The organism is Arthrobacter sp. P1_D12, assembly GCF_056406175.1.
Genome location: NZ_JBFUAR010000001.1, coordinates 460,042 through 515,503 on the forward strand (window position 1 = coordinate 460,042; position 55,462 = coordinate 515,503).

53 protein-coding genes (2 of these 53 running past the window's edge) are annotated in these 55,462 nt (G+C 66.4%); 24 read left to right on the top strand and 29 right to left on the bottom strand.

The features are described from left to right. From AC1DZV_RS02100 to AC1DZV_RS02120, 5 genes are all read right to left on the bottom strand, one after another. Window positions 1-265: the start of an alpha-L-rhamnosidase gene (locus AC1DZV_RS02100; RefSeq protein WP_476952807.1), read on the bottom strand. The gene continues 2,405 nt to the left of window position 1, outside the view; the window shows 265 of its 2,670 coding nt (coding positions 1-265); its start codon is at window positions 263-265; the stop codon falls past the left edge of the window. Window positions 266-331: 66 nt separating this feature from the next. Beyond that, window positions 332-1,339 (bottom strand): oligopeptide/dipeptide ABC transporter ATP-binding protein, encoded by a 1,008-nt coding sequence (locus tag AC1DZV_RS02105; RefSeq protein WP_476952808.1) that lies wholly within the window; start codon window positions 1,337-1,339, stop codon window positions 332-334. After that, window positions 1,336-3,381, bottom strand: a complete 2,046-nt coding sequence (locus AC1DZV_RS02110) for a dipeptide/oligopeptide/nickel ABC transporter permease/ATP-binding protein (protein WP_476949715.1) — start codon at window positions 3,379-3,381, stop codon at window positions 1,336-1,338. Before AC1DZV_RS02110 ends, AC1DZV_RS02105 begins: the two co-directional genes overlap by 4 nt. After that, entirely contained in the window at window positions 3,378-4,331 is a 954-nt protein-coding gene (locus AC1DZV_RS02115; RefSeq protein ID WP_476949716.1) for an ABC transporter permease, read from the bottom strand. Before AC1DZV_RS02115 ends, AC1DZV_RS02110 begins: the two co-directional genes overlap by 4 nt. 65 nt (window positions 4,332-4,396) lie before the next feature. Continuing rightward, a complete protein-coding gene (locus tag AC1DZV_RS02120; RefSeq protein ID WP_476949717.1) occupies window positions 4,397-5,950 on the bottom strand; it encodes an ABC transporter substrate-binding protein in 1,554 nt (517 codons plus the stop codon). 374 nt (window positions 5,951-6,324) lie between these two features. Between AC1DZV_RS02120 and AC1DZV_RS02125 the strand changes: the two genes are divergently transcribed. The 3 genes from AC1DZV_RS02125 (at window position 6,325) to AC1DZV_RS02135 (ending at window position 9,053) form a co-directional block, all read left to right on the top strand. Beyond that, complete coding sequence (locus AC1DZV_RS02125) at window positions 6,325-7,578, top strand: glycoside hydrolase family 1 protein (protein ID WP_476952809.1); 1,254 nt, start codon at window positions 6,325-6,327, stop codon at window positions 7,576-7,578. A gap of 127 nt (window positions 7,579-7,705) precedes the next feature. After that, entirely contained in the window at window positions 7,706-8,560 is an 855-nt protein-coding gene (locus tag AC1DZV_RS02130) for an IclR family transcriptional regulator (RefSeq protein ID WP_476949719.1), read from the top strand. Window positions 8,561-8,912: 352 nt separating this feature from the next. After that, a complete protein-coding gene (locus AC1DZV_RS02135; RefSeq protein WP_476949720.1) occupies window positions 8,913-9,053 on the top strand; it encodes a hypothetical protein in 141 nt (46 codons plus the stop codon). 278 nt (window positions 9,054-9,331) lie between these two features. Here AC1DZV_RS02135 and AC1DZV_RS02140 read toward each other — a convergent pair whose 3' ends face one another. Together AC1DZV_RS02140 and AC1DZV_RS02145 are read right to left on the bottom strand one after the other, a co-directional pair. Continuing rightward, window positions 9,332-9,784, bottom strand: a complete 453-nt coding sequence (locus AC1DZV_RS02140; RefSeq protein ID WP_028276757.1) for a universal stress protein — start codon at window positions 9,782-9,784, stop codon at window positions 9,332-9,334. Between the two features lie 99 nt (window positions 9,785-9,883). Next, window positions 9,884-12,526 carry a helix-turn-helix transcriptional regulator gene (locus AC1DZV_RS02145; RefSeq protein WP_476952810.1) on the bottom strand — a complete coding sequence of 881 codons (2,643 nt, stop codon included), beginning with the start codon at window positions 12,524-12,526 and terminating at the stop codon, window positions 9,884-9,886. 149 nt (window positions 12,527-12,675) lie between these two features. On the opposite strand from AC1DZV_RS02145, the gene AC1DZV_RS02150 reads away from it, so the two are divergent. Both AC1DZV_RS02150 and AC1DZV_RS02155 read left to right on the top strand, forming a co-directional pair. Further along, the gene (locus tag AC1DZV_RS02150; protein ID WP_243177831.1) at window positions 12,676-13,236 is read left to right on the top strand and encodes a potassium channel family protein; all 561 of its coding nucleotides are present in this window, start codon (window positions 12,676-12,678) and stop codon (window positions 13,234-13,236) included. 254 nt (window positions 13,237-13,490) lie between these two features. Then, a complete protein-coding gene (locus AC1DZV_RS02155; RefSeq protein ID WP_476949722.1) occupies window positions 13,491-14,984 on the top strand; it encodes a transposase in 1,494 nt (497 codons plus the stop codon). Window positions 14,985-15,083: 99 nt separating this feature from the next. Here the strand turns inward: AC1DZV_RS02155 and AC1DZV_RS02160 are convergent, their stop codons facing one another. Then, window positions 15,084-15,914 (bottom strand): class II glutamine amidotransferase, encoded by an 831-nt coding sequence (locus AC1DZV_RS02160; RefSeq protein ID WP_028276753.1) that lies wholly within the window; start codon window positions 15,912-15,914, stop codon window positions 15,084-15,086. Between the two features lie 312 nt (window positions 15,915-16,226). Here AC1DZV_RS02160 and AC1DZV_RS02165 point away from each other — a divergent pair, with 312 nt between their 5' ends. From AC1DZV_RS02165 to AC1DZV_RS02180, 4 genes are all read left to right on the top strand, one after another. Further along, window positions 16,227-16,640 (top strand): hypothetical protein, encoded by a 414-nt coding sequence (locus AC1DZV_RS02165; RefSeq protein WP_476949723.1) that lies wholly within the window; start codon window positions 16,227-16,229, stop codon window positions 16,638-16,640. 94 nt (window positions 16,641-16,734) lie between these two features. Next, a complete protein-coding gene (locus tag AC1DZV_RS02170) occupies window positions 16,735-17,121 on the top strand; it encodes an SHOCT domain-containing protein (protein ID WP_230010772.1) in 387 nt (128 codons plus the stop codon). A 96-nt stretch (window positions 17,122-17,217) separates the two neighbouring features. Continuing rightward, entirely contained in the window at window positions 17,218-18,372 is a 1,155-nt protein-coding gene (locus AC1DZV_RS02175; RefSeq protein WP_476949724.1) for an AI-2E family transporter, read from the top strand. 39 nt (window positions 18,373-18,411) lie between these two features. Then, window positions 18,412-19,080 (top strand): GAP family protein, encoded by a 669-nt coding sequence (locus AC1DZV_RS02180; protein ID WP_243177835.1) that lies wholly within the window; start codon window positions 18,412-18,414, stop codon window positions 19,078-19,080. 85 nt (window positions 19,081-19,165) lie between these two features. Here the strand turns inward: AC1DZV_RS02180 and AC1DZV_RS02185 are convergent, their stop codons facing one another. Then, on the bottom strand, window positions 19,166-20,761 hold the full coding sequence (locus tag AC1DZV_RS02185; RefSeq protein WP_476949725.1) for an MFS transporter: 1,596 nt from the start codon (window positions 20,759-20,761) through the stop codon (window positions 19,166-19,168). A 340-nt stretch (window positions 20,762-21,101) separates the two neighbouring features. Here AC1DZV_RS02185 and AC1DZV_RS02190 point away from each other — a divergent pair, with 340 nt between their 5' ends. Both AC1DZV_RS02190 and trxB read left to right on the top strand, forming a co-directional pair. Further along, a complete protein-coding gene (locus tag AC1DZV_RS02190; protein WP_043436044.1) occupies window positions 21,102-21,743 on the top strand; it encodes a LysE family translocator in 642 nt (213 codons plus the stop codon). A gap of 130 nt (window positions 21,744-21,873) precedes the next feature. Next, the gene (gene trxB / locus AC1DZV_RS02195; RefSeq protein WP_476949726.1) at window positions 21,874-22,866 is read left to right on the top strand and encodes a thioredoxin-disulfide reductase; all 993 of its coding nucleotides are present in this window, start codon (window positions 21,874-21,876) and stop codon (window positions 22,864-22,866) included. 75 nt (window positions 22,867-22,941) lie between these two features. Here the strand turns inward: trxB and AC1DZV_RS02200 are convergent, their stop codons facing one another. The 5 genes from AC1DZV_RS02200 to ribA form a co-directional block, all read right to left on the bottom strand. Then, window positions 22,942-24,072, bottom strand: coding sequence for a hypothetical protein (locus AC1DZV_RS02200; RefSeq protein WP_476952811.1), 1,131 nt, complete (start codon window positions 24,070-24,072; stop codon window positions 22,942-22,944). Window positions 24,073-24,321: 249 nt separating this feature from the next. After that, complete coding sequence (locus AC1DZV_RS02205) at window positions 24,322-24,828, bottom strand: universal stress protein (protein WP_476949728.1); 507 nt, start codon at window positions 24,826-24,828, stop codon at window positions 24,322-24,324. A gap of 124 nt (window positions 24,829-24,952) precedes the next feature. Next, on the bottom strand, window positions 24,953-25,810 hold the full coding sequence (locus tag AC1DZV_RS02210; protein ID WP_476949729.1) for an SDR family oxidoreductase: 858 nt from the start codon (window positions 25,808-25,810) through the stop codon (window positions 24,953-24,955). Window positions 25,811-25,927: 117 nt separating this feature from the next. Then, window positions 25,928-26,725, bottom strand: coding sequence for a dioxygenase family protein (locus tag AC1DZV_RS02215; protein ID WP_028276744.1), 798 nt, complete (start codon window positions 26,723-26,725; stop codon window positions 25,928-25,930). Window positions 26,726-26,768: 43 nt separating this feature from the next. Continuing rightward, window positions 26,769-28,712: a GTP cyclohydrolase II RibA gene (ribA, locus tag AC1DZV_RS02220; RefSeq protein ID WP_476949730.1), complete on the bottom strand. Its 1,944-nt coding sequence runs from the start codon at window positions 28,710-28,712 to the stop codon at window positions 26,769-26,771. 225 nt (window positions 28,713-28,937) lie between these two features. On the opposite strand from ribA, the gene AC1DZV_RS02225 reads away from it, so the two are divergent. Further along, window positions 28,938-29,276 carry a YnfA family protein gene (locus AC1DZV_RS02225; RefSeq protein WP_476949731.1) on the top strand — a complete coding sequence of 113 codons (339 nt, stop codon included), beginning with the start codon at window positions 28,938-28,940 and terminating at the stop codon, window positions 29,274-29,276. Window positions 29,277-29,308: 32 nt separating this feature from the next. Continuing rightward, window positions 29,309-29,713 (top strand): type II toxin-antitoxin system VapC family toxin, encoded by a 405-nt coding sequence (locus AC1DZV_RS02230; RefSeq protein WP_476949732.1) that lies wholly within the window; start codon window positions 29,309-29,311, stop codon window positions 29,711-29,713. Between the two features lie 15 nt (window positions 29,714-29,728). Here the strand turns inward: AC1DZV_RS02230 and AC1DZV_RS02235 are convergent, their stop codons facing one another. Further along, on the bottom strand, window positions 29,729-31,144 hold the full coding sequence (locus tag AC1DZV_RS02235; RefSeq protein ID WP_476952812.1) for an aminotransferase-like domain-containing protein: 1,416 nt from the start codon (window positions 31,142-31,144) through the stop codon (window positions 29,729-29,731). On the opposite strand from AC1DZV_RS02235, the gene AC1DZV_RS02240 reads away from it, so the two are divergent. Both AC1DZV_RS02240 and AC1DZV_RS02245 read left to right on the top strand, forming a co-directional pair. Beyond that, window positions 31,143-32,165 (top strand): DMT family transporter, encoded by a 1,023-nt coding sequence (locus AC1DZV_RS02240; protein WP_476952813.1) that lies wholly within the window; start codon window positions 31,143-31,145, stop codon window positions 32,163-32,165. The genes AC1DZV_RS02235 and AC1DZV_RS02240 overlap by 2 nt on opposite strands. Window positions 32,166-32,233: 68 nt before the next feature. After that, window positions 32,234-32,920, top strand: a complete 687-nt coding sequence (locus tag AC1DZV_RS02245) for an FMN-binding negative transcriptional regulator (RefSeq protein WP_476949735.1) — start codon at window positions 32,234-32,236, stop codon at window positions 32,918-32,920. A 165-nt stretch (window positions 32,921-33,085) separates the two neighbouring features. Here AC1DZV_RS02245 and AC1DZV_RS02250 read toward each other — a convergent pair whose 3' ends face one another. The 7 genes from AC1DZV_RS02250 to AC1DZV_RS02280 form a co-directional block, all read right to left on the bottom strand. Continuing rightward, window positions 33,086-33,472 (bottom strand): hypothetical protein, encoded by a 387-nt coding sequence (locus tag AC1DZV_RS02250; protein ID WP_476952814.1) that lies wholly within the window; start codon window positions 33,470-33,472, stop codon window positions 33,086-33,088. 40 nt (window positions 33,473-33,512) lie between these two features. Then, window positions 33,513-34,235, bottom strand: coding sequence for an SDR family NAD(P)-dependent oxidoreductase (locus tag AC1DZV_RS02255; RefSeq protein ID WP_476952815.1), 723 nt, complete (start codon window positions 34,233-34,235; stop codon window positions 33,513-33,515). A gap of 20 nt (window positions 34,236-34,255) precedes the next feature. Then, entirely contained in the window at window positions 34,256-35,023 is a 768-nt protein-coding gene (locus tag AC1DZV_RS02260) for an SDR family NAD(P)-dependent oxidoreductase (protein ID WP_476952816.1), read from the bottom strand. After that, on the bottom strand, window positions 35,013-36,401 hold the full coding sequence (locus AC1DZV_RS02265) for an MFS transporter (RefSeq protein ID WP_243177850.1): 1,389 nt from the start codon (window positions 36,399-36,401) through the stop codon (window positions 35,013-35,015). The genes AC1DZV_RS02260 and AC1DZV_RS02265 overlap by 11 nt, the downstream gene beginning before the upstream one ends. Beyond that, window positions 36,401-37,288 carry a polysaccharide deacetylase family protein gene (locus AC1DZV_RS02270; protein WP_277523964.1) on the bottom strand — a complete coding sequence of 296 codons (888 nt, stop codon included), beginning with the start codon at window positions 37,286-37,288 and terminating at the stop codon, window positions 36,401-36,403. Before AC1DZV_RS02270 ends, AC1DZV_RS02265 begins: the two co-directional genes overlap by 1 nt. 102 nt (window positions 37,289-37,390) lie before the next feature. Then, window positions 37,391-38,410 (bottom strand): asparaginase, encoded by a 1,020-nt coding sequence (locus AC1DZV_RS02275; protein WP_476949739.1) that lies wholly within the window; start codon window positions 38,408-38,410, stop codon window positions 37,391-37,393. Then, window positions 38,407-38,583, bottom strand: a complete 177-nt coding sequence (locus AC1DZV_RS02280) for a hypothetical protein (protein WP_476952817.1) — start codon at window positions 38,581-38,583, stop codon at window positions 38,407-38,409. Before AC1DZV_RS02280 ends, AC1DZV_RS02275 begins: the two co-directional genes overlap by 4 nt. Window positions 38,584-38,696: 113 nt before the next feature. Between AC1DZV_RS02280 and AC1DZV_RS02285 the strand changes: the two genes are divergently transcribed. Further along, window positions 38,697-39,737 carry a LacI family DNA-binding transcriptional regulator gene (locus tag AC1DZV_RS02285; protein ID WP_476949740.1) on the top strand — a complete coding sequence of 347 codons (1,041 nt, stop codon included), beginning with the start codon at window positions 38,697-38,699 and terminating at the stop codon, window positions 39,735-39,737. A 216-nt stretch (window positions 39,738-39,953) separates the two neighbouring features. Here AC1DZV_RS02285 and AC1DZV_RS02290 read toward each other — a convergent pair whose 3' ends face one another. After that, entirely contained in the window at window positions 39,954-41,399 is a 1,446-nt protein-coding gene (locus tag AC1DZV_RS02290) for a PucR family transcriptional regulator (RefSeq protein ID WP_476952818.1), read from the bottom strand. A gap of 119 nt (window positions 41,400-41,518) precedes the next feature. Here AC1DZV_RS02290 and pxpA point away from each other — a divergent pair, with 119 nt between their 5' ends. The 6 genes from pxpA (at window position 41,519) to AC1DZV_RS02320 (ending at window position 46,276) form a co-directional block, all read left to right on the top strand. Then, window positions 41,519-42,286, top strand: coding sequence for a 5-oxoprolinase subunit PxpA (gene pxpA, locus AC1DZV_RS02295; RefSeq protein WP_476952819.1), 768 nt, complete (start codon window positions 41,519-41,521; stop codon window positions 42,284-42,286). Window positions 42,287-42,322: 36 nt separating this feature from the next. Further along, window positions 42,323-42,562 carry an acetyl-CoA carboxylase gene (locus AC1DZV_RS02300; protein ID WP_028276237.1) on the top strand — a complete coding sequence of 80 codons (240 nt, stop codon included), beginning with the start codon at window positions 42,323-42,325 and terminating at the stop codon, window positions 42,560-42,562. A gap of 2 nt (window positions 42,563-42,564) precedes the next feature. Then, a complete protein-coding gene (locus tag AC1DZV_RS02305) occupies window positions 42,565-43,917 on the top strand; it encodes an acetyl-CoA carboxylase biotin carboxylase subunit (protein ID WP_476949743.1) in 1,353 nt (450 codons plus the stop codon). Then, entirely contained in the window at window positions 43,914-44,822 is a 909-nt protein-coding gene (locus AC1DZV_RS02310; RefSeq protein ID WP_476952820.1) for a 5-oxoprolinase subunit B family protein, read from the top strand. The genes AC1DZV_RS02305 and AC1DZV_RS02310 overlap by 4 nt, the downstream gene beginning before the upstream one ends. Continuing rightward, window positions 44,812-45,798 carry a 5-oxoprolinase subunit C family protein gene (locus AC1DZV_RS02315; RefSeq protein WP_476949745.1) on the top strand — a complete coding sequence of 329 codons (987 nt, stop codon included), beginning with the start codon at window positions 44,812-44,814 and terminating at the stop codon, window positions 45,796-45,798. The genes AC1DZV_RS02310 and AC1DZV_RS02315 overlap by 11 nt, the downstream gene beginning before the upstream one ends. A 193-nt stretch (window positions 45,799-45,991) precedes the next feature. Continuing rightward, entirely contained in the window at window positions 45,992-46,276 is a 285-nt protein-coding gene (locus tag AC1DZV_RS02320) for a hypothetical protein (RefSeq protein WP_476949746.1), read from the top strand. Window positions 46,277-46,279: 3 nt separating this feature from the next. Here AC1DZV_RS02320 and AC1DZV_RS02325 read toward each other — a convergent pair whose 3' ends face one another. From AC1DZV_RS02325 to AC1DZV_RS02335, 3 genes are all read right to left on the bottom strand, one after another. After that, window positions 46,280-47,491 carry an alanine racemase gene (locus tag AC1DZV_RS02325; protein WP_476952821.1) on the bottom strand — a complete coding sequence of 404 codons (1,212 nt, stop codon included), beginning with the start codon at window positions 47,489-47,491 and terminating at the stop codon, window positions 46,280-46,282. Window positions 47,492-47,586: 95 nt separating this feature from the next. Continuing rightward, window positions 47,587-49,488, bottom strand: a complete 1,902-nt coding sequence (locus AC1DZV_RS02330; protein ID WP_476952822.1) for a primary-amine oxidase — start codon at window positions 49,486-49,488, stop codon at window positions 47,587-47,589. Window positions 49,489-49,523: 35 nt separating this feature from the next. After that, window positions 49,524-50,375, bottom strand: a complete 852-nt coding sequence (locus tag AC1DZV_RS02335; RefSeq protein WP_476952823.1) for an MIP/aquaporin family protein — start codon at window positions 50,373-50,375, stop codon at window positions 49,524-49,526. Window positions 50,376-50,573: 198 nt separating this feature from the next. Here AC1DZV_RS02335 and AC1DZV_RS02340 point away from each other — a divergent pair, with 198 nt between their 5' ends. Next, the gene (locus AC1DZV_RS02340; protein ID WP_476952824.1) at window positions 50,574-51,353 is read left to right on the top strand and encodes a potassium channel family protein; all 780 of its coding nucleotides are present in this window, start codon (window positions 50,574-50,576) and stop codon (window positions 51,351-51,353) included. Between the two features lie 71 nt (window positions 51,354-51,424). Beyond that, window positions 51,425-53,128 carry an alkaline phosphatase D family protein gene (locus AC1DZV_RS02345; protein ID WP_476952825.1) on the top strand — a complete coding sequence of 568 codons (1,704 nt, stop codon included), beginning with the start codon at window positions 51,425-51,427 and terminating at the stop codon, window positions 53,126-53,128. 38 nt (window positions 53,129-53,166) lie between these two features. Here the strand turns inward: AC1DZV_RS02345 and AC1DZV_RS02350 are convergent, their stop codons facing one another. The 3 genes from AC1DZV_RS02350 to AC1DZV_RS02360 all read right to left on the bottom strand — a co-directional run. Beyond that, complete coding sequence (locus tag AC1DZV_RS02350) at window positions 53,167-53,484, bottom strand: hypothetical protein (protein WP_223917034.1); 318 nt, start codon at window positions 53,482-53,484, stop codon at window positions 53,167-53,169. Between the two features lie 96 nt (window positions 53,485-53,580). Further along, a complete protein-coding gene (locus AC1DZV_RS02355; RefSeq protein WP_476952836.1) occupies window positions 53,581-54,852 on the bottom strand; it encodes an MFS transporter in 1,272 nt (423 codons plus the stop codon). A gap of 128 nt (window positions 54,853-54,980) precedes the next feature. Then, window positions 54,981-55,462: the 3' portion of a hypothetical protein gene (locus AC1DZV_RS02360; protein WP_476952826.1), read on the bottom strand. It continues 34 nt past the right edge of the window; 482 of the gene's 516 nt are visible here — the last part of the coding sequence; its start codon lies beyond the right edge, outside the window; its stop codon occupies window positions 54,981-54,983.

The following is a 55,462-nucleotide window of genomic DNA, read 5'->3' on the forward strand; positions in this document are numbered from 1 at the left end:
CTTCGGTGCCGTCAGAGGCCACGTTCCAGGTCCGGACCGTCCAGTCGAAGCGGTCCCGGGAGCCGAGGGCGGGGCCGCCGTACGGCACGAAGCCGTGCGTGCCGCCGTCCACCCGGCCGGTGTCCCAGCCATTGCTGGCTGCCAGCTGGTAGGCAACCTGCCGGACCGTGCCCTGCGGCGGCGTCCAGCTGAATCCAGGCAGCGTATTGGTGATCCCGAAGGATTCGCTGAGGTGGTCCGTCCGAAGGTGCGTGGGGTGGTTCATGCGGGGAAGCTCCCTGAAGTTGGGCTCAACTTGTTTGAGGCGGACCTGACGCTGGGCTGCGCGGGGTCAGGCGTAGTGGCAGGCGACGTCGGCGGCGCCCACCCGCCGAAGGGCCGGACGCTCGGCGGTGCAGAGTTCGGTGGCGAGCGGGCACCGCTGGCTGAAGGGACAGCCTCCCGGCGACCCCGCCACTGCAGCGGCCGTGCGGACGCCAAGGGATTCGCGCAGCATCCTCCGCTCGGCCTGTTCCGCGGGCCTCGGCACGGGCGAAGCAGCCACGAGGGCCTGGGTGAACGGATGCTTGGGCGACTCCGTGACGGCTGCCGCCGGCCCGCTTTCCATCACCTGGCCGCGGTAGAGGACGACAACGCGCTGCGCCAGGAACTGGACCACCGAGATGTCGTGGGCGATGAACAGGTAGCTCAGGCCAAGCTCGTCGCGGAGGTCGGCCAGGAGGTTGAGCACCTGGGCCTGGGTGGAGAGATCCAGGGCACTGACCGCCTCATCGCACACCACGAGCTTCGGTTCGCAGATCAGGGCATGGGCGACGGCGATCCGCTGGCGCTGGCCGCCGGAGAACTGGCTGGGGTAGCGGTCCACGGCCTCACGGGGCAGCCCCACGCGTTCGAGCATGGCTTCGGCTTTTTCGCGCGCCACTGCGGCCGTAACCCCGCGGATCCGCAGCGGCTCCGCCAGCGAAGCACCGATGCTCTGGCGCGGGTTCAGCGAGGAGTTGGGGTCCTGGAAGACCGCCCGCAGTTCACCGCCGAGGGCGCGGCGCTCTGCAGCACCGGCATGGGTGATGTCCTTGCCCTGGTAGCTGATGGTGCCGCCGGCGCTCTTCTGGAGGCCAAGGATCGCCTTGCCGATGGTGGATTTTCCGGAGCCGGATTCCCCCACCAGGCCTACGGTCTCGCCGGGACGGATGGAGAAGCTGACGCCGTCCACCGCTGCCGGGGCTGCTGCAGCTTTCCGGCCGCGGCCGTACCGGACCAGCAGGTCCTTGACCTCCAGCATGGGCTGCTCCGGCCTAACTGGCGCCGTGTCCTGCCGTTCTGCCGTCTCGATGCTCATGCCAGGTCCTTTTCGACGATTTTCAGTACTCGGTGAGTGGGCACTTCGGTGGCAAGCCATTCCAGGCCCTCCACCGCCAGTTCGTCCGCCTTGACGCAGCGGACCAGTCCGTCTTCGGAGCCGGAAGGCAGCAGCGGCACCGGGGCGGCGCACGCGGAGCCGGCGAACTGGCAGCGCGCCATGAAGCGGCAGCCCGTGGGCCAGTCCTTTGGCTGCGGAACCTGGCCGCTGATGGTGGCCAGCCGTTCAGGCATGTCCGCCGCGGTGTTGGCGTGCGGGTCGGCGGCCAGAAGCGCCAAGGTGTAAGGGTGGCGGGGGTTGTCGAGAATATTGGCGGTCCGGCCGCTTTCCACCACCTGGCCGGCGTACATCACGGCGACGTTGTCGCAGATGTCCGCCACGACGCCGAGGTCGTGGGTGACCATCACCACGGACATCCCGGTGTCCTTCACCAGGGAGCGCAGCAGCGAGAGGATTTCGGCTTGCACGGTGACGTCCAGCGCTGTGGTGGGTTCGTCGGCCACCAGCAGCCTGGGCCGGCCGGACAGTGCCAGGGCGATGGCGACGCGCTGGGCCATGCCGCCGCTGATCTGGTGCGGGTAGGTCTTGAGGATGCGTTTGGCGTCCACAATGCCCACCTTTTCGAGCAAGCTGAGGGCTTCGGCATGTGCCTCGGCCTTGCCCACCTTCCGCAGCCGGCGGATGGCCGCGGTGAGCTGGTAGCCCACGGTGAACATGGGATCCAGGGCCCGCATGGGTTCCTGCGAGATCAGGGCGATGTCCCGGCCGCGGATGCCTTCCATCTCGCGCTCCGTGGCGGCGGCCAGGTTCTTGCCATTCCACAGGATCTGGCCGCCGGTGGCGGAGACCCCGGCGGGCAGCAGGCCCAGCAGCGACAGCGCGGTCATGGTCTTGCCGCAGCCGGATTCCCCCACCAGGCCCAACACGGTTCCCGGCCCGACGTCGAACGAGACGTCCGTGACCAGCGGAGTCCCGCCGTCGACCCCTGCAGAGAGTCCGCGGACGCTCAGGTGGCCTTTGGCCGGGATGGCTCCCGCCTCGGCCACCGAGGCCGCGGCGCCCGCTGCAACAGAACGCTGGCGGCGCGCCGCTGCCGACGGCAGGTGCGAGACGCCAGTGTTCGGCGCCTTCCCCAGGGCGTTGCCGATCGCGTTGGCGGCCAGGACGGTCAGGGCAAGGACCGCACCGGTGGGAACCATCAGCCACGGGGCATCGTAGACGTGCTGGGAAGCGCCCTGGATCATGCCGCCCCAGCTGGGTTGCGGGATGGGCGGGCCGAAGCCGATGAACGCCAGGCCGGCCTGGATCAGCATGCCGACAGCGAAGATGAGGGCGGACTGGACCACGATGGTGTTGGTCAGTCCGGGCAAAACGTGGCGGAGGCTGATCCCCAGGGTGCTGACGCCGTCCACCTTGGCCGCGTCCACGTACAGCTGGGACTGGAGCGACTTGGCCTGGCCCAGCATGACGCGGTAGATGCCGGCGGAAATGAGGACGCCCAAGATGGCCATGATCAGCGGGATGTTGGTTCCCACGGCACCGATAACTGCCAGGATGATGACGGTGCCGGGCAGCGACATCATGACCTCGGTGACGCGGCTGATCCCTCCTTCCGTCTGGCCTCTGCCGGCGGCCACCATGGCCAGGGCGGTTCCGAGCACGACGCCGACAATCACCGTGATCAGTGAGGTTCCCAGGGTGCCTGCGGCGGCAGCGAAGATGCGGCTGAGGAGGTCCCGGCCGAGTTCGTCGGTGCCGAGCCAGTGCGCGGCGGTGGGACCGGACAGGACAGCGGTGAAGTCCTGGTCCTCCGTTTTGTAGGGTAGCCACCACTGGGCAGTCAGCGAGGCAACCACCAGGGCTGCCAGCCATACGACGCCGGCCACGCCGCCGGGCGAGGCGAAGAGCCGGCTTGCGGAAATTTTGCTGAAGGCGGCCCGCTGGCCGGACTTGGGCTGCACAGCTGCGGCAGCCGTGGCTGGCGCACTGTCGGCAGGAGCGGGGGCGACGTTGGGGATCATGAGGCACGCAACTTCGGGTCGAGGAACTTGGTGGCGAGTTCCAGCACGAGATTCACGGCCACCACCACGACGGTGGCGATGACCACCACGCCCTGGACGGCGGGAGCGTCGTGGGTGCTGACGGAGGTCTGGACGGCCTGGCCCAGGCCGGGCATGGCGAAGAGCTGCTCCGCGATGACGGAGCCGCCGAACAGGCCGATGAACTGCAGCGCGATGCCGGCCACGATGGGGAGGCTGGCGTAGCGCAGGGCGTGGATGTAGAGGATTTTCCAGGTCGGTGTGGCCGTGGCACGCAGCGTCCGGATGTGCTCCTGCTGCAACGCCTCAAGCATCGAGGCCCTGGTCTGGCGGGCGATGAAGGCCGCGCCGCCTACGGCAAGCGTGATGACAGGAAGGGCCAGGGACATGCCCCAGTCCTGCGGTGAGACCTCGAACGGCACGTAGCCGGTGGCGGGAAAGACCGAGGACTGCACGGCGAACAGGTACACAAAGATGATGCCGATCCAGAAGGCAGGCAGGGCCACGGCCAGGCCGCAGATCCCGCCCACGATCCGGTCCACCAGGCCACCGCGGACCGCCGCGCTCACGCCCAGGCCGATCCCGAGGATCGCGCTCAGGACGGTGGCGCCAGCCGCGAGTGATGCCGTCACCGGAAGCCTGTTGCCCAGGTCCGGGCTAACCGAGCGGCCATCGATCAGGGACGTGCCGAGGTTGCCCTGGACGGCGTCGCCGAGCCAGCGGAAGAACTGGGCGAGGAGAGGATCGTTCCAGCCGAGCCGCCCGTTGACCTCGTCAATCGCTTCTTGGGAGGCACCGGCGCCGAGCGACACAGCGCCGGGGCTGCCGGGCATCGCGTGCACCAGCAGGAATGCCAGTACCGCGACCACAAGCACGGTGGCCAGCGCCATCAGCAGACGCTTGGTGATGAATAGTGCCATGGTGACCTCCATCGGTCAGGACCTGCCGGACGGCTGCCCGTTCCAGAGTCGGGGTGGCCGTCCGGCAGGTTCGGTGATCAGCTAGCCGGTGCGTAGGACGAGAGAAGCGGGTAGGCGTTCGAACCTGCGAACTTCACCTGCTGAACCTTCTTGGTGTTGTAACCCTGGTTGGTGAGTGACTCATAGAGCGGGATCATCCAGCCGGATTCCACCAGGCGGGTGTTGAGCTTGGTGAGGGCGGTCTTCTTGGCGGCGTCGTCCTTCGCGGCCGCGGCTTCGCCCGTAGCCGCAGTCAGCTGCTCATCGGAGGCCTTCTGCACATTGGTGAAACCGTTCAGGACCACCCCGTACATCAGCCCCACCGGGTTGTCCCAGCCGAGTGCGGCGTAGCCGAGGGGCGTGGTCGCGACTGCCGCGAAGGCTTCATCGGTGGAGGACGCCATCTTAATGTTCATCTTGATTCCGACGGCGGCCAGATCCTTCTGGACGGCCTGCAGGTCCGTCTGGGTTTCAGCGCTGCCAACAATGGTGAACTCGAAGCCGTTGCCGTAGCCGGCCTCGGCCAGCAGGCTCTTGGCCTTCGCCGGGTCGTAGGCGAACTTGGTGTTCAGCTCATGGGTGAAGCCCGCGGAATCCTTGGGAAGTGCATTCCAGGCCGCGATGTCACCCTTGTGCAGTGCGTCCACCAGTGACTGGCGGTTGATGGCGAACTGGAACGCCTGACGGACTTTCTCGCTGGCAAAGGCGGGAGCGGTCTTTCCGGTCTTGTCGAAGGAAACCATGGTGTGCAGCGTTCCACCGATCTGGGACACGCCGAGGCCCTTGGACTTTGCGAAGTCCACTGTGGGGGAAGTGAGCATGGCGACGTCGGCCTGGCCGGAGACGAGAGCGTTGGCGCGCGCCTGAGGATCTTGGATGACGCTGAAGGTGATCTTCTTGTAGGCGTAGTCTGCGGCGTCGGCGTTCTTGTCGTTCTTCACCATGACGTACTTGTTGCCCTTAACCGTGGAGGGGTCGAGCGTGTAGGGACCGGAGCCGTCCGGGGTTTTGCCGAGGCTGGCCGTATCGGCAACACCGCTCTTGCCGACAACCATGCCCATGGTGGAGGCGAGGTTCTTTTCGAACCCTGGCTGCGGCTTAGCGAACTTGATGGCCACCTGCGTGGGACTGACAACACTCACCGAAGTGATTTCCTGGGCTCCGCCCTTGGCGATTGCGGAGTAGGCACTGAGTGCGGGGTCGCTGCGGCGGTCCAGGTTTGCCTTCACCAGAGCCGCATCCAGGGTAGCGCCGTCCGTGAAGATGACGCCTTCCTTGAGGGTCAGCGTAAGGACCGTGTTGTCCGCGCTGTAGCTGAACTCCTTGGCCAAGCCCGGTCCAACGGAACCGTCCGGTTGCAGGGTCATGAGGTTTTCGTAGAGGCCTTCAAAAAACTGCCGCTGCGCGTCGGCGACACGCAGCGGATCGAAGCCGAAGGAAGCGCTGTCGCTGTCGACGGCGATGGTCAATGTGTCTTTGTTGACGGCGGTTGCCGCCTGGGTCCCGCCGCCACAGGCGGTGAGCGAACTCATGAGAAGCGCCCCGGCCAGAACGGCCGCGCTCCGTCGTGCGGTGGAGTTCAGAAGTTTCATGTAGTGCGCCTTCGCATTCTTTCTCAGCAAACGGGGGTCAACATCCGTGGGGAGCCTGGCGGCCTGTATACCGATCGTCCGTGACCAGCTTCCGGGCCGTTGCGCCGGTGCCCCTCTCGTCAGATGGGTCTCGGCGACCGGCTCACTCAAGGATCACGGCGACGCCTCAAACGGAAACACGAGAATGTCATTGATTGGAAAAGTATTGTGGTGAGGGTCACTCCGGACGGGTCTCGAATGGACGCGCAATGTCCGCGGGACCAGCGATGAGTCTTTCAACCAATGAAAACGGCCGCCCTCCCCTGGCATTGACCGCGGAGGATGGACAGTCAGCCCATGCACAGTCGCTTGGCGCTCAGATCGAAAGGAACCAGATGACCGACTCTTTTGCCTTCCCGCACGATTTCCTGTGGGGCCTCGCCACGGCAGCCCACCAGGTCGAGGGAAACAATGTCAACAGTGACTGCTGGTTCCTGGAGAGGCTCCCCGGAACGATCTTCGCCGAACCGTCCGGGGACGCCGTCGACCACTACCACCGGTACCGCGAGGACATTGCCCTGATCGCCGGCCTGGGGTTCACGAGTTACCGCTTCTCCTTGGAGTGGGCCCGCATCGAGCCCGAGGAAGGCTACTTCTCGGTGGCGGAACTCAACCATTACCGCCGCGTGCTGGAGGCCTGCCATGAGCACGAGCTCATCCCGGTAGTCACCTTCCATCACTTCACGTCACCCAGGTGGCTCCTGGCGGCCGGCGGCTGGGAGGACCCGCAGACCCCCGAACGGTTCGCCCGCTACTGCGACCGGGCCATGAGGCACCTCGGCGATCTCATCGGCGTCGCCTGCACCCTCAACGAGCCCAACCTCCCGTGGCTCCTCAAGGAACTTGGCCTGGGCGGCGAGGCCCCCGAACGCAGGGCAGAGGTGCCGCTATGGGCGGCCGCGGCAGACCGGCTCGGGATCGACGCAAGCCGCGTGGCACCCTTCCAGTTCACGGTCTCCGAGGCTGGCTTCGACATCAAGCTTGCTGCACACCGGCAGGGCCGGGCTGCCATCAAGGCGATCCGGCCGGAGCTCCCGGTCGGGTGGACCCTGGCCAACACCGACATCCAGGCAGCCGAAGGCGGCCAGGACCGGGCGGACAGGATCCGTCGAGAGGTCAACGAACGCTTCCTCGTGGCGTCCCGCGACGACGACTTCGTGGGGATCCAGACGTACGGCCGGACGGTCTTCGGTCCGGACGGGGTGATGCTGGCCCCCGAGGGAGCCGCGACGAACCAGATGGGCGAGGAAATTTACCCCGAGGCCCTCGAAGCGACCATTCGGGAGGCAGCCAGCGTCGCCGGCATCCCTGTCATCGTCACGGAGAACGGCCTGGCGACCGACGACGACTCTCAGCGACTGGCCTACCTCCGCACGGCGGTCGCCGGCGTGGCGTCCTGCCTGGCCGACGGCATCGATGTCCGCGGCTACATCGCCTGGACAGCCTTCGACAACTTCGAGTGGATCTTTGGCTACGGTCCGAAGTTTGGACTCATCGCGGTGGACCGGGCCACGCAGGAACGGACCCCGAAGGAGAGTGCCAAGTTCCTCGGCAGCCTTGCCGGGACGAGGGTGACTGCGTCCGTTTGAACCAGCGCCGGCGCAGTCGACGCCCCACCCCAACAGTGCCGCAGCCATGGAGTACCGGCTAGGAGTTTCATTGGGCGAAACACTACTGTGGTGGGGGTCACTGGCGACGAACTAGGAACGGTTTGAAATGACAGCAGCCCAGGAAAGGGATCCGGACAGCGCCGGGCCCGGAACCCCCGCTCCCGCGCGCGGCAAGCGGCCCAAACAGGGCGAACCGGTGATAGACCGGGCCCTGAGCCTGCTCGCCGTCTTCACGGACCGCCGCCGGGCGCTGACCCTGTCAGAGATGGCCCGTTTTGCGCAAATGCCCGCCCCGACGGCGTTGCGCCTCATTGCCCGGCTGGTCGCCTGGGGCGCTCTGGAACGGCTCGACGACGGACGCTACGTTGTGGGCGTCCGGCTGTGGGAAATAGCGTCCCTCTCCCCGAGGGGCCACGGGATCCGCGAAATCGCGTTGCCCTACCTTGAGGATCTCTTCGAGGTGACGCGCCATCACGTGTTGTTGGCCGTGCGGGATAAAGACCAGGCCGTCCTGATCGAACGGCTTTCCTCCAAGCAGGCCACGGAAGTCGCCTACCGGGTGGGCGGCCGGCTCCCCCTGCGCTCCACGGCCGTCGGCCTGGTCCTGATGGCCGGCTCGGACGCGGCATTCCAGGAAAAGATCCTCAGGGAACCCGCGGAAACTGAACCGGGCGTGGCTCCCATGCCGGAGGGCCAGCTGCGGCGCACCCTGTCCGACGTCCACCGGACGGGGATTGCCATGATCCGCCGGTCCGCGCCGTCCCTGACTGTTTCCGTGGCGGCGCCCGTCTTTGATGCCCAGGGCACGGTGGTGGCCGCACTGTCGATCGTGGTACCGGACGGGACCACCCCGCCCAACGTCCTGGCTCCGGCGGTGATGGCCACCGCGAGGGCAGTCTCACGAAGCCTTGGCTACCGGGCTGCCCTGGCCGAGGACGTCCGGACCCTGTCGGACGGCTGACCGCGGACCTGCCAACCGCCGGCCCTGCCAACCAGCGGAAAGGCCGCCGCGGCGTTGGGATCAAGGCTCATCATGTTGAGCCTGCGGGGCACGCGGGTCCCCGGACCCCCGCCTGCTTCCGCGAGCCCTTGACACACCCGGTGGCGGCGTCTAGGACTGGCCTTGTCCCGTCCAATCCACCAGCCTAGGAGTTGTTATGGCCACCACGCCCTACGGAATCGTGCACTTCTTCCCGGGAGGCACCAAGGAACAATAAGAGGCGTCGCTTGCAGCCGTCCATCCGGGCGCGGGGCTCCTGCCCGAGGGTCAGATCTTCCACGCCGGCGGGGCATCCGAGGGTGGCTGGACGGTCATGGCAGTCCACGAATCGAAAGAAAGCTGGGAAAAATTCCGGGACACGATCCTCCTGCCCCGGATGCAGGCGGGTATTGAGGGCGGCTTCGCCGCTCCGCCCGAAGAGACGGTGATCGACCTTTACAAGGTTCTGCCCTAGCAGCACGTAACCCACACAGCCGTCCTCGTCCCGCAATGCCAACAGGCGGGCACCCCAGCCTTCGGTCGCTACCGCGCGCGCTCTGCGGTAACGGCCTCGGGCGCGGCGTTGCTGAGATCCTGCAACACCTGCCACCGAAGTGAAGGATCTGAATCCATCAGCCAGTCCAGGACGGTCATACGCCGACGGTAGCCCTCCCGGCTCGCTGGCATCGGGTGCTCACCACCGAGCAGGCACGCGGCACTGCCGCCGGATGTCCGTGCCAGCGGCCCGGACGCTCAGGAAGCCTTCGGCCGGATCACCAGGACAGGGCACGGAGAGTGGCTGGCCACCTGGGCGGAGACCGACCCGATGTGCAGCCCGGCGAAACCGCCGTGGCCGCGGGAGCCGACGATCACCAGGTCGGCTTCCCGTGCGGCCTCAAGTATTGCCGAGGCCGCTGAGTCGTTTTTGATGGACCGCGTCACGACATTGACACCCACTGCGGATTTCGCCGCCTCGGCGCCCAGCGCTTCAGCCTGCTGCTCCGGTGAGTCCTCCGCCACGATTTCGCCTGCCGCCGTTTCCAGCATCGCCGGATACCACGCCATTGGCGCCTTGTTCCAGACGGTCAGGACCCGGAGCTCCGCATTGCGGTACCGGGCCTCTTCAACACCCCACGCCAGGGCCTCATGTGATTGCTTCGAGCCGTCAAATCCGATCACGATCACAAAGGGATCAACTTTTTTCATGGTTCCAGACTTTCACTGCCGGTTTGAGGCGGCTAGGGGCCTCTGACCCCATCCGGGACCGGTGCCTCACCGCGAAGACCATCAAGGCTGCCGCGGGGTTCAGAGGATGCCACGCTTGGCGGCCGTCTTGAGCGCGTCGCGCCTGCTTACCGCCCCGAGTTTGCGGTAAATGGACCGTTCGTGGGTCTTGACCGTGTTCACGGAAATGTACAACGCCTCGGCAATTTCAGCAGCGGTCATGATGGAGCGCATGTAGGAAAGGACTTCGCGTTCGCGCTCGGTCAGGTTCCAGTAGGACTGCGCCCGAAGGCGGGTCTCACCCTGTGCCTCGCGTGCCATCAGCGCTGCGATGAACGACTCGTGCGCTGTGCCCCACACAGCGTGCTCCACGAGCAGATCCGCCAATTCCTCTCTCCGTTCGGCGAAAGGACGCAGGACGGTTTCAGGCCCGGCACGGAGGACAGCATGTTCAATCCGCTCGTGTGCCGCCGCGGCATCGCCGGCTCCATGGGCCATGATCGCCTCGGTCAGGCTCAGGCAGGTGTCAATATATGAGCTGCCGCGGCGTTCGGCCAGTGACTCGGCACAGCGTTGCGAAGCGGCGGTGTCACCTTCGCGGCGCAGCAACTCCGCCAGCAGCGTATCCGCCAATGCGCCGTGCCCCCCGGCACCCAGTGGTTGGACGGTCCGCAAAGCTCCGTCCCGGTCGCCCCTGGCTTCGGCAATTTTCGCCACCGCGATGGTCTCCAGGGCATTCCATGACACGGCGTACCGTCCCCGCCCGTGAAAGGATTCCAGCGCCGCACCGGAGTCGGCCAGGCGGGGCAGGTCGCCGGCGGCGCAATCAACCAGGACCCGATAGATGGCGCTGAGCGGACCCGTCGGTAACAGCTCGCTGCCCAATCGCTGTGCTTTGGTAAGGCAGGTCCGCGCAGCCTTCAGATCATCATTCCAGTAGCACGCGATGCCCCGGGCCAGCCAGGCCGGAGCCATCCGTTGCCGCGAATTCCAACCCAGGGCCTCTCCCCGTTCCAACGCCGCCGTGCCAAGTTCGTCGGCGCTCACGAGGTTACCGGCGATGGCGTGAGCCAATGCGAGCTCGGCCTGGGCGCAGATTTCCACGGCTTCCAGCTGTTCCGGGTTGCCGGTGGCCGCCGTTGCCTGGAGCAGCGCCGTCGCAAGTTCGCCGGTGCGGTGCAGCCGGAACTCTGCCTGGGCCAGCAGGAAGAGTCCTGTCGAGAAGGAGCTGGAGCGGCCGTCTCCTGAAATGTCCGTCGTCGACTGGCCGTCGTCCGTCTCGGTGTGCGGGTCCAGGCGGCCGTCGGCAGGCAGCGGCTCGTAGAGCGCCCGGTAACTCTCCAGTCTCCGGCGTCGAATTGCGTCCAGCGCGAAGGTCCGCGACAGCGCCCGGTCGGTGAGCTCGGCTGCGGCGGTGCCGTCGCCGGAAAGGGCACGGCAGACCGAACGGATCATCAGGATCTCCGGATCCTCGCCCCACGGTGCGGGGAGATCCAGGCACAGCCGTTCAAGGGTCTGCACGTCGTTTCCGAGCAGGAATTCGAGCCAATGGGCGCCGAGGGAAATCACGGCTTGCCGGGGTGCGCTTCCTTGCAGCGCCTGGGCGACGCCTTCGACGACGTCGACGTCCTGGTAGTACCTCGCCGCCACGCGGTGCAGACGCTCGGCGAGCAGAGGGTCGCGCCGCTGCAGGATGCGCCGGCACTGCGCCGCGAAGAGGGAATGCCACCGGAACATCGATTCGCCCGCACGGTATTCGTGCTCCTCGATGAAGAGCCCGTTACGGAGGCATTCCTCAAGCAGCACGCCGCCGCGGGGACGGCCTTCGAGTTCGACGGCGAGCCGGCGGCCGAGCCAGTCACTGGTAGTGGCCCTGAGAATGAATTCGGCCAGCGACGGTTCGATCTGGTCGAGGATCTCTTCTGCGACGTAGTCGGCGAGCGGGACGTGCGTCGGCGCGGAGCCTGGCGTTGCAAGCGGCACGTTGCGCGCCTGCGCCAACGTGACCAGGCTGGCGTGGACTGCCACAGGCCAGCCGGCAGTCATCTTCCAGAGCGACCCGGCGTCGAACGTTTGATCCTGTCCCAGCGCACTGGCGAACTGGGCAACTTCCTCCCGCGTGAAGGCCAGTTCGGCGGCGCGAAGTTCACCCAGTCCCTCGCCGTACCGGAATCTTTCGAGCTGGATGGACGTATGGCCGCGTCCCGAGAGGACCAGCCGCAGTGAGGGGGGTGCCGATGCTGCGAGCACCCCGACGATTCCGTTCGCCAGCCCAGGTCCGGCCAAATGGACGTCATCGATCACCAGGACAATCGGTTCGGTGAGGTGCTCGAGTGCTCCGAGGAGAAGGTCGTAGGAAGCCGCCCGGTCATGGGCAAGGCTCGGGTCAAGAGCCAGGAGGGCGTCGGTTCCGGGCAACGGCAGTTTGCTCGCCGCGGACTGGATCGCCCCAACGACACCGTGAAACAGCCGCGCGGGCTGCGTGTCGAACCGGTCAAGGGACAGCCATGCGCACGGCAGAGCGCACTTGCGGACCCAATCACCCAGGAACGTGGACTTGCCGTAGCCGGCCGGGGCCGCAACGAGGGTCAGGCGGTGCGAATCTGCGGCCGCGGACAGGGCGCTTTCCAGACGTGGACGCTCCAGCGCTCCGAGACCGCGCACAGGCGGGCGGATCTTGAACTGTGGGCCCGGTACCCATTCGGCTTCTAGCCTATCTCTCACATTCCACATGCTAGGTGGGGGCAAAAGGGCACCAACAGGGCGCAAAGACCCCTTGTGCGCCGCTCCATAGCGCGACAATACGGCGATTTGGACGACCCGATTGCGGCACGGCACAAATTGGGTGCCCGGCTGTATCATCAGTCATGCCTATGAAGCACGGCAGCCCGACAGACCCGATTTTCCTTCATGACCTCGACAAGGCCGACCGCAGGCGGGTCATTATTTTCGCGATTGCACGTCTCATCGCATTTTCGGTTGTGGTCCTCGCCCTGTATTTCTTTATTCCCGTCGGGGGATTCAATGACGCCGATCCCGCGGCCGCCTGGATCCGTCTGGCGGGTGTCGTGCTGGTCTTTTTCGCAGTCTTGGCAATTCAATTGCGGCTGATACTCGTGGCGCATATTCCGAGGGTTCGGGCGGCCGCGGCTGTCGCCGAAACCCTGTTGATGTTTTTGTGTCTCTTCGCGCTCCTTTACACATCAATGTCGATCACATCTGCGGCGGCGTTTAGCGAGCCCCTGAGCCGAACCGATGCCCTTTACTTCACCACTTCCACGTTTGCCACCGTCGGGTTCGGGGATATCACGCCGGTAAGCCAGCTGGCGAGGGGTGTCGTGTCCGTCCAAATGATTGCCGATTTAGGTGCACTCCTATTGATCGCAAAAGTTGCGTTCTTCGCGGCCGGGCGGCGTCTGGGCGGCGAATCCTGAATCCGCCGCCGTCATCACCCAAAACGGATGACAGCGGGCCGGCTGGCTGAAATTTCGCGGGCAGTGCCGGGATTCGGTGCGCCACTCTGCACGTCCGACGCGCGGCGTCCAGCCCGTAGGGACGGCCGTGGCGGGCCCTTCCCCGGCGTGACAGATCACCCTGTGTGGGTGGGGCTGGACCGGCACGCCGAGTGAACAATGAAAATAGCCGTGAAATGCCCAGCCGCGGAACACAAGCTAAGGCGGATCCCCTCATGTCGCTGAACGATCAGCCCGCTGGCCCCGCTAGCCCGGAACAGGAAGAAATTCTGCGGTTACGGGCCGAAGTCGCCCGTCTCCAGCAGGAACGGGACACTGCCCGCAAGGCCCCGCCCAGGCCGGCCGTGCGGCATACGGGGCTGGCCCGGCGCATTGTGGCAATCGTGCTGGTGGTTATCACTGGCCTGTTGGCCTTCGCGACAGTTCCGGCCCTTTACCTGCGCAGCGAAGTCATCGACACCGATCGCTACGTCGCCACCGTCGCACCGTTGGCCTCGGACCCTGCGATCCAGGCCGAAATCGCCGACAAAGTCACCCAACAGATCACCGACGCAGTGGATTTCCAAACCATCACGCGCGATGCCCTGAACGAGCTCGCTAAAACGGCGCCCCGCGTGGCGGCAGTGCTCACCGGGCTGGCCCCGATGCTTGCGGAGCAGACTAAAACGCTCATCCATACCGCCGTTGCCAGATTCGTGGCGACACCGCAGTTCCAGGACCTTTGGATCCAGGTGAACCGGGTCGCGCACCAGGGGCTGGTCAACCTTGCCACGGGAAGTACGGGAGGCACGGTCAGTATTGATGAGAACGGCACGGTGTCGATTTCCACGAAAGAGATCATCGCCCGGGTCAAGACTCTCCTTGTCCAGCAAGGGGTGGATATCGCCTCGAGGATCCCGGAAGTTGACGCGCAGATCGCCCTGTTCCAGTCGCCTGAACTGGTCCGTGCCACGGAAACCATCCGGACCCTGGACCGGCTCGGCCCAATACTGGCGTGGTTGACGGTGCTCAGCGCCGTGGGCGCCATTGCCGTTGCCCCCCGGGGCCGGAGACGGAGCACGACGAGCGGCGTGGGGTTGGCCGTGGCGGTGTCGATGGCGGTGCTGGCGCTGTCCCTTGTGATCGGGCGAAGCTACGTCCTGAACTCGATTCCGACGAGTGCTGTCTCCCCTGCGGCGGCCGAAAGCCTGGTCGAGGCACTCTTGGTACCGCTGCGCACCAGCCTGCGCCTTGTCTTCGTCGTAGGACTTCTGATCGCCCTGGCAGCTTTTCTGGGCGGCCACTCGCGTCCCGCGGAGTATGTCCGGCACGGCCTGGCGACGACGGGCGACTACATCACCGGCAAGATCGGCGGTGGCCAGGCCAAGCCATGGCAGCTCTGGTTGGCCCGCTACCGGCGGATCATCGAAGCCACCGTCGTCGGCATCGCTGTGCTGGTGCTGATCTTTTGGCAGGACCCGACGGCGGCCGTCGCCATCTGGACGGCCGTCCTGGCCGTGCTGGTCATTCTCGTGGTCGAACTGCTGTGCCGGCCGGCCGTAGCCGGCGTGCCGGGCGCCGAGCCCGGAGTCGAGCCGGGCGTCGAGCCCGGCGGTGAGTCCGGCGGCGAGCCAGCCGGTGAGCCGGTCACGGCGGGCGGCCCTCCCGATGACACGTATCCCACGACTCCCATCCCCCGGGCGCCCGACGCCGGAGGAACCGGCGCGTGAAGGACCGGCGGGACCGGACCACCAGTTAGCGCCGCGCCAGCCGGTGCTGCGCGGCAGCGGCACCCGCCGCAGACCCTGAGGGGGCCGCAGCCGCCGGCACTAGGGGGCGGTCGGCGTGAACGGGAACAGGTCCTCGCCGGCGCCGTGCACCACCACGCAGGTGGCTTCGGGTACTTCCCGCCACGCCCCGCGGAGATCCCCCAGCGGTTCGGAGACGACCAGGCGCGCGTTGTCCGCCAGGTCATGAAGCAACGGGTTCTCCGGGTACTGGACGCGAAGGGTCGCGACGTCGGTGCTGTGGAACAGCGACCGGGACTGCCGTTCACTCGAGTAGCGGAACGCCCAGGTGGTGTCGCCGTCGGTCGTGGCCACTGTCATCTGGATTGGCTGCTCGATCCCGTGGCGCCGGCCGACGTCTTCAATCAGTCCAACCGCGGCAGCTACGGCCGCCCTCGGGTCCTGCTCCAGCCCGAAGGTCAGGGCGAGGAAGAAGAAGAGCTCTGAGTCCGTGGCTCCCTCGATCAGCGGAAAGAGCGATGGCTCAACGGCCATGGCCAAGTCGCGCTTCACCGTCGGGAACTCCCGGATGAGTCCGTTGTGCATCCACAGCCAGCTGCCGTGGCGGAATGGATGGCAGTTGGTCTGTTGGACCGCCGATCCGGTCGAGGCCCGAATGTGCGCGAAGACCCGGCCGGCCGACGCCTGGGCCGACAACTCGCGGAGGTTGCGGTCATTCCACGCGGGCTCCGTGCTGTGGAACAACCCGGGATACGGCGCGGATCCGTACCAGCCCACGCCGAAGCCGTCCCCGTTGGTGGTTTCAACGCCCATTCGAGCGTGCTTGCTCTGCATCACGAGCGAGTTGGTCGGTTTGTACAACAGCTCCTCCAGTTGCACCGGCGAACCCGAATACGCTAGCCAACGACACATGGCATCCTCCCTCAGTTGTGGACTGCAGTCCATCACGGCGACGGAGCGGGCACATCATCACCCCGGGGTGATTCGGGCCGCGGGGTGGGAGGTAATGGGGTCCCACCCGTGTTCGATAGTTCCGGCGTCGCGTCCCCGCTGGTCAGCGGCGTGCCTGGCATGGGGAGCGGCGTGAAAGGATCACCCGCGGCGGGTGACGCGCAAGCGGGCCCCTCACCCAACACTGGTGGTACCTGCCAGTGATTGGGCTGCCAGGCGAAAGCCCATGGAGAGGTGAGTCCAATGTCGACACCAAGACCAGTCCTCGCGCGAATGTCTGCGCTCGGGGCGGCGGTTGCGCTGCTCGCCGGCTGCGCCACCTCGGGACCCAGCAGCAGCCCCAGCGCGAGCCCGACGCCGAGCGTTTCACCGGTTTGCGCTGCGGCCACTGGCTTTTCAACAGCCCTGACGAATTTCAAGGACTCCCTCAAGCCAGGGGCCACGATCGGCCAGATCCAGGCGGCCCGGGATCAGGTTCGGAAGAGCTACGACGATCTGGTCAACGCTGCCAGCGACGCGGCCAAAGATCGGGTTGATGCCGTTAAAGCTGCCCAACAGAAGTTCACCTCCGCTGTGAACTCCGTTCCCGACGACGCCACCCTGACGCAGGCGGCCAACTCGCTCAAGGACGAAGCCGCGAACGTGCAGGCCGCCATCAGCGATCTCTCGAATGACGCCAAGTGCTAGCCCGAATCTTCCGGGATATCCGCGGTGAAACCCATTCCCATCCAAGGCTGCGTTCGTAGGCGACGCCGCACCAAGCGAAAGTAGGGAAGCCAAAATGAATTTCTTCGAGAACTTTTGGGATATTCTCTGGTGGTTGTTCATCTTCTATGCGATTATCGCCTTCCTGTATGCAGTGTTCATGGTGATCGGCGACCTCTTCCGCGACGACGAACTCAGTGGCTGGTGGAAAGCCGTCTGGATCGTCCTTCTGGTCTTCATACCGTTCCTGACCGTGCTGGCATACATGATTGCCCGGGGCAAGGGCATGGCGGAGCGGTCAATGGCGCGGGCCCGCAAATCCCAGCAGGAAACCGATGCCTACATCCGCAGTGTCGCCACGGCCAGCCCCACCGAGGAGATCGCCAAAGCCAAAGCACTCATGGACGCGGGAACCATCAGTGCAGAGGAGTTTGCCCAGATCAAGAGCAAGATCGTCGTCTGACTCCGGGTTGAGGCGCGAGGAGCAGGCCTGGCCAACTCGCTATTCATGAGGCCGTGAGGCTTCTAAGATATGGCTAGGCTGAACCAAGGAGGGCTCATGGAGCCGGAACCATCGGAATCCAATCCACGTTCGGCCCTCCCCCGCACCGTAATAATCCTGCTCGCCCTGGCCAGCGCGACGATTGCAGCGTTCGGCCTCGGCGCGATCCAGGGAATAGTCACCCCCGTCTTTTTTGCCTTCGTGCTGACGCTTTGTGTCCACCCGCTGCGCCGCTGGATGCAGGCACGGGGAATTTCCCGGGGCATCGCCACCGGGACCACCATCGCGGCTGTCTTCGGATTGCTGACCGCCTTCGCCGCAGTCCTGATTGCCTCACTCGCCCAGTTCTCCGCGCTGCTGCCGCAATACGCCCCCCAAATGGCCGAGTTCGGCGCAAGGATCTCCGCGATGCTGGAATCTGTAGGATTTGGCCCGGAGCAAACCCAGGCAGTCCTGAACGGGTTTACGCCGGGCCGCATCGTCGGGTTCCTCGGCGGCCTCCTGGGAAACGTCGCAAGCCTGGTGACCAGCCTCGTGATCATCCTGACGATGCTCATTCTTATGGCGATTGACGGCTCGCGCGTGCCGGCGCTCTTGATTCATCTGAACTATCACCGGCCGGCACTGGTTTCAGCGCTCAACGGCTTCGGAACCGGTGTGCGCCGCTACATGGTCGCCACCACGGTCCTCGGAATCGCGCAGGGGTTGTTCAACTGGCTGGTTCTGGTCATCCTGCAGATCCCCGGCGCCCTGCTCTGGGGGCTGCTGTCTTTCATCTGCAGCTTCATCCCCAACATCGGGTATTTCATCGCCATCATCCCGCCGTTGTTCTTCGGCTACCTCACCGGGGGCTGGCCGACCGTCGTGGCAGTCATCATCATCTATGGCGGAATCAACAGCATCATCCAGTCGATCATCCAGCCGAAATATGTGGGCAACGCGGTGTCGCTGAGTGAGACGTTGACCTTCTTCTCCGTCCTCTTCTGGGCAGTGGTCCTGGGTCCTGTCGGCGCCGTCCTCGCCGTCCCCCTGACGCTCTTGTTCCGAACCATCCTGCTCGATTCCGACCCGACACTTTCATGGTGGCGGCCGTTAACGGGCGACAATAAGGACCTCGAACTGCTCATCAAGGAAGAAGACAAGGCGATCCGGGCACGCCGCGGACGACTGAAGACGGGCCGCCCGGACACCGGAAGCGGGCCGAAGGCATGACATGCCGTCGGGGTGCTGCCGGGGGAAGGTGAGGGGAGCATGCTGAGCACTCTCAGCAGCCTGGCTCTCTTCGCCCTGGCCGGGGCTCTCAGCACAGTGCCTGTCAGCGTGACGATCATGATTCTGCTCTCGCCAAGTCCGCGCCGCGGCGCCCTTCCCTTCCTGATCGGCAGCCTCGCGGGTTCGATCGTGGTCGTGGGCCTGGCGGCGGTCGGCCTGCAATTCCTGCCCGTCAAGCCGCCGCGCCTGCGTAAGGACGAATGGGTGGCACAGTTTGCCATTGTGATCGGTGCGCTTCTGGTTGCGTACGCCGTGTACCTCCTCGTGAGCAAGGGCGGCCGGGACAACGCCATGCTTGGCAAGATGAAGTCGCGGTTCCGCTCGGCCCGGCCCTGGGAATTCGTCGTCCTGGGCCTGGGCTTTAACCTTCGCCCGAAGGCACTCCTGCTGGCCGTCACCGCCGGTGCCGTGATCGGTGTCCAGGAACTGCCGCCGCTGCCAAGCAGCCTGCTTGTCCTCGCCTACGCCGCCGTGGTCCAGTCAGCCGTCATCATTCCGGTCGCTGTGTGGCTGCGCTCCCCCGAACGGGCCCAAGTGCCTTTGACCGCCCTGTTCAACTGGCTGCAGCGCAATGGCCGCAGGATCGCAGCGATCGCGACGCTGACGATTGGGATCTTCCTCGTGGGCTACAGCCTTCTCCAGCTCTGATCGGACTACCCCGAAACCACGCGCCTCACGGATCCCGGGGAACTTCGCTGTCAGGGGTGCACCTGGACGCTCGCCGCTGTGGACTTCAGCCCAGGACGCTCCCCTCGCCGGTGCCGGCGGGCTTGGGGTCAGGGATCCGAATCATGCGGAACGAAGTACCCAGCCCGGCAAGGCCGGCAAGGATCGGGACGAACAGTGCAATCTGGAGGGCCAGGGGCCGTGCCTCCGTGTTGATGCGGATGATTTCGTTCTGGATGTCCTCCGGCTGGCCGGCGATCTGTTCCTGGAGTTGCGCGTCGCTCATCACCTGGGCGTCGTCTTCCAGTACCGTCGCGACCTGCTGCTTGTCGTCGGGCGGGAGGACCGTGCTGGCATCGGACAAGCCGATGAAGATGGTCGAGAGCGATGCCAGCATGATGCCGCCGGCGAACGCAAGTCCGAAGGACAAGCCGAACGATCCCGCGGCCGAGTTCACGCTGGCGGCCTCGCTGACCCGCTCGTCCGAAATCGGGGACAAGGTGTAGTTGTTGAGCTGGGATACCAGCAGGCCCAGGCCAAAGCCTGAAATGATCAGCGGGATCAGCAGCCACCAGCCGGAGTCAGCTCGCGGCACGATTGGGACCAGCACCAGCAAACCCGCGATCAGAAACAGAAAGCCCCAACGTATGAGGCTGGCCGGGCGCCGCCTCCCGGACCTCTTCCCGACGATCATGGCGACAGCGAACATGGTCAGCGAGAGCGGGGCGATGGACAGACCTGACTGCATCGCGTTGTATCCGAGCACCATCTGAAGGTAGATGGGCAGCACGATCATGGTGCCGCCCAGTGCGATCTGCTGGAGCATTTGTCCCGTGGCACCAAAGCGGAAGGCTTTTGCTTGGAACAGGTCCGGGTCCAGCAGCGTCGGCTTGTTGCGGCGTTTGCGCTGAAGGAGCCAGTAGACCAGGCCGCCCAGTCCGACGGCACCCACGGCCAGGAGTGCGCCCACTGCCTCGCCGCCTTCCTGCCAGACCAGGATTCCGAGCACGACGCCGCCCATGCCGACGATGGACAGAAGTGATCCGAAGATATCCAGTTCCCGGGGCCCGGTGTACGGCACGTCTTTGACGAGCTTGATTCCGGACAGGACGACCGCGATGATGAGGGCCTCGAGCAGGAAGGCGACGCGCCAGGACAGGAACGTGGTGAGGAAGCCCCCGAGCAGAGGCCCGACGGCGGCGGCGATCGCGGCCGACGCGCCGACCAGGGCGTAGACCCGGTGCTGGGCATCTCCCTCGAAATTTCCGTGGATGAGCGACTGCATGGCGGGAAGGAGCAGCGAGGCGCCAAGGCCGCCGATCAGGGCCCAGCAGATGATCACCGGGAGGAGAGTCTGGGCGAGCGTCATCGCCACGGCGCCGACGGCGTAGCAGGAAAGCCCAATGACGTAGGCGCGCTTGCGCCCGATCAGGTCGCCGATCTTGCCGCCGATCAGGATAAAGGCCGCGGATACCAGCGCCTCGAGGGCGATTGTCGACTGGAGGCCGCTGACGGTCGCGCCTATGTCGTCCACCACGGCGGAGATCGAGACGTTCATGATCGACGTGTCGACAACCAGCACGAACATCGCCATGGCCAGCAGCAGCGCCAGCCTTTGGTTGAACTCCACCGGCGGGGTCCCGGCGTCCTTCGGAGGGTTCATCGCGGTCCGCCTCCCACACTCGTTGGCTCGCTCGGGTCCACCACACAACCGGACATGTTGCCTCCTCTGGAGCAGACCGGGCAGTTCACGCATGAGCATGGTCCTGCAGGCACATCCCATCAGCGCCCACCGCAATGCGATGCTGATGCAAAGCTAGCTGTCCGGCCTCGAGACCGAATCATGCCCAGCGGGTGAGGTTGCTGCCCCCTTCCGCCGGCGACGAGCGGGGCTGCGCTCCAGTGTGCCCGTATTGGCCTAACGTAGAAGGCTGCCCGGGTTTCGTTCCCGGACAGAAATTCACCACCCACCGCCACAGACTGACGCCCGGAGGAAATCCCCGATGCTGGAACAACTGGCAGCCTTCGTGCTGACCTGCCTGGTCGTAGTGGTGGTGCCCGGACCTGACTTTGCACTTGTCCTCAGGAATGCGCCCCGCGGCACACGGGCGGCAACCACAGCCGCCGCCGGCATCATGGTTGGCAACACGATCCTTGCCGTGCTGGCGGTGCTCGGTGTCACGGCGCTGCTGGGGGCCTCGGAAGTCGTCGGGACCGGGATCAGAATTGCCGGGGCCGCCTACCTGCTCTACCTGGGCCTGCGCGCCTTCGCTGAGGCGTTCGCCAGAACACCCAAACCCAGCCAACCCCCGGCACCGGCAGCAGAACGCCAACGCGGCGGGAGCTCGCCTTTCGTGCAAGGAATGGTGAGCAACTTGCTCAACCCGAAAGTCGCCGTCTTCTACTTGTCGCTGTTCCCGCAGTTCACTGTCGCCCCGTTGCCGCCCCTCGCCCAGCACGCATTGATGGCGGGCATCTTCCTGCTGATCGCGTTGGCCTGGTACGTGCTGCTGCTCAGCGCGCTCAAGAAAGTGACCGGAGTCCTCGCCCGGCCCCGGACCGGCCGGATCGTTGTCGGGGGTTCAGGCGCGGTCCTGGTCGGGGTTGGCGGCACCATCCTGACTCAGACGCTGGCCTCCGCCTAGCTGCCCGGGCAGCTCCCGCGCAGCGTTCCCGGGTGTCTGAACTCCGGATCAACCCCGGGGGCGTTGATAAGCGCCCCCCCGGGCGGGATGATCAGCACATGCCGGCAACCGTCACCGAAGGAGCCCGACCGTGAGCGCCGCAATCACGACAACCGAGAAGCTGATCATCATCGGGTCCGGTCCCGCGGGGTACACCGCGGCGATCTACGCCGCCCGGGCCGGGCTCAAGCCGCTCGTCATCGCCGGTGCGGTCACTGCCGGGGGCGCTCTGATGAACACCACCGAGGTGGAAAACTTCCCCGGTTTCCCGGGCGGCATCCAGGGCCCCGAACTGATGGACGGGCTGCAGCAGCAGGCCGAAAAGTTTGGCGCGCAGGTGGTGTTCGACGACGTCACCGAGGTGCGGCTCGCCGGGCACCTGAAGCGTGTGGTCACCGCCGCCGGGGCGAGACATGAAGCGCCCGCCGTCATCCTCGCCACGGGCTCGGCGTATAAGGAACTGGGCCTGCCGGAGGAGAAGAAGTTCAGCGGCCACGGACTGTCCTGGTGCGCCACTTGCGACGGATTCTTCTTCCGCGACCAGGACATCATCGTGGTCGGCGGCGGCGACTCGGCGATGGAGGAGGCCACGTTCCTGACCCGCTTCGGCAAATCGGTGACCGTGGTGGTCCGCAAGGGCGAACTGCGCGCCTCCCGGATCATGGCCCAGCGGGCCAAGGACAACCCCAAGATCAGGTTCGCCTGGAACTCCGCCGTCACCGCGATCCACGGCAACGGCAAGGTCACCGGAGTGACCCTGACCGACACCCGCACCGGCGACACCCGGCAGCAGGCCGCCACGGGCATCTTCGTCGCGATCGGGCACGTGCCCCGGACCGAGCTTTTGGCCGGCCAGATAGACCTCGATGCCGACGGCTACATCCAGGTCGAGTCCCCTACGACGGTCACCAACCTGACTGGCGTCTTCGCCTGCGGCGACGCCGTGGACCACCGCTACCGCCAGGCCATCACCGCCGCCGGCACCGGCTGCGCCGCGGCCCTGGACGCCGAACGCTTCCTGTCCGCGCTCGAGGACGCCGACAGCATCGCCACCGCGCTGGTCGAAGAACCGACGCACTCCTAGGCGAGCCTAGGAGCGGCCCTTCCCGACGGCACCCCCGGCGTCGGCACTTCCGTCGTCGGCAGGCCCCTGCGGCAATTACTGGTCGGGCACCGCGCTGTCTGTTGCGGAAACTGGCCGGTTCGCAGGCTCAGCCGGCGATGGCGGCGGCCGGGCAGGCAGGTTCGCCTCAAGCTGGTCGGCATTGACGGCTGCGAGGTTACGGATCAGGATGATGAGCCAGGCGAAGATCAGCGACGCGGCGATCAGCTCCACCGCGGTCAGGTTGTAGTAGCCCACCGGGAACCACAGCACCGCGGCGACGACGATGACCGCCAGGAATAGCCACCCAAGCGCAGCGAAGGTGGCCGAGACGGACGGAACCAGCGTGCGGATGCGGACAATAAGGGACGCGAAGACCACCACCATGCCGGACGCGACCAGGGTGTGGAGCCCGAAGCGCTCATCGACGGGGAACAATCCCACGCAGGCGAGGAAGACGCCGATCAGGGCGATCCCGCCTTCGAGCAGCCTCACCCGATGCAGCGCGGACGGGGACTTCGCGGTCGCCGCGAGGGTCGCCGTCGCATATCCCGCCAGCGTGGAGATGACCACGCCGGCGACGATCAGGGTGAAGTTGAACGCCACTCCGGAGACGTCGGAGCTCATGCCGAGGGCACTGAGGTTCTCCTGCCACCACAGTGGATCCTGTGCGGTGAGCATGCTCGTGAGCAGGCCGGTGACCAGGAAGCCGGCGAGGAGGGCCGCGAGCCGGTAGGCGGTCATGCTAAGCGCGGACAGGTAGGCGATATAGGCGCTGATGGCTCCCGTGGTCCCGACCAGGACAGCGGCCGCGAACGGGTAGACGACCGCACCGATGAACGCCTGCTGGAACAGCGAAAAGAGCGCCAGCCAGCCGAGCAGGAAGATGCAGGCGTGCGCCAGCGCGAGTGCGGCGATATCGATGGACGTGCGGATCCGGCCTCCCCCGCGGGCCTCCGGTGCCACAGCCGGACGACGTTGCAGGCAACCGGCCACCACCGCCCCGGCGCCAAGCACTGCCGTGCCGATCGAGGCAATGTCACCGACTGAACCCCGTCCGGACAACGGGACCGGTTCCCGCCCGATCAGCAGAAAAGCGATGCCGCCCAGCACGAGGAAGGCGGCGCTGCCGACGAAGAGCGCCCGCGCCTCTGACGTGACGGCTGCTGGCTTGTTCGGGTCTACCATCACTCACTTCGATTCGCTGGCGTTGACGGCTCGTGCAGTTCCGCCGTCAGCGTCAGCCCCTTGTGCTCCAGCAATCTTTCGCATCCCGGGCGCTCGCACACCGGCGGTACTCCAACGCTATGGCCGCGGCGGCCCGGGGCCGTCACCCGGAACGGATGAACCCGCCCCGCCGGCCTCAGGTTTGTTGGCGCGCTGCTGGCCCGCTGTTGGGCCGCCGTCGGTGGACGGAACGCACGGCCGGCGCGTGCGTCACTGACCCGCGTGCGGAATGACCAGTACTGGCCTGCCCTGCAGACGGGTCAGGGAAACGCTGACCGAGCCCTCCAGGAGCCGGCCCATCTGGGCAATCCGCCCAGGCCGCTGCCCGCCGACAATCAGCGCAGCCGCGTCCGCGCTCTGCGCCAGCCGGTCCAGGGCGTGGGCAACTTCGCCGTTCAGCACCCGGAAGGACCATGCCCCGCCGGGAGGACCGAGAATGCCCTCAAGGCAGCTGAGCAGCTGTGAGGCCGGGTATTCGGCTTCGACATTCGGGGCAGGATCAAGTGAGGTGCCATCCAGGACTCCGGCGGGCTCCCACTCGGTGAGGTAGCTCGCCGGGTCCACGAACGCGCAAATCAGGTGCACTCCCATGATCGCGGCGAGCCCGGCGGCGGCCCGTACCAGGCGCTCGTCGAATTCCCACGGCACACCGAGAACCAGCGGGCCGTCCGACCATTCACCGGCCCCGGCCTGCTGAAAATCACCGGGAGTTTCCATGGGTCCTGTCAGTCGAGGCGCGCACCCGCAGGGTGTCTATGCCCTGCGGGCGCAGCGGGAATCCACGCCTTCATTATGCCCACTCCCGGCCTCCCGGTCTCGCTGCCTCCTTGGGCAGTGCGGATTAGCTCGCGGCCGCCGACGTCAGAGCCTGCAACAGCGGCGTCGTCGGCCGACCGATCAGCCGGGACAGCTCGCCAGTGACGGTGGCCAGCAGGCCCGCCTCGGTGTCCGCGTCCAGGGCGGCGAGGAATCCCGCGGTGCCCGCGTCGAGGCCGGCCGCGGTCAGGACCTCAACCAGTTCCGGGGCGGAGACGGGCTGGTAGACAACTTCCCGGCCCGTGATCCGGGTGATCGCCGTCGCCAGTTCCTTGAAGTCCCAGGCGTAGTCGCCGGAGAGTTCGTACGTGCGGCCCTCGTGCCCGGTGGAGCTGAGCACCGCCGCGGCCGCCGCGGCGTAGTCAGCCCGCGTCGCGCTGGCCACCCGGCCGTCACCGGCAGCGGCCACGACGGCGCCCGCCTGCTTGGCCGTTGCCACGGTCTGGGCGTAGTTTTCGGTGTACCAGCCGTTGCGCAGGATGGTGTTGTCGAGTCCCGACGCGCGGATGAGCTCCTCTGTTGCCTTGTGCTCGGGCGCCAGGATCAGTTCGGTGGTGTCCGCGGCCAGGACGGATGTGTAGGCGATGAACCCGACGCCGGCGGCCCTGGCCGCGTCGATGACGTTGCCGTGCTGCGCCACCCGGGAACCCACCTCGCTTCCGGAGACCAGCAGGAGCCTGTCAACGCCCGTGAGCGCAGCCTCGAGAGCCGCGGGATCGGAGTAGTCAGCGACGCGCACCTGGACGCCACGTGCAACCAGCTCCGCGGCTTTCGCGGCGTCGCGCACGATGGCCACCAGCGAATCCGGTTCCTGGCTGGTGAGCAGTTCATCGAGGACGAGCCTGCCCAGCTGTCCTGTCGCACCCGTTACTGCAATCGTCATGTTGCGCTCCTCATCAGTGGTCAAGCCACGTCACGTTCTGGTTCGCCGGCGATCCGGCGCTGGCGGGCATAACCGGACCCTGGTCCGGTTCATTCCCCGTGTTACGTTGTGCGACTGCTACGTCAGGGTCCACGACCGTTTGGACAACCCGAACCAGAACCCGTCGATTGCTGTCCTGGCCTGGATGTCTCCCGAGCCGTACGCAGCCCCGAGGGCAACATAGAGCGGAGCCCAGTGCTCACTGCGGGGGTGCGCTTCCCGGGCGGCGGGCGCCTTGTTCAGGAAGTCGAGGATGGAGTCGACATCGCCGCGGGCCATGGCCTCCTCCGCCCAGTGGTCGAATTCACTGGAGGCCGCGGGAGGGGCGGAGTCCGGTCCCCCGGCGGGATTGAACCAGCGCAGGTTGTGCGTCGTGAATCCCGATCCGACAATCAGCGTGCCCCGCTCCCGCAAGGGCCCCAGCGACATTCCGAGGTCGAACAACCCCTGCGGATCAAGCGTCGGCATGGACATCTGCACGACCGGCACGTCGGCGTCGGGGTACATCTCCTTCAGCGGAACGTAGGCGCCGTGGTCCAGCCCGCGGCTTTCATCGCGCTCCACGTGGTGGCCGTGGCCGGCGACGAGCTTCTCGACTTCGGCAGCCAACTCGGGTGCCTGCGGGGCGTCATAGGCCACCTCGTAGTACTTCTGCGGGAAGCCGCCGAAGTCGTAGACCAGGCCCGGATCCCGCCCGGTTGCACTGAGCGTCACGGGGGCGTTTTCCCAGTGGGCGGAGACCATGAGGATGTCCCGGGGCTTGCCGAAGGTGCCGGACCAGTCGTGGAGTTCGCGGGTCCACGTGGAGTCGTCGGCCAGCGGCGGTGCGCCATGGCTGAGGAAGAGAACCGGGGGGCGGTCAGTGGTCTGAGTCATGGGATCATCCTAATCCATTTTGATTGAAGCTTCAAGCTTTCAGCTAGAACGAGGGCACACTGAACCCAAGACCCAGGAGGCCCCGGCCCGCCTGCTCGAGAACCGGATCCCTCGTCAGCGCCGCATGGTTCATCAGGACATTGACGTCGCGCTGGATCCGCTGGAGCGGATGCGACAGCCGGTGCACACTCCCGCCGGATCCCAGCATGATCACCCGAACCGCCTCGGCCGACGCCTCGCCGCTCAGGGCGAGGGACAGCCGGTACTGCCCGCGGTCCGGCTCCGTCATGGTCGAAGGCCCGCGCGCATGGGCGGCAGAGACCACCCGGACCGCCTCCTGCCAGTGCAGCCGCGCGGTGGCCACCAGCCCGAAGGCGTGCGCATACCGGACTTGCGCGAGCGGGGAGTCCGCCTGGCGGTTCTCCACGGTGTGCTTGACCTTCCGGACCATGATCAGCTCGCGGAACAGGTCGAGCGCGTATTCGGCAGACCCCAGGGCAGCGGCCGGGGCCACCATGTTCAGCAGCGCGCCCATGGGGGTGTGGATCAGCGGATCCGCGTGGAGCAGGCTCCCCGGATTGGTTTCCGCGCCCAGGAGTTCCCAGTCCAGACTCCGATGCTCCGGGACGAACACGTCCCCCGCCCGAATGTCGTTGCTCCCGGTACCCCGCAGGCCGGCCGTCTGCCACACGTCGAGGAGCTCGACGTCGGCCAGCGGCACCAGGCACTGCAGGCGCACGTCGCCGTGCTGCGCGGCGAGCAGCGCCCACCGGGCATGCATGACCCCGGAGGCAAAGGTCCACCGGCCCGAGATGCAGTAGCCTCCGGGCACTTTCCTGGCCACTCCTGCCGGCGCCCCGGTAGCGGCCGCCAAGGGAGCCGGCCCGTTCGCGAAGACCTCGTCCTGCGCCTCCCGCGGCCACCGCGCGAGCATCCAGACATGTTCGATCAGATGGCCGGCGCTCCACGCCGTGGAGGCGCACCCCCGGGCAAGCCGGCGCACCACCTCCCCATAGGTTTCCAGCCCCATGCCGAATCCGCCCACCCCCTTCGGCGAGAGCAAGTGGAAGACTTCGGCCGCGTGCAGCTCCTCCATGGTGGCGTCCGGAATGCGCCGGAGCTCCTCGGTTTCCGCGGCCCGCTCGCGCAGGCCGGGCACGAGCCCCTGGACCCGGGCGAGCATGTCGTCATGGGTCGGGACGGCCGCCGCCGCCCGGGCCCCGGCCCGGGACGCAGCCCCGACGTCGCCAGGGGCACCGCCGGGGGCACCGCCAGGGGCAGCGCCGGGCGCACCGGCGACGGGTCCGGCGTCGGACGGGAGCACGAGCGTGTGGCCGGTATGGTCGCGTTTTGCGGCCAGGTACCGAAGATTGGCCGCCGAGGCATGGACGCCGGTGGCGACCTGCCCGGACACTTCGAGGCCGAGGCCGGTCAGCTGGGCTGCCTTGTCCGGGTTGTTGCTGAGCAGCCGCAGCGTGCCGGCACCCATTGCCTCCAGCATCTGGGCCGCCGCCGTGTAATCCCGCTCGTCTTCGCCGTGGCCCAGGGCCAGATTCGCGGCGTAGGTGTCCAGGCCGCCATCCTGCAGTGCGTAGGCGTCAAGCTTCGAATACAGGCCGATGCCACGGCCTTCCTGGCGGAGGTAGAGCAGGAAGCCTCCCTCGGCGGCAATCCGCTCCACGGCCTCCCGCAGCTGCGGGCCACAATCGCACCTCTGGCTCCCGAATACGTCCCCGGTAAGGCACTCGCTGTGCAGCCGCACCAGCGGTCCGGCACCGCCTTGCGCCGCGCCCTGCAGTGCAGCCTCCCACTCGCCGAGGGCCAGCAGCAGGTGCTCCTTGCCGTCGGTGAGCCCGCTGAAGCTCAGCACTTCGGCAACGGCTTCGAACCCGTCGGGGAAGCGCAGCGGCACGAAGACCCGGCTGCGCACGGCGGCCGAAGGTGCTGCGGCCTTCGGCGTTGCAGGGGTTTCTGGCGCAAGGGTCATCTCGGGTCCTCAGGTATGGGGCAACAGGTACTGACGTCGGCGGGGGCGGAGCCGTCAAGCCAGTCGGCTTCGAGCGGCACAGCCTTTCCGGCCAAGTTTACTTGAACCTTAAAGTTATAGGCCCGGGTGGCCGGTGATGCAAGCGATGACCCCGCATGACGGCCGGGCGGGCGCGTCGGCGCGCACCGGCCCGGATAGGCAACCAGCCGGTGCCATCATGAGGGCGTGACTATCCCGAAAACCATCCTGTTGTTCGTCCTCGCCGCCGTTGCCGAAATAGGTGGGGCCTGGCTCGTCTGGCAGTCCGTCCGTGAGGGCCGGGCCTGGTGGTGGGCCGGGCTGGGTGTCGTGGCGCTGGGCATCTACGGCTTTGCCGCGACATTGCAGCCGGACGCACACTTCGGGCGTATCCTCGCCGCGTACGGCGGCGTGTTCGTGGCCGGCTCACTGGCCTGGGGCATGATCTTCGACGGCTTCCAGCCCGACCGGTGGGACGTCCTGGGTTCGGTGATCTGCCTGTTCGGGGTCGCCGTCATCATGTTCGCGCCCCGCGAGGCCGGATGACCGCCGCTGTATCCAGGAAGGATCCAGTAACCATGACCCGATTCGTGATTGGCCCGGACGTTGCCCTTCATCTTGCCCTCGAAAGGCCGGCGGTTTCAGACGGTCACCAGCTGGTGGCGCCGACGCTCCTCCGCTCGCAGGTGCTCTCGCTCCTGTACCAGTCAGTCCGGCGCGGCGACGTGACGCGGGCCGATGCCAATCGTCAGCTCGACTACATCCGGGGCCTTCGCATCCGGCTCCTCGGCGACCGCGTCCTGCAACGCACTGCGTGGAGCCTCGCCGAGGAACTTGGCTGGGATGACACCCTCGACGCCGAATACGTGGCCCTGGCCCGGCTTCAGGCAGACGCCTTTGTGACGCTCAACGCCGGGCTCGCCCGCTCCGTGCAGGGCCTCGTGACGCTCGCGGCACCTGAGGCGCTGCTCACGCCGGCGTAGCGCGGCGGCGGCCGACTACCGCCCGGCGGTGCGCTCGAGCACCTGGCCGAGGATCCGCGCGCCTTCCCGGAAAGCGCCCGGATTGGGTCCGGCGAAGTTCAGCCGGATGAACGGTCCGGCCGGTTCGGCCGGGAACCACTCGGTACCGGCCGCGATGATGACCCCCGCGGCCTCGCAGTCCCCCACGAACTGGTCGACGTCGGTCCCGTCGGGAAGGCGGGCCCAGAGGTTGAGCCCGCCCGTGGGCACGTGCTCCACATGGGCCAGCGGGGCCAGTTCCCGCAGGCTGCTGAGCATGAGATCACGGCGGGACTGGAGCTGCAGCCGCAGTCCGCGCAGGTGCGTCTGCCATCCCGGCTGCGTTACGACGTCGAGGGCGGCCGCCTGGAGAACGCCGCTGACATACATGGACTCGGCGCCCCGGTCGGCCAGGATGCGATCACGTGCCGGGCCGCGCGCAATCACCGCGGCAATGCGTATGGCCGGGGACACGCTCTTGGTCAGCGAACGGAGATAAACGACATGGCCGGAATCGTCGAGGCTGGCGACGGGCGCCGAATCCGTGGTGATGCCGAAGTCATGGGCCCAGTCATCCTCCACCAGGAATGCACCGTGTTCGCGCACCACGTCGAGCACCTGCTCGCGCAGGCGGGCGGGCCATTGCGCCCCGGTGGGATTCGCATAGTTCGGCTGCGCGTAGAACAGCCGCGCGCCGGTCTCGTCAAAGGCGCGGGCCAGGTCCTCGGGGTCCGGGCCTTCGGGACCGCTGGGTACCGGAACAACCCGGACACCGGACTGCGCCGCGGCCTGGAGCGCCCCCCAGTATGTCGGGGATTCCACCAGCAGCGGCTGCCCGCTGCCGACCAGCGCCCGGAACACGGAACTGAGCCCGCCCTGGCTCCCCGGGAGTACGATCACGTCGCGCTGCGTTGGCGGGGCAACGCCGGCCCCGGTAGCACCCCGGAGCTCGTGCGCGAACCAGGATTGCAGGTCGGGCAGGCCCGCGGCAGGCGGACGTGACAGGGCAGCCTCACCCCGGGCAGCCCGGGTCAGGGCTGCCCTGACCAGCCGCTCGGGCAGCAGTTCCCGGTCCGGATAGCCTGAATGGAAGGCGATGACGTCGTTTGGGGCGCTGCGCATCGCAGTGGAGACGGGGCGGAGCGGCGCCCGGGGCGATCCCAGCGCCGTCGTCTGCCAGCCGTAGTCCGCCGGCCGCGCTGTTCGAACGGCCCGCACGAACGTCCCGACGCCGGGGCGGCTCTCGATCAGGCCCTGCGCGGAGAGGGTCCGCAGCACCTTTTGCACGGTCACGGGGCTGGCCTGGTACTCGGCGACCAGGGAACGCGTGGAAGGCAGCCGGGCGCCCGGCGCGGCGGCCGCAATCCATTCCCGGAGCCGCGCCGCCATCCGCGTGGTGCTATCGTAAGACATGAAAGACAATAGTAGCGCTACTCAGGGAATCAAACAACCGTTATCGTCCCGGCCGGCAACCGGACTGTGGTGGGGGTTCGTCGGCGTCGCCGCATTTTCCTTCACACTGCCGTTCACCCGGGTGGCGGTTGCGGGGTTGTCTCCGTTGTTCATCGGATCGGGCCGGGCTGTTGTTGCGACCGTTCTCGCCGCGTTCGCCCTCACTTTGACCCGGCAGCGCCTGCCCCGGGGCGCCCAGTGGGCGCGTATTGCGGTGGTCGCCGGCGGCGTGGTGGTCGGATTCCCGCTGCTGACCTCCTTCGCCCTCACCTCGGTTCCCGCCAGCCACGGCGCGGTTGTTATTGCGCTACTCCCCGCGGCGACCGCAACGATGGCGGTGATCCGCGGCCACGAACGGCCCTCCAGGTCTTTCTGGATGATCACCGGCGCGGGCGCAGTGGCGGCGATTGGTTTCGCCTCTGCGCAGTCCGGCGGCATCGGGCAACTGCAGTTGGCCGACCTGCTGCTGTTCGGCGCCGTCCTGTCGGCGGCAATCGGCTACGCCGAAGGCGGCCTGCTGGCCCGCGAACTCGGCTCGTGGCAGACCGTCTCCTGGGCCCTCGTTCTGTCCTCGCCGCTCATGGCCGGCATCGCGGCCTTTTCTATGGCCAGCCAGCCTCCCTCCGCTACTCCCGTGCAGTGGGCGGCCTTCGCATACCTGGGCGTCGTGAGCATGTTTTTCGGCTTCTTCGCCTGGTACCGCGGCCTGGCCATCGGACCCATGGCGCAGGTCAGCCAGATCCAACTCGTCCAGCCGGTCTTGAGCATCTGCTGGGCCGGGCTCATACTGGGCGAAGACTTGACCTGGGCGACCATCATCGGCGGCACAGCGGTCATCCTCTGCGCCGGCCTGGCCGTCCGCTCCCGGCCACGTGCGGCGAGGGCGGCGGGAAGCAATGCGGACGTGCTGGACAGCCCCAGCCCCCAGGACAGCCCGAGGAACAACGCGAAGGACACCGTGACAGTGAAACAATCGGGCTGATCTGATCACCTGCCCCGCCCCCGAAGCCGCCCAGCCCCAGACCGACCCGCAATCCGAATGGAAGTTCCGTGTACATCCCCGCACATTTCGCCGCCGGCCCCGATGCAGTCCGGCATCTGCTGACGCGCCCGTCCGCGGCCAACCTGGTCACCGCCACCGCGAAGGGCATGCTTGCCACGCTGCTGCCCTTCGTCTTCGACCCCGCGGCCGGTGAGCACGGTGCCCTGCACGCGCATCTGGCCCGCAACAACCCCCAATGGTCTGAACCCGCCCTCGGCGAATCGCTCGCCATTATCCAGGGCGCGGACGCCTACATCTCGCCGCGGTGGTACGCGTCCAAGGCGGAGCACGGACGCGTGGTTCCCACGTGGAACTACTCCACGGCCCACGTGTACGGCACCCTGGTCATCCACGACGATCCCGCCTGGCTCGCCAGCCATGTGAGGCGGCTGAGCAACCACAACGAGGCCGGCTCCGAGCAGCCCTGGACTGTCGAGGATGCCCCGGAGCGCTACATTGCCGGCCAGCTGCGCGCGATCGTCGGCGTCGAGCTTCTCATCACGAGGATTGAGGCGAAGCACAAGCTCAGCCAGAACCGGCCCGGTGCCGATGTTGACGGTGTGGTGGCCGGGCTGCGGGCCCGCGGTGACCTGGAAAGCGCCGCGGACGTCGAGAACGCACGACAGGGCCGCGAGCAGATCCGCTGCCCGCACTCCGACTCCCCGGCCGGGCCCCCGGCTACGCCTGCATCCTGATGGTTGAAGGCTGACCCAGCCACCTGGGCCCGGGCCGGCCGGGGACCGCCGGAACACACTCTCAATGCCCGGCCGTTTCTGTAGGTTTTCGCTACGAATTCGGGCCGGCGCCGCGGAAAAGGTCAGGCGCTACGGGGATACCCCTAGCGCCTGACCTGTGGCGTGTCACGTGTCCGTTTCCGTAGCTGAATCCTGTGCCATCTCTTGGCCGAGGTTCATCACCCGGCGCGCCAACTCCCCCGGGTCCGGTTCCCCGGCGCCCAGCGCCCCCGTGCCCAGTTCACCCGTGCCCGGTTCACCCGCTCCCAGGTCCCCGGCGGCACGCAGGTCCTGCCGCTGCAGCCCCGGCCTGCCCTGTAGGACAGCCGACCACAGCGCTTCCACCGTCGACACGGCTTGTATGGCTCCCTTCGGTCCCGCGACCAGCCAGCCGCTGCTGGTCGCGGCCACTTTCGGGGCTCCCGGCCAGGATTGGCAGGCCTCGTTGATCGTTCGTGCGACGATCAGGTGCTGCCGCAGCGTCCTGGTCGGGCCCAGGACGGGATCACTCACCACACTTCGTCCGCAGGCACCGCACATGTGAGCGTCCCTCCTAGGGCATGACGTCGCCGGAATTGGGCCCGAGTGTCTGCCCGACATACAGGTTGCCGCCCGGATCGCTGGCCAGAAGCAGCGCCGTCGGCGCCACTTCGGCCGCCAGTCCGAAGCGCAGCAGCGGCAGCCCGGCACGCTTCGCGGCTTTCCACTCCTCCGAGATGCCGTCAACCAGGGGCGTTTCGATGGGTCCCGGCGCGATGCTGTTGACCAGCACGTTGTCGGCGGCGGTTTCCAGGGCCAGGGCCTTGGTCAGCCCCACGACTCCGGCTTTGGCGGCGCTGTAGTGGCTGAGCCCGGTGCCGCCCTTGATGGCCAGCTGGGAGGCGATGTTGATGATGCGGCCCCACTTCCGCCGCCGCATCTCCCCCACCACCTCCCGGCAGCAGAGGAAGACACCGGTCAGGTCCACGGCAATCGTCTCGTTCCACATGGCAAGCGTCATGTCCTCCAGCGGCGATTCCGTCAGCAGGCCGGCGCTGTTCACGAGAATGTCGATGCTTCCGAGCTGGGAGCGTGCGGCGGCAAAGGCCGCCTTCACGCTCGCTTCGTCTGAGACGTCGACGGCGATGCTTCCCGCCGCGCCCGACCGGTCCAGAACGGCGACTCTGTCGCCGTTGGCGGTGAAGGCCTCGGCGATGGCCTTGCCGATGCCGCTGGCTCCGCCCGTGATCACTACAGCGCGGCCCTCCGTATTGCGGGAGGCGTCAGGGTTGTTCATGCTTGTCCTTCCGGGGCTTTTCAGGCGCGCATCTTGATGGTGAGGCCGCCGTCGACAATTACGGACTGGCCCGTGACGTAGACAGCGTCATCGGAGGTCAGGAAGCCGATCACGCTGGCCACCTCTTCGGGCCGTCCGACGCGGCCCCAGGGGATTTCCAGACCGGCGCGCTGCAGGCCCGCGGGCCCGAGGGAGTTCACCGGATCCAGGGACTGCGGGGTTTCGATCAGTCCGGGGATTACGGCGTTGGCGCGGATGCCGCGCGGTCCCAACTCAGCGGCCACACTGCGGATCAGCCCGAGCACGCCGGCCTTGGCGGCTGCGTAGTGGGCATGTTCCTCCCACCCGTAGACTGCGCCGGCAATGGAGGACACGGCAACCAGCGCTCCGCCGTCGGTCATCTTCGCGGAACCGGCGCGCAGGGTCCGCATCACGCCGGTGAGGTCGACGTCGAGCACGTCGTGCCAGCGCTGATCGGTCATTTCCTCCAGCGGTGAGTTGCGCAGGATTCCGGCGTTGGCCACCGCGTAGTCCAGGCGGCCGTATTCCTCGACGGCGCGGTCGGCGAAGGCATCGACTGACGGGGTACTGCGGACGTCCACTTCGTGGATGACCCCCTGGCCGCCGGCGTCCTTCACCAGGCGAAGGGTTTCCTCCGGGTCGTGCGGGTCGCCGGGAAAGGTTCCGATGACAGAATGCACGCCGCGGTGGGCGTAGTGGACCGCGAGGGCCCGTCCAATGCCGCTGGCCGCTCCGGTGATCGCGCCCACCCTGTTCTCAGGCGTCATGGGGGTGGTCCTCGAGCAGGGCTTCGACCGGCGGCTTCGCGGCGATCATCAGCAGGCCGGAGAAAAGGGTTCCGGCCGCGCCGACCCACAAGGCTGCAGCACCGGTTCCTACGCTGGCGGCCGCTAGCGTGAACAGGAAACCACCGAGAATCGTGCCGGGCTGGCTCATTGCGCCGATAAAGGCTGTGCCGGTGGCACGGCAGCTGACGGGGTAGCACTCCGCCATGAAGTACTGGATCGCGGCGTACGGTCCGACCAGGAAGAACAGTCCGGCGCCGTAGGTGACGATGATCATGAAGGGGTCCGTGGCAAGGGGGCTGAGCATGATGGCGAAGGAGATGCCGGAGATAATCCAGCCTCCGATGATGGTCCGCTTGCGGCCGATCTTGTCACCGAGCCACCCATGGAAGACATAGCCGAAGTACGCCAGCCCGTTGATGACGATCAGCATCCAGAAGGCGTCAGAAAGTTCCACACCCTTGGCGTTCTTCAGAACAGAACTGCCGAGAATGCTGAAAATAAGGATGCCGAAGAAGTTGAAGATCCAGGCCAGCGACAGGACGATCGTATTCCGGCGCAGGTGCGGCTCCCAGATGCGCTTGAGCGGGGCTGCGGAGGAGTGCTCGACGCCAAAGGCGTGGGCCAGGGAATGGGCTTCCTCGGTCTTGCCGCTCTTCTCGAGTTGGGTCAGTTTGTGGTGCAGTTCGAACTGCGGCGTCTCCTTCAGTTTCTTGGCGATGACCCACACGATGATCGCGGCCGGAACGGTCGCCATCAGGTATAGGGCACGCCAGCCGAGGGACGGGAGGAAGACGAGGGCGAGGGCGCTGGCAAGCAGGAAGCCCAGCGGCCAGCCACCCTGGATGAAGGAGTAGTGGAAGCCGGGGCGCTTGCGCTTATCCGCGACTTCGGTGACCTGGTAGACCTCGTTCATGTAGGTGGCGTTGACGGCCTGCTCCGAGAACCCGAGCCCGCCGAAGGAACGGACCAGCACCAGCAGGCCGTTGCTGAGGAACGGGATCCCGGTCGGAATCAGGGCCGTCAGGCCCGAGACAATGGCGGTCCCGCCGATCGTGGTCATCATGCCCTTGCGGCGGCCGAGCCGGTCAATGACCGGGCCGATTCCGAAGCAGACGATCGCGGTGCCGACGGCGATCCAGGTGTTGATTGCGTACGCTTCAGTGGCGGTCCAGCCGAACTCCTGCTGCATGGCCGGCAGGAGGGTGCCGAAAAGTCCGAAGTCGAATACGGCGACCGTCCAGGCACAGAGCGCCAAGACGGTGGCGACGGTTGTGTGGTGCTTGGAGAAAACCGGGAAGCGGCGTTTTTCGTCCGGTCCGGGTTGCGTCAGATCGACGGCGGGCTGCTGGATGGTCATTACTGGTTTTCCTTTCGGGGACTGCGTGCGAGGAAGGAGTCCGCTATCTGGTCGAACTTCAGCCAGCTGACGCCTTCGTGGGAATTGATGTGTTCGATGAGGCGCTCAAGCATGAGCAGCACTTGGGGGCGGCCCGAGACATCCGGATGGATGGTCATGGTGAAGACGGCCTGATCCATTTCCCGGTACACCCAGTCGAACTGGTCGCGCCACATTTGTTCGATATCCCGGGGACTGACGAATCCGTGGGAGTTCGGGGCCGCCTTGATGAACATCATGGGAGGTAGGTCGTCCAGGTACCAGTTGGCCGGGATCTCGACGAGGTCGGTTTCCGTGCCCCTGACCAGCGGCTCCATCCAGGTTTCGGCAGCCTTGGTGTAGTCGATCTTCTTCCAGCTGTCGCCGACCCGGACGTAGTAGGGCTCGAAGTCCTTGTGCATCAGGGAGTGGTCGTATTTGATCCCGCGTTCGAGCAGGATCTCGTTGGTGACCGGGGAAAATTCCCACCAGGGAGCAACGTAGCCCGTGGGCCGTCGGCCGGAGACTTTCTCGATGAGTTCGATTGACCGGTCCAGGATGGCCGTCTCCTGCTCGCGGGTCATGGCGATGGGGTTTTCATGCGAGTACCCGTGCACGCCGATTTCGTGCCCGGCGTCGACGATCATCCGCGTCAGGTCCGGGAAGGTCTCGATCGAGTGGCCCGGCACGAACCAGGTGGCGGGCAGGCTGTACTTCTCGAAAAGCCGGATGAGGCGCGGGCCGCCGACCTCGCCGCTGAACAAGCCGCGGGAGATATCGCAGGGCGAGTCCTCGCCCCCGTAGGAGCCGAGCATTCCGGCAACTGCGTCCACGTCCACGCCGAACGCGACTTGGATGTCCTTAGTCATGAGATCAACCTTTCACTGCGCTTTTGTTGAGGTTTGGCTTCTTGTTGAGGTTTGTCTTTGGGCTGTGGTTTGTTGGTGAGGCCTGGCTTTGGGCGGGATGAACTAGTCAGGGAGCGTGCCCCGCAGGGCGAAGGTCTCCGCGATCCCGGCGGCGGGAGTGCCGAGCCTGAGCAGAAGGCTCAGCAGGACCAGCGACTGGGATGGCCTGAGCAGCCCGGCGGGGATGGCCCCGGCAGCGCGCAGATCCTCGCCGCCGCCGTCGCCGTACCGGGGCACTACGGCACCGGCTTCCACGCGGGTGCTCGTCACCACCACGACGCCGGCCGCGGTGGCGTCGGCGACTTCCTGGCACAGCACACGGTTGGCGTTGCCCGTTCCCGTCCCCTGAAGCACGATCCCGGCCGCCCCAGCCTGGAGCGCGGCCCGCAGGAGGGTGGCGTCTGCTCCGGGGTAGGCAGCAACGAGGTCCACGCGCGGCGAACCGGCGCCCGCGCCCGGCAGCGGCAACGGGGAAAGGCCGGGCCGTACCGCCTGGATTTCGACCTCGCCGGAGTCGGACACCGATCCCACGGTTCCAAAGTCCGGGTTGGCGAAGGCATCGAGGCTGGTTGTGTGGCGCTTGCGGACGCCGGCCGCAGGGAAGATGGTCCCGGCAAAAGCCAGCACCACGCCTGTTCCCCGCGCCCGCGGCGAACCGGCGACGGCGATCGCGCGGGACAGATTGCCGGGTCCGTCCGGAGAGTCGGCGTCGGCCGCCTGCTGCGCTCCGGTGAACACGACCGGGCGGGGATCATCGTGGGTGAGGTCAACGAGATAGGCGGTTTCCTCCATCGTGTCCGTCCCGTGGGTGACCACGACGCCCAGCACCTGCGGGTCGGCCAGGGCTTCCCGGATCGTCGCAGAGATGGCGATCATGTCCTCGACCGTCAGCAGGTACGAACCTTTCCGGAAAACGTCGACCACGCGGACCGGATGGGCCGCCGGCACGCCCATGCTGGCGAACACCTGCTCCCCCGTGTCGGACGCCACGGCGGCTCCCCCGTCCCCGGCCGCACGGGAGGAAATGGTTCCTCCCGTGGCCAGCAGCACCACGTGGGGGCCGACCAAATCTGTGACTGTCATTTCCACTCCGTCTGTTCTGCATCTGTTTCCTGATGCGCACCCAATCGATTGGGTTGCTGGCTAAAAGTTATCCCTGCCATGTTTCCTGCAGATGCTCCCGGAAGTTTCAGGGGGGAAAATACTTCGCCGCCGGCTCCCGGGATTCCGTCTACCCAATCGATTGGGTAGGCCATGCGATTGACTATAGAATGTGAGGTGCGACACGTCAAGGGAGCCTGGACGAGAGATCCGCGCATCATCAGGCACCCTTGGTGATGACGACCTTTTGAGCTGAGGCAGGGAATGAATGGAAGAGAGCACGGCCGGTGGCCGCACAGTCACGCTGAAGGATCTCGCGAGCGAGCTCGGCATCCACCCCTCGACCGTGTCCAGGATCCTGCACTCGGGCTCCGAGGTGGCACGGGGGGCAGCTTCCGTAGCTACCGCCGAACGCGTGCGCGAGCTGGCGCGGAAGCGCGGCTACTCCCCCGACCCGCAGGCCGCCGGCCTGCGGACACGGCGTACGCATCTCATGGGCGTGATAGTTCCCCGGCTTTCGGACCTCGTCCTGGCGATTATGTACGAGGGCATCGACGAGGCCGCGGCGGAGCTCGGCTATTCCACGTTTGTCATGAACTCGCGCGACGACCCTGAGGAACAGCGCCGCAAGACGGACTCCATGCTGGCCCGACGCGTGGACGGGCTGATCATCGGCGACGCACATCTGGACAGCGGCCTGTTGCGGGAGCTGGCCGCCCGGAAGGTGCCGTTCGTTCTCATGAACCGCCGCGTCCCGGGCTTCCCGTCGGCCACCTGCGACGACGTCCTTGGCGGCGAGCTTGTGGCCGACCACCTGTGGGGCATGGGGCACCGGGACGTCGCCGTGATCGCCGGCGAGCCCTATGCCAGCACGGCTGTCGACCGGACGGCCGGTTTCGTGGACCGCTGGCGTGCGCTGGGCGGGAAGATCCCCCCTAACGCTGTTGTGTGGTCCCGATTCGATACCGGCGGAGGACGGGAAGCGGCCGAGGCCATCCTGGCTCACGGCAACTCCCACCCGACTGCACTGTTCGCCGTCAACGACTTCGCGGCCATTGGCGCCATGGGAGCCCTGCGGTCCCACGGCCTCGGCGTCGGCCGCGACGTGGCGGTGGTTGGCTTCAATGACACCTCGCTCGCCGCGGAACTGCCCATCCCGCTTTCTTCAGTCCGCTCGCCCATGCTGGATATCGGGCGGTCTGCGGTACAGCTCCTCAAGGGCGTCCTGGACGGCCGGGAGGTCGAATCCGTCAGACTGAAGCCGGTACTGTGCGTGCGGGAAAGCAGCGCCTTCAGGACCACGGTGTGACACTGCAAGAGAGTCCTCCAGTCAGTCGAATCAGTGGGTGGAATCGGGAGGCCATACGGGCCGGCCCGCACCGTCCGTCAATCCATAGCCCAACCGTGGGGCTCCACCCCCCGAGTTGAGGAGCCCATGAGTTGAGATTAGTGATCCGCCTCACAGTGTCACATTGGCATTTCTCCCAAGATTGAGACTGCTTTTCGTGCAAGCTGCACATTCGCCTTAGCGGGCGGACGCAACAATCCCGAGGGCGAGCATGCATGTGGCGCGGACTTCGCCATCGGACAGGTCCAGTTTCAGCAGCTCCTCGATTTTCCGCAGCCGGTAGCTGAGCGTATTCCGATGAATAAAGAGCTCGTCGCAGATCTTCGCGGAGTTCCCGCTGTGGCGCAGGTACGCGTCGAAGGTCTCCCGCAGCGCACTGCCGCCGTCGGAGGCCAAGGGAGCCAGCAGCCGCTGGCACATTGCCACCAGCCCCGGGCTGGGCAATCCCTGCACAATGCCGGCGAGATCGGCCGTTGGCGCCTGGTGCACGCCGGGCTGTCCCAGGTGACGGCGGGCGAGCTGAAGCGCGAGCGGCAGTTCACTGAGGCCCGCGGATTCCGAGACGATAACGGATAGTTCCGGGACGTCCGTAAAGAACGCCCGGGCGGCATCCAGCAGGTCGGCCTGCGCGTGCCCCTGCTGCAGCAATAGAGTCGTGAGCCCTGCTTCTTCCATGAACCTCACCGTGCCGAACCCGGCCTGCAGCCCCACCCGGGCGCGCCATGCGATGGCGCGCAACTTTGCGGGGGCCACCTCTTCTGAGGTGCCGATGAGCACCGCACCCCAGTCGGTGTCAGGATCGAACCCGGATTCGAGGGCGTAGCGGCGCAGCGGCACGGACGGCTCGCCGCGGTCCTCATAGAGGGCTTCCATAAAGCGTGCGGCTTCCCGGGAATGCAGGGGCGAATGGGACCCGAGGGTGTAGCTAAGCTGCATAGCGATGACGGCGGCCACGGGGCCCAGAATGGGCTGCAGCACAATGTTGCTCCCGATCCCCTCGATGGCAAGCCTGAACTGCTCGGATTCGCCGCTGGGCAGGCGCAGCGCGGTCCGCGCGGTCCCGCCGTGAGCCGCGCCCGCCGAGACGAGTTCGAAGGCATTCTGGTCGATCACGGCCACCCTCGCATTAATGGCGTCCGCAACCCTCGCCAGCACCTCCGCCAAGGAATGTCCGTCGGCCGCCAACCGGGTGCATTGGTCCGCCAGTTCCCAGCCCTTCCGCAGTTCCTCATAGCGTTCGGCGGCAATAACCCGCTCCACGTGCCGCATGACCAGCACAAAGGGCACCTGCGGCGGGAGCTCCAGCAATGGCAGGCCGTGCACCTCGCAGGCACGGAGCAGGCCGGCCGGCAGCTCGCTGTGCGCCGCGCCCAAGCCGAACGCCAGTCCGGAGACGGGGACGGAAACCAGCCGTTCCACATAGGCGTCCCAGATCCGGAAGTCCTTGACGTTCAGGCCCATGCCGTTGGTCAGCACCAAGGCGTTCACGCTGAGGAAGGGCGTGGGGTCCATGTGTTCGGTGGGGGCGCACCAGGTGATGGGCCGGTCCAGGCGGCCCTCGCCGCCGGCAACACGGAGTCGGATGTTGAGATCGGCGTCGTCGGCTAAGTCTGAAATGCGCACGGAACCCTCCAACTATGGCGGAACTCCCCGCCACGCAGTGCAATAACCATAATTCATGCCTGCAGATTCAGCGACCTGCACAATATCGGGCGCGTGAATTGCTGAGTAGCGTTGCATCCATGCAAAACAATGTGACCCCCGACACCTCTCCCGAGGCCTCTCCCCACACTTCAGGGCGGGTGCTCTTGAACTCCGATATGGGCGAAGGCCTCGGCCTTCACGAGTTCGGCAATGACGAAGAACTCATGCGCATCATCGACGTCGCCAACGTGGCCTGTGGGTATCACGCCGGCGATCCCGACGTCATGGAACGGACCGTGGCGATGGCTGCAGAGCACGGCGTGGCAGTCGGAGCGCACCCCGGCCTGCCGGACATTGTGGGGTTCGGACGCCGCCGGATGGTGCTCACCCCGGCGGAGGTGGAGTCGACCATCCTGTACCAGACCGGGGCCCTGACGGCGTTCCTCGCAAAGCACGGGCTGGAACTGAACCACATCAAGCCGCACGGCGCCCTCTACGGCATGCTGGCCGGCGACGAGGAACTAATGCAGGCCGCCGCCGGCACAGCCTTGCAGTTCGGCGTTCCTTTTTTCGGGCTCGCGGGGACCGCCCACGAACGCGTGTGCCGGGCCATGGGGGTGGACTTCGTGCCCGAACTCTATGTCGACCTCAACTACGGCCCGGCCGGTGAACTGCTGATCCAGCGCCGCCCGGCGCCCACCGACCCCGACGCCGCCGCCGAGCGTGTCAGCAGGGCGCTGGCCGGCAAGCCCGTCCTCGCCGTTGACGGCACCGAACTGGACATCCGGTTCCAAAGCATCTGCGTCCACTCCGACGCACCCAATTCTGTCGCAGTGGCCACCGCAGTGCGTGCGGTCCTTGGCTGAACCGATCTATCCAAACCATCTGAAAGAGAGCATCCCGTGGCAACCATCGTTTCCCCGCTCCCCGGCGTCTTCTACCGCAAGCCCGGCCCTGGCAAACCGCCTTTCGCCAATGAAGGCGACGCCATCGAGGTCGGACAGACCCTCGGCATTATCGAAATCATGAAGCAGTTCACCGAAATCCAGTCCGATGTGGCCGGCACCCTGGAATCGTTTGAGGTCAACGAGGGCGACATGGTCAACCCAGGCGACGCAATCGTCGTCGTCCGGGAAGGATAGCCATGAAGAAACTGCTCATCGCCAACCGCGGCGAGATCGCCGTTCGCATCGCCCGGACCGCCCGCGAGATGGGCATCGAGACATTCGTGGTGGCCAGCGAAGCCGACGTCGAATCCTTGGCTGCCCGGTCCGCTGACCACGTCGTCGTGGTGGGCCCGGCGCCTGCCACCGCCAGCTACCTGAACCAGGACGCCATCGTCGCCGCGGCCGTGGACAACGGCTGCGATGCCGTCCACCCGGGCTACGGGTTCCTCTCCGAGAATGCGGACTTCGCCCGAAAGGTCGCTGATGCGGGCCTGATCTGGGTGGGGCCGCGTGCAGACGCCATCGCGATGATGGGCAACAAGTCCTTGGCGAGGGAATCGGCCCGCAAAGCTGGCGTCCCGGTGCTCCGCGGCTCGGACGGCCCCCTCGATCCGGCGGCCGACGCCGTAGAAATCGCCCGCGGCATCGGCTACCCGCTCGTGATCAAGGCCTCCGCCGGCGGCGGCGGCCGGGGCATCCGTTTTGTGCACAGCGAGGGCATGCTTCTGGAATCCATCGAGCAGACGCGTGGCGAAGCGGCGGCCGTCTTCGGCGATCCCACCGTTTACCTGGAACGCTTTGTGCAGCATGCCCGTCACGTGGAGGTACAGGTCCTCGGCGACGGAACAAACTTCATTCACCTTGGCGACCGCGACTGCTCCATGCAGCGGCGCTCCCAGAAGGTCATTGAAGAAGCACCGGCGCCGGACCTCCCGGACCACGTCCGCCAGAGGATCCGGGAATCCTCCGTGGAACTGGCCCGCGAGTGCGGCTACAGCGGCGCCGGAACGGTCGAATTCCTCTATGACCCGGTCAACCATGAAGCGGCGTTCATCGAAATGAACACCCGTATCCAGGTTGAGCACCCGATCACCGAGCAAATCACGGGCGTCGATCTGATCCGCGAACAGCTGCAGATCGCGTTCACCGGGGCGATGTCCCTCCGCCAGGACGACATCGCATTCAATGGCCACTCCATCGAATGCCGTGTCAACGCGGAGGACCCGGACCACCACTTCTTCCCCAGCCCTGGCCTCATCACGGCCATGGACTGGCCCGCGGGCGCAGGCATCAGGGTGGACACAGGGGTGGAGGCCGGTTCCACGGTCACTCCGTACTACGACTCCCTGATGGCCAAGCTGATTGTGCATGCGGACACCCGCGAATTGGCCATTGAGGCGATGCTGACGGCCCTGGATGAGACCCGCATCGAAGGGGTCAAGACCACCATCCCGGTGCACAAGAAGCTGCTGAGCCGGCCCGAATTTGCGGCCGTCACCCACCACTCCAAATTCCTTGAAACCGTCCCCGATCTGATGGAGGCACAATGAGCAGCAGCCCGGAACCCGCCGTGTTGGAGGCCCGCTACACCTGGGGCGGAGACGAATTCCTGTTCGTTGAGGTCGCGGAGTCCATGAGCCTGGCGGCCAACTTCAGGGTGATGTCCATAGCAGCGAAGCTTTCGGCCATGCAGGTGCCCGGCATCGTGGACGTCTGTCCCGCCAACGCCTCGCTGCTGGTGAGGTTCGATCCCGATGTCCTGCCGCCGTCGACCCTGGAAGAGACCGTCCGGACCATTGAAGGGGATCTGGCGCACCATCACGACCATTCGCTGGAAACCCGGATCGTCGAGGTCCCGGTCTGGTACGAAGACCCTTTCACGGCGGAAGTGGCCGAGCGATTCCGCGAAGGATTCCATCAGGAGCCCGGCGGCACCGACATTGACTACGCAGCGAAGGTTAACAACCTCAAGGATGCCGCCGAATTCATTCTGCGCCACCATGAGCAACCGTGGCTTGTCTCCATGGTTGGGTTCGTCGCCGGCCTGCCGTTCCTCTTCCAACTGGTGGAGCGGGAGAAACAACTCGAAGTGCCCAAGTATTTGAGTCCCCGCACCGACACCCCCAAACTGACCGTGGGCCACGGCGGCTGCTTCGGCTGCATTTACTCCGTGCGGGGTGCCGGCGGCTACCAGATGTTCGGGGTCGCTGCCGCCCCCATCTTCGATCCGGCCCAGTCCCTGGCCGATTTCAAGGACTTCATGGTGTTCTTCAAGCCGGGCGATATCGTGAAGTTCAAGCCCGTCACCGAGGCCGAATACAACACCGTCCAGTCTGAGATCTCCGCCGGAACGTTCCGCTACCGGCAGGTGCCTGTGACATTTGATCTGTCCAGGGCGCTGGCGAATCCCGCAGGCTACAACCAGGAACTCATGGAGGCCCTCAATGGCGTTTAACATCAGGAACCCCGGGCTGGCCACCACGGTCCAGGACCAGGGACGCACCGGCCACTACAACGTCGGCATCCCGCAGAGCGGTTCCCTGGACCAGTACTCTGCCGAACTCGGCAATGCCCTGGTGGGCAACACTGCCAAGGAAGCCGTCCTGGAATGCACTTACCTGGGCCCAGTACTGTCCACCGACCAGGATGCCCTCATCGCCGTCACCGGGGCACCGGTTGAAGTCAAGGTCAACGGCGAAGCCCGGCCCCAGTGGACCCGGCTGCAGCTGAAGGCTGGCGACGAACTCAGCTTCGGGGTCATCCAGGGCGGCACGCGGTATTACATCGCGGTCCGGGGCGGCATCGATGTCCCCTCGGTGCTCGGCAGCCGGTCCACCTACAGTCTGGGCGCAATCGGCGGATTCCACGGGCGCAAGCTGGAGGCCGGCGACCAGGTTCCAGTCGGTAGCCCGCTGGACGGAGGAGCCGTGCCCGACGCCGATACTGTTCCGGAAGAATTCCGTCCCGCCTTCTCCAAGGAGCAGACGGTCAGGATCGTCCTGGGCCTCTATGACCACCGCCTCACCGACGAGGGACTGGACAACCTGCTCAACGGCGAGTGGAAGGTGACTCCGGTGGCGGACCGGATGGGATTGCGGTACTCGGGTCCCGGAGTGCAGTGGAAAGAGCGGGAACAGCCATTCGGCGCCGGTTCCGACCCGTCCAACATTGTTGATGCCGGATACGCTGTCGGGTCCATCCAGATTCCCGGCGGCACCCAACCGATCATCCTGCACCGCGATGCCGTCTCCGGTGGCGGTTACGCCATGGTGGGCACGGTCATCAGCGCCGACATGGATCTGGTGGCCCGGGCCGCCCCCGGCACATCCACCAGGTTCGTGGCAGTCAGCCTGGACGAGGCCCTGGTGGCCCGCAAGGAACTCGCCGAGCTGAAGAGGAACGCCCGGGCGGCCATCGGCGCCGGCGGCTGAGCAGCGGATCGGCAGACTACGGCAAATGGCCCCGAAACAGGAGCCTTGTGCTTCTGCGCCCGCGGGTCCTTACTGGTGGGAGGAGACCAGGCCGCCCGCCACCAGGGCGCGACATCGCAAGGATCCAGCTCCCGGTTCAACGTTTGGGGCGGCAGGCGCTCCAACCGTCGAACCTGGACCTAGGAGGATGCACATGTTCGCTCGCGTCAGCACGTATCAGCCCGGCCCGGACAGCCCCGGGGCACCGTCGGAGGACACCGTCAACCGGGTGCTCCAGCTGCCGGGATGCCTGGGCATCTACTACCTGCTGGGGAAGGACAGCAAGTCACTGTCAATCACGCTGTGGGTTGACGAGCAGGCCCTCGCCGGCAGCCAGGAGGCCGCAGCCAAGATCCGCACGGAGACCAGCGCGGAGCAGCACATGCAGATCCTGGGCGTGGAGGAATTCGAAGTGCTGACCAGGCAGCTCAAGGATTGAGCGTCAGGACGGGGCGTAGCCAGGGGCCAGGGACGACCTGCTGAAGTCGGTCTGCCACACGTCCGTGTCCTGCCCGTCGGCGTCGGTGAGGACGTAGTCGGGCCAGCGGTCAAACGCGGAACAAGGATGGGAAATCCCGAAATCCACCGTGTCGGTGACATCCACACCCGACACCCCGGTGAGCACCGCGTGATGGTCGAAGAGATTGCGCACCGTTGCGGTTGCGCCGGGCTTGAGGGCTCCGTCCGCGGTCCGGACCGAGAGGACGCTGGGCAGTCCGGCGTCGTAGGGAAGGTCCCGTTTGCCGGCGCCGACGACGGCCAACCCGGCTTCGGGCGTGGACAGGACGATCGCGCGAACGGAGAGCGCCGGCATGAGTCCCGGAATGGGGCTGACGGCGGCATAGGTGCCGTGGTCGTGGGTGACGTAGCAGCCCGATCGGAGAAGAATTCGCGTTCCGGGCACCTGGCCGCGGTCGGGAAGGAACTCAACCACGCGGTCCGGAAACGCCGACCCACCCATGGAGTAGATGGGAGTGGCGGTCTCAAAGAACTCCGCCGCTTCCAGATAGACGTCCCGCACCAGCCGGCAGTGCCGGTCAACCGCAGTGACCGTATCCTCAGCGCGGCTGTTGGGCACGACGCCTTCATACCCGGCAACACCCACCAGCCTCAGTCCCGGCGTGGCACGGACCAGCCCGGCCAGGCGCAGACCCTCGGACAGGCTGCGGATGCCGGTGCGCCCGCCGGGGGTTCCGACGTCGATCAGCACCTCCAGGTCGGACGCCGCGCCGTCGAAGATCTCGGCCGCCACCGTCGCCCCTGCTGCCGAATCGACGAAGCAGCGGATTTCGCGGGCGGGATCTTCCTCCAACCAGGCACGGACACGTGTTAGCCCGGACCTGTCGACGATCTCGTTGGCGACGAGGACGCGCTGATGACCCCAGCGCAGTGCCGAGGCGACTTGATCCACGGTCGCGACGGTGACGCCGACGGCGCCGGCCCCCAGCTGCCGCTCGATGATCGGTGCCGACATCGTTGTCTTGACGTGCGGTGCGAGGTCCACGTCCCGCTCCCGGCACCACGCCGCCATGACCCGGATGTTGTTCTCGAGGGCAGCGCTGTTGAGCCGCAGTTGCGGATACGCCGGCGCCGTGAGGGGCGTTGCCGCGAAGTCCGCATCGGTTCCGTCCGATCTTCCGCTCAGCCTGCTCACACGTATCCCCTGTTCTTCGGTCCCAAAATCCTGCCTTGACTCCGACAAATCTACTGGACTGACGTGCCTCTGGCGGCACCCCTGGCCCGGGCCGCCTAGACGTCCAGCGCCGGGTTCCGGTCGAAGAAGCCGGCCGGCTTGAGCCAGAACGCGACAGTGTCCACCGGCATGACCGGCCACTCCTCCGGCCGCGGGATGTGGTGAATGCCGAAGACGTACCAAACAACGACGTCGGTGTTTTCCACGGACCGCCCCTGCCGCACCCATTCGGGCATTCCCAGCCCGCCTGTGCCCTGGTTCACGAACTCGCCGGCCGGCCAGCGTTCCGCGGCATCGTTGGGCGTCACCCATACCGTGTGCCCGATGACCTCCGCACGCTGGAAAACCGGAGATGCCGGGTCAAAGAACGACGGGAAAGCTGCGCCGGGCACCAGCTTGTACGACACCGGGGTCCCGAGCCCGTTGACCGAGTTGTCGTTCGTCACCGTCCAGGCCCGCTGGGTCTCCCAGGAGTAGTCGTCGTGCCCCTCGGTCGTGATGGGGGTCTTGTTCTGATGCAGGGCGAGCCCGTACGGATTGTCCGGACCCATTGGGACCATCGCGGTTTCCGAACGATAAACGGTATTTGCGGTGCCGTCGATGTCCAGGTCGAGCCGGGCCACGAGGAAGTGCTGGTGGAAGGGTGCGTAGGTGCGGTTGTCCACCAGCGTTCCGCTCGGATGCCGCTGGCCCTCGCCGAAATGGCTGACCACCATGATGCCGGTGGCCCTCACCTCACACTCAATGTTCCCGTCCTGGTAGAAGCGCCAGTACACCAGGTATTCATAGTTGGCCACGGTGACATGGAAAGAAATCACCAGTCGACGTATCCGGCGCACTTCCATGCCGCCGTCGTGGTCGATGTGCTTCCATAACACCGCCCCGTCCTCTTCGTGGATGCAGATGGCGTTCCTGATGGTGTAGGGCTCCCCCGCAGAATTGTGCATGACCACATCCAAATACCGGATTTCCCCGAGGCAGTCGCAGCCCAGTTCCAGCGACGTTGTCATGAATCCCAGACCCCATTCGCCGACGTCGAACGCGGTGCGCCGGTAGTGATCATCGCTGGGATCCCGGTAGGGAACGGCCATTTCGGCGAAGGACAGGCGGTTCGCGATCGGCCGTTCGCGGCCGCCGTCGCGATAGCTGACCCGGTGCAGCGTCAGCCCTTCGCGGTAGTTGAACCCGACGCGTATGGACCAGTTCTGCCAGCTGATCCTGTTGCCGTCCATCTGAAAGGAAACGCCTTCGGGCTGGACAATGTCGAGCGGTTTGAGCGGTTCGCGGGTGCTTGCGTCGCGGAGCCGGTCCGGGATCAGCGCCGGGACATATTCGCCCATGAGCCCGGGACGGTCCACCGCAAAGGTGTCCTCGATGTCCAGCAGTTCCATGGAAGCCAGGTCAATGACGCAGTGGAACCCGTTGACCGGCCCCGCATAGGGGTTGGCGCCCGCACGGGCACGGACCCACGTGTCGGACCAGCCGATCCGGTGCCCCTGGTACTTCTCCGGGGTCATTGACAGGCCATAGGTCCACACGTCCATGAAGACCAGGGACAGATCAGTGATGCCGCGCTTGGCAAGCGCAGCGATCACCTGCGGGTGGCTGCGCAGCGCTGCGTCAGCTTCTTCCCACTCGTCGACGGTCATGTTCGCCTGAACGCCAGGGATATGGGTGAAGGAGAGGACAACCCCGTGAGTCAGCGATAGCCGCGCCTGGTAGGTCTTGTTGGAGGACCGATCGAAGCAGTTCACGCCGACGATCCGTTCCGGAGCCGGCGCGTCGGCATCGGCTTCGAAGGCGGCGACGGCAGCCTTTTCCGGTTCGATCAGCTCGATTGCGGCAAGCCGCCACGCCGGAAACGTGACGCCCTGTGCGCTGGCGAGCAAGGACGCAGCTGCACGGAACTCGTCCTCGCCCAGCGGATCCAGCGGATGAGACGGGGCTGACCTTCTCACTGCGCTCTCCTCTGCGAGATCACGTTCACGGCCCGCTACGGCTTCTCTTCCTCGGCGGCCTCGGTGAAGAGGGCACCCTGCGCGGCTCCCGAGCCCGACCTCCCGCCGCCCGCTCCGCGCAGGATGAATGCGATACCGACGGCCGCGGCCGCGCCGACCAGCGGCCCGGCGACATACACCCAGTAGTCGCTGAAATTTCCGCTGGCGAGATCCGGCCCGAACGTTCGTGCCGGATTCATCGACGTGCCGGAGATGGGGCTGCCCCACAGGCCCGCCAAGGCGATGTACGCGCCGACCCCGAACGCCCCAAACAGCCCGACGTTCTGGGCCCCGGAGGCGGTCCCGAGGATGACGCTGACCAGCACCATCGTCAGCAGTGCCTCCATCAGGAACGCGGCGCCGGCCGTATAAGTCGCCGCCGGATAGTTTGAACCGTAGGTGGCGGAGACCCCGATCACGCCCTGCAGCAGCAGACAGGCGAGCGTCGCGCCAATGAGCTGAACGACGATGTAGCCCGGCACCCGGCGCCACGGGAAATCACCGCGGAGCGCGAACGCAATGCTGACCGCGGGGTTCAGATGCGCGCCCGAGATCTTGCCCATGAACAAGATGATGCCCATGACCATCAGGCCCGGAGCCACCACTGCCGCCGTGCGGCTGATGACACCGGGGAACGCCTGGCCCATCATGCCGCCGCCGGCCGCAACGACCACGAGCAGGAACGTGCCGTACAACTCCGAGAACAGGCGCCGCCATTCCTGGCGCGGATCATTAAAATCCTCAATGCGCTGCACGACGCTTTGCTCTACTGTTCCCAGTACGTTGGGGATGACGCGGTGATGGGCGTGGCCCTGGTTAGCGCCGTCTTTGTCCTGATTTGCCGCCATGGCTGTCCGCCTCCGCAGGGTCTGGCCATGTGGTCTGCCGTGCCCAGCCTCGGTCTGCCACCTCAGAAGGCCAATGTACCGCTGCCGGCGACAGTTGTCAGCGCTCCGCGGGTGGCCCGCTGCCAGCTGGTGGCTGGCTTAGGGACAGTGTGGCAATTTCGTGAGGACATCCGCGGGACAAAGTCCTAGCATTCAGCCATGAGGCAAGAAACCTGGCAAAAGTATTCCGAGTGGCCCCTCGTCGGTGCGGCTTTTGTTTTTCTGGCGGCCTACTCCATCCTCGTGATTGCCGAACCGCCGCAGCCCTACGCCGACCTTCTCGAAATCGTCGTGGGGTCAACGTGGGTGGCCTTCGGCGCCGACTACATTGTGAAGTTGCTCCTGGCGCCCCATCGGGGCCGGTGGTTCGTCCGCCACCCCTTGGACCTGCTCATGGTGGTGCTCCCCGTTGCGCGGCCGTTGCGGCTCCTGCGTCCGTTCACCTTGCGCCGGGTCATGGAACGGGCACCGGGCACCGCCATCAGGACCCGCGTCCTGGCCTACGTCATTGTCTCCGCGATCCTCCTGCTTTACACGGTCGCCCTGAGCGTCTTCAATTTCGAAAAGGGCGCACCGAACGCGAATATCACCTCGATGGGCGACTCGTTGTGGTGGGCAATTGTCACCATCACAACGATCGGCTATGGCGACTACTACCCCGTAACCGTTCCGGGCCGGTGGGCTGCGGCCGCGCTGATGGTCGGCGGGTTTGCAGTCCTGAGCATGGTCACGGCGGTGGTGTCCTCCTGGCTCATTGAAAGTGTGACGGCAGCAACCAATCTGCGGAAGCGGTCGGACGAAGCCATCGGCAGCGAGGAACGTGCCCGCCTCGTGGCCCAGATCAGCAGGCTCCATGACCAGCTCGCCCAGGGACCGGGCGATTCCGCCAGTACCCCGGCCCTCGGAGGGACACCCAAGGAACCGCCACAGGGGCATTGACGCTGCCTTCGTTGCGCTTTGACTTTCCTGACGCCATGGCCGCAACCGGCCGGAGCGGGTACAACTGATTCATGACCACCCCTTCCCTGGTGCTCGGCCCAATGGTGCGGTACGTGGATGAGACGTCGGCGAGTGTCTGGGTGGAGACCCAAACCGCTGCCCGGGTTTCCATCCGTGCCGGCGGCCGGGGCTGGGAGGCCCGCACATTCGCAGTTCACGGCCACCACTACGCGCTGGTGGAACTGGACGGGCTGGAGCCCGGCACGGTGACGCCGTACGCCCTCGATATCAACGGAACACAGGTCTGGCCCGACCCCTCATCCGGGTTTCCGCCGTCAATGATCGCCACATTGGCCACCGGCAGGCCGCTGCGGATGGCTTACGGCTCCTGCAGGACCAGCGTCCCGCACGATGCATCCGGCAACCGGACCCATGGCGTCGACTCTCTGCGCGCCTATGCGCTGAAGATGGCCTCCGGCGGAGACCTGCCGTGGCCGGATCTGCTGGCCTTCCTCGGAGACCAGGTGTATGCCGACCTGACCAGCGAACAGATGCAGGAGTTCATCCGCGGCCGGCGCGACATCAAGGCACCCCCCGGCGAAGAGCTCAAGGACTACGAGGAATACGCCCACCTGTACTATCTGGCCTGGTCAGACCCCGCGAACCGATGGCTGCTGTCCACCCTGCCCAGCGCCATGATCTTCGATGACCACGACATCCGCGACGACTGGAATACCTCGCTGAGCTGGAAGAAGAAGATGGAGGCGACCTCGTGGTGGCATGGGCGGATCGTCGCGGGACTGGCCTCGTACTGGGTCTACCAGCATCTGGGGAACCTGTCACCGCAGGAACGGGCGGAAGATGCCGTGTGGCAGCGGATCATCGGGCACACCGGCGGGGATGAGCTCGATGTGGGCGCCGAGCTGGACAGCTTCGCGGAGCGGGCTGATCGGGACCCGAAATCCTACCGGTGGAGCTACTGCCGCGACTTCGGCGACACCCGGCTGATCGTGGTTGACTCCCGCGCAGCACGGGACCTGACGCCGGACGACCGGGCGCTGGTTGACGCGGTGGAAATGGCCTGGCTGGACGACCGGATGCAAGGCGGCTTCCGCCACCTGCTCGTGGCGACGTCCCTGCCTTTCCTGTTGCCGATGGGCCTGCACTACGTCGAGTCGTGGAATGAGGCCGTCTCTGAAGGTGCATGGGGAAACCGCGCCGCTTGGGCCGGCGAGAAGCTGCGCCAGGCGCTGGACCTGGAACACTGGGGCGCATTCCAAAACAGCTTCAGGGAACTGGCGGCCATGGCCAGCGAAGTGGCCGACGGCAAGCGCGGCCCGGCACCGGAAACAATCACCTTCCTCTCCGGGGACGTCCACTACTCCTATGTGGCGGAGGTGGAGCGTGCCTCGGGCAGCCGGATCCTGCAGGCCGTCTGCTCCCCCATCCGCAACCCGTTGCCCCGCCTGATGAGGTCTTTCGCGGCCGTAATGTCCTACGGCCTGGCCACCCCGGTAGGCGCCTTGGTCGCGCGCTCGGCCAAGGTGCCGGACCCGCCGTTCCACTGGTCCGGTATCCGGGGGCCCTGGTTCCAAAACAACTTGGCCTACCTGGAAGTGGTACCGGAAGGGCTGAAATTGTGGTGGCAGACCGGGGTGGTGGACGACGGCGACCACCTGCATCCGGGGCTGGAACGCGTCGCCACCCTCACGGTGTCTCCGCGGAGCGCGCAGGACCCCGTCCAGGGACAGCAGGGGCAACAGCGAAACGCATGACGTGAGCGTCTTGTGATCCCCGCATCGGCGCAGACGTTCTACCGAAGGTCGCGGTCAGCGGCTGCCACGTTCTCGATGGCGACCGTTTCGATGATTCTGGTCGACGGCTCACCCACCAGCGCCGGCGCCGTCACACCCGTTTTCCACGTATCGTTCTGCAGCCGGCCCAGAAAGTCCACCGCCGCCGCCTGCGTATCGAAGTCCATCTCCAGCATCACGTAATCCTGCTGGTCAAGCGGGCGCGAGATCCGGAATGACCGCACGCCCGACGCGGCGCGGTCCAGCGGATCGCTGTCGAAAGCCCTCCGCCACATGTCAAAATCCCGGACCTGGTGTTCGATCTGCAGGGTAATCACTGAGGCGCTCCTGTCGACGGTTCTACACGCCCACTGTAGGCCCCGAAGGCCCCGCCAAGTAAGGAGCGAGGCCGAAGTGTTATTCCGGCTGGCCTCTTACGCCGGCTGGGTTCCGGTGTTGGTGCTGGTCGGGGCGTTGGACTGATCGGCCTGGTGGCGTTGCCGGCGGCTCGCCAGCAGGAACGGCAACGCGATCAACTCGATCACGCCGCCGATGGCCAGCGACGCCGCGTAGCCGTACACATCTGCCGCCCGGCCGAGCAGCGGCTGGACCACCACGCCACCGCTTGAGCCCATGAGTGAATCGAAGCTGAGCACTGTGGCGCGCTGCTTCGAGGCGATCATGTCGTTCAGGTACGCCTGCCGCACCGGTATGCCCGCCGATGACACCACTGCCCAGAGCGCCAACAGCACCAGGGCCACCCAGAACACGTGGGTGAACCCGAGCACCACCAGGATCACCGTGTCCATGACGCTGCTCAGGATCAACACGGTGGTGCGCCGACGGACAAGACGCCGGATGCGCGGAGCCATCCAGCCGCCGAGCACCTGCGCCGCGGCCACGATGGCCGCCGCCAGGCCCGCGACGGAATACGCGTGGGGGTCCCCATAGAGCTCGAGCAGGTACGGCTGCAGGGCGTAAAACACATAGATGGCGACGCCGGCGGTGAACGGCGCGGCCAGCATCACGTAACGTACGGGCGGATTCTTCAAGCCGTTCTCGATCGAGGCGGCGAGTACAGCCCGGGTCGCCTGGAGGGGATGGGTCGAGCGTTCGGGGGTGAACCCGACGTCGCGCATGAGCCCAAACGCCACCGCGAACATGGCCAGCAGCACGCCCACGCGCATCAGGAACGGCACGCCCAGATTGGTGGCCTGCGCGATCACGCCGCCGGCGACAGAGCCGGCGAGCATCGCGACTCCGGCGACCATCTGGCCCCGCCCGAGCACCGCTTCCATCCCGCCCTCGAACCCCGAGAAGCGAAGTGCATCGACGAGCCAGGCCTCCACCGCTCCGGAGAAGAAAGTGAAGCCCAGGCCGAGCAGGACCGACACTACCGCCCACCACCAGAACGGGGCGGAGAACTGCCAAAGCAGGTAGTAGAAGTAGGTCGAGACGGCGAGGGTCACGGTTCCGAGCAGGAACGAGACGCGCCGGCCCCAACCGTCGGCAACCACTCCGGTGGGCACCTCGAACAGCACCATGCCGGCCGTGAAGAAGGCATTCGCGGCAAACGCCTCGAAGTTGCTGAGTCCGGCGTCGAGCAGGAAGAGGGTGTTGATCCCCCAGATGAACGAGGCCGCAAGGGTATTGCCCAGCGTCAACGTCAGATAGATGCGCTGAATCTTTCGGGCGGCGGCGTTCATCGCGTCGCCGTCCCCGCCGGGGCGAGGAGGGAGCACGAGCCCATTCTCGTCTCCGCTGCCGGCGCGCGCCAGTGCACACCAGGCGCAGGGCACGACGCGAACGGTCGAGCCGACGATGCCCGGTCTGCTCAGCTGCCCTGGTTCGTGTAGAACGACCGCCGGCGGGCGTACTCATGGACCCTGTCCAGGGTGGCGATCTGGTGGCGAGCCGTGGTGGCCAGGCCGTCAAACCTGGCACCGTCCAGTCCCAGATCGCCGGAGAGGTCCCGCAGCGTCTGCCACAGCCCCAGCTTTCCCATCACCGCTGACCGCATGACCTCAGACTCCAACACCAGCGTCAGCGGCGAGCGGCGCACCACCCGCCCGTTGAGCTTGAGCCGGCCGGCACGCTCCGCGACCCACGCCGCCGCCCTCCGGGGAGTTCGCCGTGGCAGGCCAAAATCCCCCGCTAGTCCTTTCAGGTACTCCCGCTCCTCCCGGATCTGGGTGGCGAGCGCTTCAAGTTCTGTGCGGAAGGGAGTGTCCGTAAAGTCGCGCGCCATTCGCTCCATGCGGCCCTGCCCCGCCGTGGCCCCCGCGAGGTGGTCCGAGAGGTAGAGCCCAAACAGTT

Excerpts from the sequence above, each read along its gene's own strand:
- AC1DZV_RS02355 (WP_476952836.1), bottom strand. The coding sequence starts at position 54,852 with ATGAACGCCGCCGCCCGAAAGATTCAGCGCATCTATCTGACGTTGACG.
- AC1DZV_RS02340 (WP_476952824.1), top strand. The coding sequence starts at position 50,574 with ATGAGGCAAGAAACCTGGCAAAAGTATTCCGAGTGGCCCCTCGTCGGT.
- AC1DZV_RS02150 (WP_243177831.1), top strand. The coding sequence starts at position 12,676 with ATGAAGCACGGCAGCCCGACAGACCCGATTTTCCTTCATGACCTCGAC.
- AC1DZV_RS02135 (WP_476949720.1), top strand. The coding sequence starts at position 8,913 with ATGGCAGTCCACGAATCGAAAGAAAGCTGGGAAAAATTCCGGGACACG.
- AC1DZV_RS02240 (WP_476952813.1), top strand. The coding sequence starts at position 31,143 with ATGAAAGACAATAGTAGCGCTACTCAGGGAATCAAACAACCGTTATCG.
- AC1DZV_RS02140 (WP_028276757.1), bottom strand. The coding sequence starts at position 9,784 with ATGAAAAAAGTTGATCCCTTTGTGATCGTGATCGGATTTGACGGCTCG.
- AC1DZV_RS02335 (WP_476952823.1), bottom strand. The coding sequence starts at position 50,375 with ATGGCGGCAAATCAGGACAAAGACGGCGCTAACCAGGGCCACGCCCAT.
- AC1DZV_RS02120 (WP_476949717.1), bottom strand. The coding sequence starts at position 5,950 with ATGAAACTTCTGAACTCCACCGCACGACGGAGCGCGGCCGTTCTGGCC.
- ribA (WP_476949730.1), bottom strand. The coding sequence starts at position 28,712 with ATGACCCTTGCGCCAGAAACCCCTGCAACGCCGAAGGCCGCAGCACCT.
- AC1DZV_RS02125 (WP_476952809.1), top strand. The coding sequence starts at position 6,325 with ATGACCGACTCTTTTGCCTTCCCGCACGATTTCCTGTGGGGCCTCGCC.
- AC1DZV_RS02185 (WP_476949725.1), bottom strand. The coding sequence starts at position 20,761 with ATGAACCCTCCGAAGGACGCCGGGACCCCGCCGGTGGAGTTCAACCAA.
- AC1DZV_RS02155 (WP_476949722.1), top strand. The coding sequence starts at position 13,491 with ATGTCGCTGAACGATCAGCCCGCTGGCCCCGCTAGCCCGGAACAGGAA.
- AC1DZV_RS02190 (WP_043436044.1), top strand. The coding sequence starts at position 21,102 with ATGCTGGAACAACTGGCAGCCTTCGTGCTGACCTGCCTGGTCGTAGTG.
- AC1DZV_RS02305 (WP_476949743.1), top strand. The coding sequence starts at position 42,565 with ATGAAGAAACTGCTCATCGCCAACCGCGGCGAGATCGCCGTTCGCATC.
- AC1DZV_RS02170 (WP_230010772.1), top strand. The coding sequence starts at position 16,735 with ATGAATTTCTTCGAGAACTTTTGGGATATTCTCTGGTGGTTGTTCATC.
- AC1DZV_RS02130 (WP_476949719.1), top strand. The coding sequence starts at position 7,706 with ATGACAGCAGCCCAGGAAAGGGATCCGGACAGCGCCGGGCCCGGAACC.
- AC1DZV_RS02205 (WP_476949728.1), bottom strand. The coding sequence starts at position 24,828 with ATGGAAACTCCCGGTGATTTTCAGCAGGCCGGGGCCGGTGAATGGTCG.
- AC1DZV_RS02230 (WP_476949732.1), top strand. The coding sequence starts at position 29,309 with ATGACCCGATTCGTGATTGGCCCGGACGTTGCCCTTCATCTTGCCCTC.
- AC1DZV_RS02215 (WP_028276744.1), bottom strand. The coding sequence starts at position 26,725 with ATGACTCAGACCACTGACCGCCCCCCGGTTCTCTTCCTCAGCCATGGC.
- AC1DZV_RS02255 (WP_476952815.1), bottom strand. The coding sequence starts at position 34,235 with ATGAACAACCCTGACGCCTCCCGCAATACGGAGGGCCGCGCTGTAGTG.
- AC1DZV_RS02315 (WP_476949745.1), top strand. The coding sequence starts at position 44,812 with ATGGCGTTTAACATCAGGAACCCCGGGCTGGCCACCACGGTCCAGGAC.
- AC1DZV_RS02110 (WP_476949715.1), bottom strand. The coding sequence starts at position 3,381 with ATGATCCCCAACGTCGCCCCCGCTCCTGCCGACAGTGCGCCAGCCACG.
- AC1DZV_RS02280 (WP_476952817.1), bottom strand. The coding sequence starts at position 38,583 with ATGGCCTACCCAATCGATTGGGTAGACGGAATCCCGGGAGCCGGCGGC.
- AC1DZV_RS02165 (WP_476949723.1), top strand. The coding sequence starts at position 16,227 with ATGTCTGCGCTCGGGGCGGCGGTTGCGCTGCTCGCCGGCTGCGCCACC.
- AC1DZV_RS02160 (WP_028276753.1), bottom strand. The coding sequence starts at position 15,914 with ATGTGTCGTTGGCTAGCGTATTCGGGTTCGCCGGTGCAACTGGAGGAG.
- AC1DZV_RS02275 (WP_476949739.1), bottom strand. The coding sequence starts at position 38,410 with ATGACAGTCACAGATTTGGTCGGCCCCCACGTGGTGCTGCTGGCCACG.
- AC1DZV_RS02200 (WP_476952811.1), bottom strand. The coding sequence starts at position 24,072 with ATGGTAGACCCGAACAAGCCAGCAGCCGTCACGTCAGAGGCGCGGGCG.
- AC1DZV_RS02180 (WP_243177835.1), top strand. The coding sequence starts at position 18,412 with ATGCTGAGCACTCTCAGCAGCCTGGCTCTCTTCGCCCTGGCCGGGGCT.
- AC1DZV_RS02115 (WP_476949716.1), bottom strand. The coding sequence starts at position 4,331 with ATGGAGGTCACCATGGCACTATTCATCACCAAGCGTCTGCTGATGGCG.
- AC1DZV_RS02260 (WP_476952816.1), bottom strand. The coding sequence starts at position 35,023 with ATGACGCCTGAGAACAGGGTGGGCGCGATCACCGGAGCGGCCAGCGGC.
- AC1DZV_RS02175 (WP_476949724.1), top strand. The coding sequence starts at position 17,218 with ATGGAGCCGGAACCATCGGAATCCAATCCACGTTCGGCCCTCCCCCGC.
- AC1DZV_RS02265 (WP_243177850.1), bottom strand. The coding sequence starts at position 36,401 with ATGACCATCCAGCAGCCCGCCGTCGATCTGACGCAACCCGGACCGGAC.
- AC1DZV_RS02235 (WP_476952812.1), bottom strand. The coding sequence starts at position 31,144 with ATGTCTTACGATAGCACCACGCGGATGGCGGCGCGGCTCCGGGAATGG.
- AC1DZV_RS02285 (WP_476949740.1), top strand. The coding sequence starts at position 38,697 with ATGGAAGAGAGCACGGCCGGTGGCCGCACAGTCACGCTGAAGGATCTC.
- AC1DZV_RS02320 (WP_476949746.1), top strand. The coding sequence starts at position 45,992 with ATGTTCGCTCGCGTCAGCACGTATCAGCCCGGCCCGGACAGCCCCGGG.
- AC1DZV_RS02270 (WP_277523964.1), bottom strand. The coding sequence starts at position 37,288 with ATGACTAAGGACATCCAAGTCGCGTTCGGCGTGGACGTGGACGCAGTT.
- AC1DZV_RS02310 (WP_476952820.1), top strand. The coding sequence starts at position 43,914 with ATGAGCAGCAGCCCGGAACCCGCCGTGTTGGAGGCCCGCTACACCTGG.
- pxpA (WP_476952819.1), top strand. The coding sequence starts at position 41,519 with ATGCAAAACAATGTGACCCCCGACACCTCTCCCGAGGCCTCTCCCCAC.
- AC1DZV_RS02210 (WP_476949729.1), bottom strand. The coding sequence starts at position 25,810 with ATGACGATTGCAGTAACGGGTGCGACAGGACAGCTGGGCAGGCTCGTC.
- AC1DZV_RS02105 (WP_476952808.1), bottom strand. The coding sequence starts at position 1,339 with ATGAGCATCGAGACGGCAGAACGGCAGGACACGGCGCCAGTTAGGCCG.
- AC1DZV_RS02345 (WP_476952825.1), top strand. The coding sequence starts at position 51,425 with ATGACCACCCCTTCCCTGGTGCTCGGCCCAATGGTGCGGTACGTGGAT.